This is a genomic window from Stenotrophomonas sp. YJH_SMC_105-26 (assembly GCF_059368915.1).
The window spans coordinates 1-57,671 of the sequence record NZ_JCAFSD010000005.1 but is presented as its reverse complement, the minus strand read 5'-3'; the positions used below and the strand labels follow the sequence as shown (position 1 = coordinate 57,671).

Below are 57,671 nucleotides of genomic sequence, written 5' to 3'. Positions count from 1 at the left end.
AGCAGCGCTGGCAACGCCTGCCACCGCGCGACCGGCGGATGCTGTGGGTGATGGTGGTGGCGCTGCTGGTGGCGGGCCTGTGGTCGTTGTGGCTGGAGCCACTGCTGAAGCAGCGCACGCACTGGCAGGCCGAGCTACCGCGGCTGCAGGCGCAGTCGCGCGCACTGGCACCGCTGCTGCGCGTCCGTGAGCGCCAGCAGCTGGCGCAGGGCCAGCATCCGACACTTCCTGGGCTGCGCGATGGAATCAAGACCGCCGGCCTTGCCGACGGCCTGCATATCGAAGCGCGTGACGGGCGCTGGCACCTGCAGGTGCAGGCGGTGCCCGCCGATGCGCTATGGAACTGGCTGCTGCCGCTGCTGGCCGACCCGGCCATCGAGCTGCAGCAGCTGCAACTGACACGCACAGGGGACGCGAACATGCCGGCGGCACGGATTTCCGGAAACATCGTGATGGTGGCCACTGCGGGTGCCCATCCATGAGGGCGATGTGCAGCCTTGCCTGCAGTACTGCATTGGCCCTGATCGTGGGCATGGCCCACGTGCCGGCGCCGGTGGCAGCGCAGGACACACGCGATGAGCCGGTGCAGCTGAACCTGGTGGATACCGATATCGGTGGCGTGCTGCGGATGGCGGCACGGTTCACCGGCCGCCAGTTCCTGGTCGACCCACGGGTGACCGGCAAGATGACGGTGGTCTCCGATGGCCCGGTCAGCCGTACCCAGGCCTATCAGCTGCTGCTGGGCGCGCTGCGCATGCGCGGCTTCGCCGTGGTCGAGAATGGCGGCGTCAGCCGGGTGGTGCCGCAGGCCGACGCCAAGCTGCTCGGTGGCCGGGTGGGCAGTGGCGGTGCAGGAGGCGAGGTCGCCACGCGCACCTTTCCGCTGCGCTACGAGAACGCCGCCGCGCTGGTGGCGGTGCTGCGGCCGATGATCAGCCCGGACAATCCGATCACGGCGAACCCGGGCAACAACACTCTGGTGATCACCGACTATGCCGACAACCTGGAGCGCATCGCGCGGGTGATCGCCAGCGTCGACACGCCGGCCGGCATGGACACTGATGTGGTGAAGCTGCAGCAGGGCATCGCCGTAGACGTCGCGGCGATGGTCGCGCCGCTGCTGGATGCGCAGGGCGCAGAGCCCAGCCAGAAGGTGGTGGTGATGGCCGACCCCCGCAGCAACAGCGTGCTGCTGCGTTCCAGCAGTCCCGGGCGCACCCGTCTGGCCCGGCAGCTGGTGGAGAAGCTGGACCGCGCGCAGGACGAGTCCGGCAACCTGCATGTGGTCTACCTGCGCAATGCCCAGGCCAATCAGCTCGCCGGCGTGCTGCGCGGCGTGGTTGCGGGGCAGAGCGATGCGCCGGCAGTGGGCAGCAATGAAGGCATCACGCCACTGCCTGGCGATGCAAGCCGTTCCGCACCGGCGCAGCCGTCGCAGCCACAACAGGCCAGGACCGGCAGCAATGCGCTGGAATCGCAGCGGCTGGATCCGAACCGCCGCGACCCGATCGACGCCGGGAGCACCGGCTTCAGCCAGAACGGCATTTCGGTGCAGGCGGACGTGGCCACCAACACGCTGTTGATCTCGGCGCCGGAACCGGTGTACCGCAACCTGCGCCGGGTGATCGACCAGCTTGACCAGCGCCGTGCACAGGTGCTGGTGGAAAGCCTGATCGTGGAGGTCAACCAGACCGACGCGGCCGAACTGGGCGTGCAGTGGATGCTGGGCAATGGCCGCACCTTCGGCGGCACCCACTTCGGCGGCACCAGCGGTGGCAGCGGGCTGAACACCACCGCGCGCACCACTCTGGACGTGCTGCCCAAGGATGGCCTGAAGATCGGGGTGATCGACGGCACCATCAACCTGCCCGGCGTCGGCCAGATCCTCAACATGAAGGCGCTGGCCAACGCGCTGCAGAGCAAGGGCGGTGCCAACATCCTGTCCACGCCGAACCTGATGACGCTGGACAACGAGGCGGCCAGCATCATGGTCGGGCAGACCGTGCCGTTTGTGAGCGGCCGCTACGTGACCGACGGTGGCGGCGGCAGCAACAATCCATTCCAGACCATCGTGCGCGAGGACGTGGGCCTGAAGCTGCGGGTACGCCCGCAGATTTCCGAGGGCGGCACGGTGAAGCTGGACATCTACCAGGAAGTCAGCAGCATCGATGCGCAGAGCGCGAACAGCACGGCCGGCATCATCACCAACAAGCGCGCACTGGATACCAGCGTGCTGCTGGACGATGGCCAGATCATGGTGCTGGGTGGCCTGCTGGAAGACAGCGTCAGCCATGGCCGTGACGCGGTGCCGGGGTTGGGGAAGATTCCGGTGCTGGGTGCCTTGTTCCGCAGCGACACGCGCAGGCGCGCCAAGACCAACCTGATGGTGTTCCTGCGTCCGCACGTGGTGCGTGACCCGGCCGCCGGCCAGCGCCTGACCCGCGACCGCTATGACTACATGCGCAACGCGCAGGCTGGCGCGCAACCGGTGCAGAGCTGGGCATTGCCGGCGCTGTCGGCACCGCAGCTGCCGCCGCAGGACCTTTCTGTACTCGGCCAGGGCAATGCGCGCGATGGCCAGGGCCAGCCGCTGCAGAACACCAGCCTGGCAGTGTTGTATCCGGCCGGTGACGGCGATGCGCAGCTGGTGCAGTTCGCACAGGGGCTGGACCCGACCGGTGCCCGCCAGGGCGTGGCGCAGGTGCGGGCGCTGGGCCTGCAGGCCTATGCCGAGGCGACGCCGGGCGAGAGTGGCCAGCGCCTGCGGGTGCGGCTGCCGCGCGACCCGGCGACGCTGGACCCGGCACTGCAGCAACTGCGCGGGCTGGGCTACACGCCGGAACTGGTGATCGGACCGTGAGCGCCGCCGCGTCACTGCCGTACGCCTGGGTGCGCAGCCATGGGGTGATGCTGTCCGAGGTTGGCGGTGAGCCTGTGCTGCTGGGTACCGTCGATACCGCAGCGTGGGCTGTGGCCGAACTGCGCCGCCGGCATGGACCGTTGCCCTTCCAGGCACTGGATGCCGCGATGTGGCAGCAGCGGTTGGCTGAGCAGTACCGTGACGGCGGCGACGCCGCTGCCGTGGTCGGTGCCGCCGAGAGCGAAGTCGATCTGGACCGGCTGATGCAGGACATGCCGGAAGTCACCGATCTGCTGGACGCGCAGGATGATGCGCCGGTGATCCGCATGATCAACGCGCTGCTGGCGCAGGCCGCACGCGATGGCGCCAGCGATCTGCACATCGAGCCGTTCGAGACCCATTCGGTGGTGCGCTACCGGGTGGACGGCACGCTGCGCGACATGGTGCAGCCACGGCGCGCACTGCACGCAGCGCTGGTATCGCGCATCAAGATCATGGCCCACCTGGACATCGCCGAGAAGCGCCTGCCGCAGGACGGGCGCATCGCGATCCGCGTGGGTGGGCGTCCGCTGGATATCCGAGTCTCCACGGTGCCGACCGGGCATGGCGAGCGCGCCGTGCTGCGACTGCTGGAGAAGGATGCCGGCCGTCTGCAGCTGCAGCGCCTTGGCATGGCCGATGACACCCTGGCCACGTTCAGCGGATTGATCCGGCAGCCGCATGGCATCGTGCTGGTCACCGGCCCGACCGGTAGTGGCAAGACCACCTCGCTGTACGCCGCGTTGGGCCAGCTCGACAGCAGCACCAGCAACATCCTCACCGTGGAGGACCCGGTGGAGTACGACTTCGCCGGCATCGGCCAGATCCAGGTGAACGCGCGCATCGGCATGAGCTTCGGCACCGCGCTGCGCGCGATCCTGCGCCAGGACCCGGACACCATCATGATCGGCGAGATCCGCGACCTGGAGACCGCACAGATTGCGGTGCAGTCGTCGCTGACCGGACATGGCGTGCTGGCGTCCCTGCATACCAACGACGCGATCTCGGCAGTGACGCGCCTGGCCGACATGGGGGTGGAACCGTTCCTGCTGGCCTCGTCGCTGCGCGGTGTGCTGGCGCAGCGGCTGGTGCGGCGGCTGTGCACCCAATGCCGGCGTGCCGAGGTGGATGGGGACGGCCGTACCGTATGGCGCGCGTTGGGTTGCGCGGCTTGTGCCAACAGCGGCTACCGGGGGCGTACCGGCATCCACGAGTTGTTCGTGGTGGACGATCGCGTGCGTACGCTGATCCATGAGGGGCAGGGTGAACCTGCACTGCGCGAGGCGGCGCGGCGTGCCGGCATGCGGACCTTGCGTCAGGACGGCCAGCGTTGGGTCGACAGCGGGGTGACCACGCTGGAAGAGATCCTGCGCGTCACCGGCGACGACTGAGGCTTGCATGGCGCTGTTCGACTACCAGGCCGCCAACGCGCAGGGCCGCATCGAGAAGGGCCAGCTGGACGCTGACAGCCCGCGCGGTGCGCGGCAGTTGCTGCGCGGTCGTGGGCTGACACCCGTGCAGGTCAGCGTGGCGCGCAGTGCCGGCAGTGGCTGGGCTGCCCGGCGGCTGTCTGCCAGCGAGCTGGCCTGGGCCACGCGCCAGCTGGCCAGCCTGCTGGCCGCCAGCCTGCCGTTGGAAGGCGCCTTGAGTGCGGTGATCGAGCAGGCCGAACGCCCGCACGTGGCCCAGGCGCTCACCGCAGTACGCGCCGACGTGCGTGCCGGCCAGCGCCTGACCGTGGCGCTGGCAGCGCGGCCGCGCGATTTCCCGCCGATCTATCGGGCGCTGGTGGGTGCAGGTGAGGATTCCGGCGATCTGGCACGGGTGATGGAGCGCCTGGCCGACTACATCGAAGAGCGCAATGCGCTGCAGGCCAAGGTACTGACCGCCTTCATCTACCCGGCGGCGATCAGCCTGGTATCAGTGGCGATCGTGATCTTCCTGCTCAGCTACGTGGTGCCGCAGGTGGTGACCGCGTTCGTTCAGGCACGGCAGACGCTGCCGATGCTGACCCAGGTGATGCTGGCCGCCAGCGCGTTCGTGCGCAGCTGGGGCGTGTGGGCAGGGCTGGGCATCGCTGCGCTGGTGGTGGCCTGGCGGCTGGCGTTGCGGCGGCCGGAACTGCGCCTGCGCTGGGACGCGATGCTGCTGCGGGTCCCGATGGTCGGGCGCTTCGTGCTGGGTGTGAACAGTGCGCGCTTTGCCTCGACGCTGGCGATCCTGCTGGACGCCGGTGTCCCGCTGCTGCGTGCGCTTGAAGCGGCGCGGCAGACGCTTGGCAATGCGTTGCTGGCGCGCTGTGCCGATGATGTGGCTGCTCGCGTACGCGAAGGTGCGGCACTGGGTGCTGCGTTGAAGGTACAGAAGGTCTATCCGCCGATCCTGGTGCATCTGGTGGCCAGCGGCGAGAAGACCGGTTCGCTGGCGCCACTGCTCGAACGCGCCGCGCAGACGATCTCGCGCGAGATCGAGCGTCGCGCGATGGCGCTGACCGCACTGCTGGAACCGACCATGATCCTGGTGATGGGCGGCGTGGTGTTGACGATCGTGCTGGCGGTGCTGATGCCGATCATGGAAATGAACCAGCTGGTGCAGTGATGCGCAACGCGCATCACGGGTGGAGTCGACTGTCAGTCGACTGCTTCCCAAGCACACTTCGACAGGGCCAGCGCTCCGTGCACCAGTCGACGCACAGTCGACTCTACCCGGTCGCCGTCTTCGATTCTCCACACAATCCTCCACACCTTTTTCCGATCTTCCACAGGTTTCTTAAGCGGCCTGTCATCGGCGCGGACCAGCATGGACACGTCGCCGCAGAGTGGGCTGGGAGGCCCTCGGCGGCAGCAGGCGTGTAGTGACCGTTCCTCCCTTGGTGTTTCCCTTCGCAGTAAACCCTTCAGGAGAAGATCATGAACAAGTGCAAGACCCTGGCCGCGCTGGTTGCCACCGCGCTGCTCGCTACCGTGGGCGCCGCCTCGGCGCAGACCGTGACCGGCGGCGGTGCCTCGTTGCCGGCCGACCTCTACAAGGGTTCGTCCGACAGCATCCTGCCGGCGAACTTCAGCTACGCCGTGACCGGTTCGGGCACCGGCAAGAAGGCCTTCCTGGAAAACAACTCGCTGCTGTTCTCGACCACCGGCACCGTGCACTTCGCCGGCAGCGATTCGGTACTGAGCGGCACCGAGCTGAACACCTACACCACCAACTTCAACCAGCCGACCAATGCCAACCGCTACGGCGCGCTGATCCAGGTGCCGTCGGTGGCCACCTCGGTCACCATCCCGTTCAACAAGGCCGGTTCGGCGGTGAACCTGAGCGTGGCGCAGATCTGCGGCGTGTTCTCGGGCGCGATCAGCGACTGGTCGACCATCGATGCCAACCGCAGCGGCCCGATCCAGGTGGTGTACCGCGCGGAAAGCAGCGGCACCAGCGAAATGTTCAGCCGCTTCCTGACCGCGGCCTGTGCCGCTGAGAACGCTGACACCTCGAAGCTGGTGGGCGGCAAGTTTGCCATCAAGTCGACCTTCGCCGACCTGTACAAGCGCGATGCCAACGGCAACCTGCCGGCGTTCCTGGTGGCCGCCCCGGCCACCGGCGGCACCTCGCTGTACAACGCTGTCTACGCGGCTGAAGGCCGTATCGGCTACGTTGGCCCGGACGTGATCCCGAACCTGACCGATGCGACCAAGGTCGCCAAGGTCAAGGGCTTCTCGCCGGACCAGGTGAGCGTGCAGGCCACCCTGGACACCGTCGCTCCGCCGACCGGCACCGATGCAGAGAACCCCGCCAACTGGGTGCCGGTGTTCGGCAACCCGTCGGCCGGCTATCCGATCGCCGGGTACACCAACCTGGTGATCGGCCAGTGCTACAAGGATTCGAGCGTCGCCACCAGCCTGCGCGGCTTCCTGGCGCGCCACTATCCGGCGACCTACACCGTCGCGTATGAGAAGTCGATCACCGACCACGGCTTCATCCCGCTGACCAAGGTTTGGCGCGATGCGATCCGCAACCGCTTCGTGCTGGCCAGCAGCACTGCCGGCCTGAACAACCCCAGCACCTGCGCCGGCATCGGCCGTCCGCTGTAATCCGCAGCACGGGTTGAATCCTGCTTGACCCGACGCCGGCCTCTGGGCCGGCGTCGCCATTTCCGCGACGGTGCCGCCGTTGCAGCGTTTGGCTGTCGGCTTCGTCTCGCGTGAACCGTCTATCAGTGGCAGGGCATGCGTTGCGTGTGCCTCCCCGATCGTCGCCGCAGCTGCGGCCCACCAGGTTGATGAGGTTCCGATGTCGCACCCGCTCCCGTCCGCTGTTCATCCGGCCGCGTCGATGCGCCGCAATCATCCGATGGCGTGGGCCATCGCGGTCGCACTGGGGAGCATGGTAGCCCCGGCCAGCCAGGCGCAGCAGGCGTTCACTCCGGGCTGGTTCGCCGAACGGGGCGCGGCCCAGGGCAGCGCGGCACAGAGTGGCCGGATGCCCAACGGCGTGCCGATCCAGTTCCAGTTGCCGGCCCAGCAGCAGGATGCGGCACGGCAGAAGCTGCAGCAGTCGATCGACAATCTTGGCACTGCGGCACAGGCGATTGCCCTGCAGCAGCGCCTGCAGGAACAAGCCCGGCAGGCGCACCGCGAGGCTGGCTTCATCGTTGCCGATGGCCTCGGCAAGGACGGCCTGAGCGTCGACCAGAACCCGCTGACCCGTGGCTGGCTCAATGCGCGCGACGCGATCCAGTCGCAGGGCAGCGACGGGAGGGTGCAGGTCACGGTCGAGCAGACCGCGGACAAGGCAATCCTGAACTGGGAGACCTTCAACATCGGCGGCAACACCACGCTGAATTTCCTGCAGAACCCTGACTGGGCCGTACTGAACCGCGTCAACGATCCGCAGGCGCGGCCCAGCCAGATCCTGGGCCAGCTGAAGGCCAGTGGCACGGTGTTCGTGGCCAACCGCAACGGCGTGGTGTTCGGCAACAACAGCCAGGTCAATGTACGCAATCTGCTGGCGGCTGCAGCACGGATCAGCGATGCGCAGTTCCGCGACAACGGCCTGTACAGCCCCGACGCCAGCAGCAGCGCGCTCAGCGATGCATTCGGCAAGGTGATGGTGGAGCGGGGCGCCCGCATCGCGACCCATGAGCCGACCAGTGCGACGCGCGGCGGTGGCTACGTGCTGCTGGCCGGGCACAGCGTGGACAATGCTGGCCAGATCGAAGCGCGCAAGGGCCAGGTGCAGCTCGCAGCAGGTGACAGTTTCGTGATCCGGCGCGGCGTGGGTACGGCCACCAACACCAGTTCCACCACCCGCGGCAATGAAATCGCGCCGCGCTTCATCGCTGGCAGCACGGCTGGCAGCGTGCGCAATACCGGTCTGCTGCGCGCACTCGAGGGTGACGTGACCCTGGCCGGACGCAGCGTCGAGCAGGCCGGTGTGGCCGTGGCCAGCACCACGCTTGCACAGCGCGGCACCGTGCATCTTCTGGCCTCGGCCAGTGATGCAGGCAGCAGCGTCACGCTTGCTGACGGAGCCACCACGGCGGTGCTGATCGAGGACGATGGCAAGACCACGGTGCTGGATACGCAGCGCGACGCCCTAATCAAGGAATCGGCCGAGCAGGACGCGATCCGCGCTGGCGCGCGTTCGGCAACCTTCGACAATCTGTCCCAGCACAATGATCGCCGGGACCAGTCGCGGGTGGAGATCGTCTCGGGGGGCAACATCCATTTCAGCGCGGATTCGCTGACGGTTGCCACGGGTGGCCAGATCATCGCCGATGCGGCGGCCCGTAGCTACGTGGACGATGCCGCGCGCGTGGACGTGTCCGGCGCAGTGGGCGTGCAGGTGTCGATGGAGAGCAACAATGTCCAGGTCAAGGTGCAGGGCAACGAACTGCGCGATGCCCTGGACAACCGCGACAGCGGCAAGCTGACCAGCAGCGAAGTCTGGGTCGACCGCCGCAGGCTGGTCCACGTTCCGGCCGGTACCGGGGGCTACGAGGGTGAGCGCTGGTACGCCGCAGGCGGCCTGCTGGAAGTGGGGGGCTACCTCGACAACCAGGGGCACTCGATCGGCGAATGGGCTGCGCAGGGAGGCACCGTCCTGCTGGGCGGCAGGGAAGTGATCACGCAGGGTGGCTCACGCATCAACCTTGCCGGCGGCAGCCTGGATGTGCAGAGCGGCGTGGTCCGGCAGAGCTGGGTGCGCGGCGTTGATGGCCAGGTCTACCGTCTTGATGAGGCGCCAGCGGAGATGCTGTTCGATGGCCTGTACAGCGGCCATGAAGTGAAGCAGGAACGCTGGGGCATCACCGAGACCTTCCGTGATCCGATCGTATTCGCGGCGCAGCGGGTCGATAACGGGTACACGGTCGGCCGCGATGCAGGACGGCTGATCGTCTCCGCACCGACCGCGGTGCTGGATGGAAAGGTTGAGACTGCAACCTTCCAGGGCGCGCAGCAGAACCGCAGGCCGGATGCCGCGCTGGATGGCTATGCACAGGCGCAGACGGCGGTCGCGCGCAATGCGCAGTTGTACCTGGGGCGCTACGACGGCCAGGGCCGCAGTGGTGTGTTCGGCTCGGATGTGCGCCTGGGTGACAAGGCTCCGACGAAGACGGCGTGGTCGCTGGCGGCTCCGGTCAACGAGGAGCGGCGTGACACGGTGTGGCTGGATATCGCAGAGCTGAGTGCCCAGCAGTGGGGGCGGATCGACCTGGCGACCGCCGATCGCATCCGCATCGACGGCAGCCTTCGGCTTCAGGCCGGCGGGCAGCTCAACCTGACCGCCAGCGAGGTGGAGCTGGCAGGCGACATCGGCATTGCCGGCGGCCAGTTGTCGGCGGGCAATCTGCTGCAAGTCCAGGGCCGGCCGACGGCGCTGCTGCACGATGGCCGCGCCCGCACCGTCATTGCCGACGGCACGCGGATCGACCTCTCCGGCGAATGGAGCAACGCCTCACTGGCGATGCCGCGCGACGCGAGCGGTGCCTGGACGGATGGCGGCCGCCTGAGCCTGGGCAACAGTCATGACGTGGCCGTGGGCGCCAAGGCAACGGTTGACGTCGAGGCCGGTGCTGCGCTGGACCTGCGCGGCAAGGCCCATATCGGTAAAGGCGGCAGCGTCAGCCTGCAGGCGAACAGCAGTACGGTTACGACCGATGGCAGTGGCCGGGTGCAACTGGGTGAGGGAAGCCGGTTCAGTGGTCGAGGACAGGGCGGTGGTTCTTTCTCGCTGGGGACCGGTGGCCAGGTGCGGGTGGGCGATGCGGACCTGGCGGGCGCGTCGCTGCGACTGGACCCCGGCCTGTTCGGCAGTGGCTTCGCGCAGTACGACATCAATGGCCACCACGGCGTGGAGGTGGCCGATGGCGCGCGGCTGGTCGCTGCCCTGCCAGGCCTGCGCCTGACCCAGGACGCGCCGATGGCGACCGACCGGGCGTCCGCACTGGCGGCGTGGGACGAACCGCTGTACAGCGCCGATCCGTCGAGCGGGCGCGTCAGCCAGCGCGCGGGTGCGAGCATCAGCCTGCGTTCGGAGCGCAACAGCGTGGGCGGTGACCTGCGGGTCGGCAAGGATGCACTGGTGGCGGTCGATCCAGGGCAGACGATCTCGCTGCTTGGTGCGGGCAACATCGATGTTGAAGGCACGCTGCGCGCGAAGGGCGGACGCATCCTGATCGACGATGTGCGCCCGGAGAACGCGCTGTACGCCGGGCAGCGCACCGAACGCACCTGGCGTTTCGCCGAGGGCGCGCTGCTGGATGCCGATGCAGACGCGATTTCGCTGCCCGATTCCAGCGGCCGTCTGCGCGGACAGGTGCGCGCGGGTGGACGCATCGAGATTGGCGGGGCGCTGGACTGGGAGACCACAGCGTTCGTCGACAACCGACCACCGGAAGCCTTCGTGGTGGTTGAACGCGGTGCGCGCCTGCGGGCGCGGGGTGCGTCGGCCGAGCTGGACGTCGACGGCCAGGGCCGTGTGCGCGTGGACAGCGATGGCGGGCAGATCGTGCTGCGCTCGGCCAATGCGCTGTACCTGGACGGCGGGATGGACGCGGCCGCCGGTGGTGCCGGCGCACGTGGCGGCACCCTGGGGCTGGCCTTTGGCGGCAGCATCCATGCACGTGGCGCCAGCGAGGAGGTACTGCGGTCACGTGCGATCACCCTCAGCCAGCACAGCGCACCGGGGCAGCCACTGCCGGCCACATTGGAGTATGGCCACGCCGCGTTATCGGTCGAGCAGCTGCAGGCTGGCGGTTTCGACAATCTGTCCGTGTTCGGTGACATCCGCGCGGTCGGTGACGTCGACCTGCGCCTGGCCCAGAGCCTGCGCATCCACGGCCAGGGTACTTCGAGCCTGGGCATGGCCGTGGATGCCGGGCCATCGTCGGGGCTGCGACTGAGTGCGCCCTACGTTCGCCTGGCGCAGGCGCGCTGGCGCCAGATGCCGGGCGAGAACCTGCAGGGCACCGCCGCAGTTGCCTCGGCGGCGCCGGACCAGCATGCGCTGGCGGTGCAGGCCGGGCTGATCGACATCCGCGACGTCACCTGGCTGCCGGGGTTCGAACACGTGGCGCTGGACAGCCGCAGTGACGTGCGCCTGACCAACGGCATTGCCAGCAGTGGCAACACCAGCGCGTTGATGACGGCTGGTTCGATGGACGTGACCGCTGCGCGCCTGTATCCCACCACAGGCGCGGTCGGCACGCTGGTGGCCGGCGCGTCGGCGCAGACCGTGCAGACCGCTGATTACTGGTCCGATCCGGATGCCGTGCTGCGCATCCACGGCACCGGTGCGGCCACGAAGCCGGCGCCGGAATCGGCGCTGGGTACGCTTCGCCTGGTGGCCGCCACGGTGCAGCAGGGCGGCAACGTACAGGCGCCGATGGGCACGCTGCAGCTGGGTGGCCTGATACAGAACGGAACCGTCGGCAGCCGGGTGGAACTGCTGCCAGGCAGCGTAACTTCGACCAGCGGCGCCGGCTTGTCGCTGCCCTATGGTGGCACCGTCGATGGTGTTGACTGGCGGGTCGGTACGCGCAGCCTGGGATCGCTGACGCCAGCCGGCATCTCCTCGATGGGGGTGACACTGAAGGCCAACGAGATCGAGGTGGCGCCGGGGGCCCTGCTGGACATGTCCGGCGGTGGTGAGTTGACCGGCGCCGCCTTCGTGTCAGGACGCGGTGGCTCTGTCGACGTCCTGCGTACGGCGTTGGCCGACGCCAACCCGCGCTACGGGTTCAGTGCGTCGGGCAACCCGGTGTACGCGATCGTACCGGGACGCGCCGGGGCGTTCGCCCCCAGTGGCGAAGAAGGGTTCGCAGCTCCGGCGGTGGGCCAGCAGATCACCGTGCCGGCTGGCGTGCCCGGCCTGGCGGCCGGCACCTACACGCTGATGCCGGCAAGCTATGCGCTGCAGCCCGGCGCATTCCGGGTGGAGCTGGGCGCCACCGGCACCTCCGGCATCGTGCAACCGATTGCGACCGGCACCGGCACCTGGCGTGTGTCCGGGCAGCAGCGCACGGCGCTGGGCGCGGCAATCTCGCCGTTGCTCACCGACATCCTGCTGACTCCCGCGGCCGTGGTACGCCGGCACTCGGGCTACAACGAAACCTCCTACAACAGCTTCGCGCAATCGGTAGCTGACCGCCGCGGCGAGTCGCGTGGCTGGCAGACCATCGATGCGCTCGGGTTGACCCTTGCGCTGGGCGAAGGTGCAGGTCGTGCAGACACGCCTGCCATCCACTTCGCCGGCACCGCGCGGTTCGCGGCTGCCACCGACAAGGGGCGTGGTGGCACGCTGGCAGCCACGTTGGCGAGCCCGGCGGTCGGTTCGCTGGAGATCGTCGATGGCACCACGCAATCGCAGGCGAGTGATCGCGGCGCCACCTTCAGCGACGACGCGCTCAATGCCTTCCTGCCGGCGCGGATGATGATCGGCGGGCAGTTCAACCAGGAGGCCTCGCAGGTGGCGGTGACCGGCCAGGCGCGCAGCGTGGCGATCCGTTCCGGCGTCACCTTGAACGCGCCGGAAGTGCTGGTGGCAGCGGCCTCCGGTGGCAGCGGCGTGCTGGTCGAGGCCGGTGCGACCCTCGATACACTGCCGTTCGCATCCGCCAACGCGAATGCCAGCGCGACCCTGCCTTACCAGGTCTCCGGCGGCTTGCTGGCGGTGTCCAACCAGCGCCTGAACCTGATCACCGGCACCACCGGGGTGGAGGCCGGTCCGGTGGCGATCGACATCGGCGGATGCCAGGCGGCGTGCGACGGCCAGACGCGGCTGGTTTCCGATGGCAGCATCGCGGTAGCGACCGATGGCGCGCTGCAGATGCGCGACTCGGCCAGCTATGGCACCCGCCAGCTCGGCCTGAGCATGGCGGCGCTGAACCTCGGCAGTGCCGAAGCGATCGCCCAGGCCGCTGCGGCCGGGGCGCTGCCCAGTGGCATGACCATGAACCAGTCCGTGCTGCAACAACTGCTGCGCGGCAATGATGCGACCGGCGCGCCGGCGCTGGACACGCTGAGCCTGGTCGCGCGGGAGTCTGTCAACGTGTTCGGCAGCGTCGACCTGGATGCGCGCGACAGTGCCACCGGCCGCAGTGGCCTGCAGACGCTTGTGCTCGGTGCGCAGGCCATCCGCGGCTACGGTGCGGCGACCGACCGCGCGCGCATCCTGGTGGACACGCTGGTCTGGGACGGCTCATTGGCGGCGGGCCAGGCGCCGGGCAGCGACGCGACGGTGCCGCCGGCCGATCCGATGGTGGACCGGCTCGGGGCCGGGCAACTGGACATCGTCACCCGGCAGCTGCAGCTGGGGCGGGCGCCATTCAGCCGTCCCAGCTCTGAAGTACCTGCGAACCGGCAGGTGCTCGGCTTCAGTGCGCTGAACCTGAGGGCTTCGGAGCAGCTGTCGTTCTCCGCGCAGGGCACGCTGGACGTATTCCAGCAGCGTGGCGACTATCTGGCCGACAAGGGGTGGCAGTACAGCGGAGGCAACTTGGGTATCGATACACCGCTGTTGGCCGCCGATCCCGCCGCGCAGCTGCGCGTGCGCACCGGCGGCGACTTCCGCCTGCAGGGGGGCGCCGGCAAGACGGGTGGCGATGCACTGGGCAGTGAGTTGAGCATCGACGCCAACCGGATCGCGCTGGACAGCACGGTCGCGCTGGCGTCCGGACGGCTGTCGGCGAACGCACGCCAGGGCATCACGCTTGGCAGCCGGGCCGAGTTGGATCTGGCCGGGCGCAAGGTCTCGCTGTACGACGTGGACAAGTTCAGCTGGGGCGGCGATGTCCTGCTGTCCAGCGACACGGGTGACATCCGCGCCGATGCTGCCTCCCGCATCGATGTTTCCGCACGCAACAACCGCGGCGGGCGCCTGACGGTCACCGCAATGGCCGGCCGAGCCGATCTGGCCGGTGTTCTGCAGGGTGCCGCCACTGGTCGTTACGATGCCGGTGGCACGCTGGTGCCCTACGACGGTGGCGAACTGGTGGTGCGGGCACGCCAGCTGCAGGACTTCGCCGGCCTCAACCAGCGATTGACTGCCGGCGGCGTCGTCGGCGGTCGCAGCTTCCAGATCGGTGAGGGCGATCTGCGGATCGGCGACGAAGTGAAGGCGCGCCGGGTCGACATCAGCGTCGATGCGGGCAGCCTGACCGTGGCCGGCCGCATCGATGCGAGCGGCGAGCAGGTCGGCAGCATCCGCCTGTACGCCCGCGATCAGTTGCAGGTGGACGGCACGCTGGACGCGCACGGTACCGGCCTGCGCGTGGACAGCCATGGCAAGATCATCGACAGTCCCAACCGGGCCACTATCACGCTGGGCAGCGCCGAAGGTGCCGTCGGCCTGGGCAGCGCGGCGCAGCTGGACCTGCGTGCGGGCAGCGACGTTGCCGTTGGTGGACGTCCTGGCCAGAACGATGGTACCCCGCGCGGCACGCTGAAGATCGATGTGCCGCGGCTGGGCAGCAACGACGCGGCGATTGCCGCGGCCACCGGCCTGCGCATCGATGGCGCGGCCGACATCCAGCTCAATGGTGTTCGCCGCTACGACGATGCGCCCCTGGCAACCACCGCTGACGTGCGCGGCAACCGCGCGCAGCTGGTCACCCAGCAGTGGCTGGACCAGGTGGTCGATCCGCACAGCGTGGCCTGGATCGATGGTGCGCTGGGCAACGCCGATCTGCAGCAGCGCACGCGGCCGCTGGGCGATGTGCGCCTTCGTCCCGGCGTGCAGGTGCTGGCGCGGCGCAGCGACGCCAACCCGGACGGCGACCTGACCATCGCCGGCGACATCGATCTGTCCGGCTACCGTTACGGCCCCGATGCCAACCGCGCCGATCCATCGCGGCGTGGCTTCGGCGAATCGGCCTCGCTGGTGCTGCGCGCCGAAGGCAACATCAACGTCTACGGCAGCATCAACGATGGGTTCGCACCGCCGCCGTCCACGCCGGATGAGGGCGGCTGGCAGCTGTACGAGGGTCGCAATGGCAGCGCGGGGCACACCCCCTTTGGCGGTGGGCTGGTGGTGCCGGTGGACGGAGTGAAGCTGCAGCCCGGCACCGAGTTCCAGGCCGGCACCCGCCTGAACTATGACGTGCCGGTCGAATCGGTAACGCTTCCGGTCGGTACCGTGCTGCCCGCGCCGATGGTGATCTCGCAGAACCTGCGGCTGCCTGCAGGCACGGTGCTGGGTGCGGCGGTGACCACCGACTCCGGGCAGACGCTGGCCGCGGGCACCGTGCTGCAGGAGCCGCTGATGCTGGCGGCCGGTGCGCGGCTGGGGGCCGGCTTCCGCCTGCGCAGTGCGGTACAGATGGCGGCACAGGAGTGGCCCGCCGGCGCGGTGCTGCCGGTTGCGCTGCGCCTGGCACGCGAAGTCGCGCTCAAGGTGGGCGCGTACATCCCGTCGTTGACCAAGGTGGAGCTGCCCGGCGACGCGCCGGTGAATCTGAGGCCGGCCGATGCCGGCGGCAACCAGGGGCGCAACTGGGCGCTGGCGCCGATGCTGGCCGAGGGCACCACCTCCTGGGACCTGACCGTTGTTGCCGGCGCCGATACCGGGGCAGCCGACCCACGCAGCCGGCGCTGGGGCAGCGAAGGCAGCGTGGTGCTGGCCGACACCCACCAGGGCTCGATCGGTACGGTCAAGACGGAAATCATCTGGGTGGGGGATCGCGCGTTGACCGAGCAGGCATCGTTGGACTGGATCGGCGACACCTCCTATGCAGGCCGTCCGATCGCGGAGCTGGCCGACATGTTCGGCTTCACCGAAGACGAGTTCTGCGCGATGTCGGCCGACTACTGCGGCCCGGCACCCCGCCAGGTGGCCGCGCAGGGCTCGCTGGATTACTGGGGCGACGAGTCCTACGCAGGCACCCCTGCGAAGGACTTCGCCGCGATGTTTGGCATGACCGAAGACGAGTTCTGCAGCACCGCGCCCACCTACTGCGCCGGCGGCGGCACGCAGACCGAAGTGACCACTTACGGCAAGCGCGCAGGCACGCCGGCGTGGAGCGTACTGCGCACCGGCAGGGGCGACATGGAACTGCTCGCGGCCGGTGACGTCGTGATGAAGTCAGGCTTTGGCGTCTACACCGCCGGCACTCCCGCCGCGCTGGGTGGGGGCCGCGACGCTGCCTTCAATTCGCCCCGTGCAGCGGCCCCTTGGAACACCGCAGTGCTGGGGCCGAACCTGGTGCCGGGCAGCTATGACGCCGCGATGGCAAGCTACCAGGCCTGGTATCCGGATCATGGTGGCAACCTGCGCGTCGAAGCCGGACGCGATATCGTCGGCGACGCCTGGACCGCGCGCGCAGAGTCGGGCAGCAGCGATCGCGACTGGGCGCTGTACTCCAGTGCCGCGGTCGGCAACTGGCTGTGGCGGCAGGGTACCGGCGGCACCACTGGGGTCGAGCCGGTGCCGACCAGCTGGTGGGTGAACTTTGGCGCCTACACCAACGTGTCCGCTGCCGCCGGCGCTTCTCCACGGATGGTTGGTTTCACCGGCTTCGGCACATTGGGCGGGGGCAACCTGACGCTGGAGGCCGGGCGTGACGCCGGCGTGCGCGATGCGATAGGTGACGCGTTGGTGTCGACGATCGCACCGCGCTCGGGTGCGATCATTGCTGCGGTGGGATCGACCGGCCGGGTCAGCGATGGCCAGCTGCACCTGACCGGCGGCGGCGACCTGCAGCTGCGTATCGGTGGCGCACTGAATCCGAACCTGCAGGCGACGATCTCCAGCCTCAACCCCTCCAGGGCGGGACAGAATCTCGACCTCAACGGTACCTTCAGCAACCTGCGTGGGAGCCTGCAGCTCGATGCGGGGCGCATCGGTGCAATGGGCGTCACCCTGGAAAGCTACGCGACGCTGGGTAAGCAGCGGGCGGCAGACCTGTTTGCGCCTGACGCCGCCCGCGCGATGGGCGGGCCGGTGCTGGTGCTGGGCGATGCCGCCGCGCAGCTGCAGGCGCGGGGCGATGTGGTGCTCGGCGGCGTCGCCGATGCCGGCCGGGTTCCGCTGGCCAACTACAGCGCGGTGCTGCAGGATGATGGCGCGCGCGCTGCAGGCAGTACGTGGTTCTCCCTGTGGACCGCCAACACGGCCGTGGATCTGTTCAGTGCCGGTGGTGACCTCGCGCCAGGCCTCGCCGGGCCGGAAAACGTGACGGGCAGCAATCTGTGGCGGGAGCAGGTCCAGCTTGTTGTGCGTGGCGGTGATGATCTGCTGAATTACTGGCTCTATCCTTCGCGCTTCAGCGCCATTGCTGCGCAGGGTGACATCAAGCTGGACCGGATCAGCGCCACGCCGGGGACGCAGGATGTGATCCTGCTGGCACCCTCGGCGACAGGACGGCTGGACGTCCTGGCCGGTGGCGGCATCTTCGCCCAGCCTGGCGCGACCCAGATCGCGCGCTCGGCCAGTGACGCGCGCCTGCCTGGACCCTTCGACCCGGCATTCATGGCCGAGGAGGGGGATTCCGCAGGCAATGTGACCCGCACGCGGCACAACCTGTCGGTCGACGGCAACACGGCATCGCCGGCGGGGTCGCTTCCACTGTTCGCATTCGGTCCGAATACGCCGCTGTCCACTGTGTCTGCGGCACTGGCGCCGAGCCGCTTCTACGCGGTGCAGGGCGACATCATGGGTCTGGCCACCGGCGCCCAGCGCACGCTGAATCCCAACGCGGGGCAGCGCACGCAGTTGAACTGGTTCGAGGCCGCCGGCGCCGTGCAACTGCGGGCAGGTCGGGACATCCTCGGGGTGTCGATGACCGCGTTGAACACCGCGCCCACCGACATCACGGTGGCGGCGGCGGGCCGCGACATCGTGCATCTGAACGCGACCATCGCTGGCCCCGGCAACACCGAGATCAGTGCCGGCCGCCAGCTGCGCCAGGAGGATGCGGGCAGCATCGCCAGCCTCGGTGGCATCGTGCAGGGCGACACCCGTCCCGGCGCCAGCATCGCGCTGACGGCCGGCAACCAGCAGTTCGATTTCGCGGCCCTGCGTGCCCGTTATCTGCACCCTGCCAACCTTGCCGACCCCGCGCAATCGCTTGCATCGCAGCCGGGCAAGGCAGTCAAGGTCTACAACCAGGAGTTGAAGCAGTGGCTGCAGCAGCGCTTCGGCGTGGCGGCCGACGGCGACGGGGCGCTGGCGGCGTTCGATGCGCTGCCGCAGGAACAGCAGCGCATTTTCCTGCGCCAGGTCTATTACGCCGAGTTGCGCGAAGGTGGACGGGAATATACCGATGCAGAAGGGCCCCGCTTCGGCTCCTACCTGCGCGGGCGCGAAGCCATCGCCACGCTGATGCCGGACAGGAATGCGGCCGGTGCGACGATCGACCGTACCGGCGATATCGTGATGTACGGTGGCTCCGGCGTGCGTACCGAGGCGGGCGGCAACATCGAACTGATGGCACCGGGTGGGCAGATCGTGATCGGTGTGCAGGGCGTGGTGCCACCCGCCAGCGCCGGCCTTGTCACCCAGGGGCAAGGTGATATCCGGCTGTTCAGCCAGGACAGCGTGCTGCTGGGCCTGTCGCGGGTGATGACCACCTTCGGTGGCGACATCCTGGCGTGGTCGGAGCAGGGTGACATCAACGCCGGTCGTGGTTCGCGGACGACGTTGCTGTACACGCCACCGCGCCGCGTCTATGACGGCTGGGGCAATGTGATCCTGTCGCCGCAGGCTCCCGCCAGTGGCGCAGGCATCGCGACGTTGAACCCCATCGCCGAAGTGCCGCCGGGCGACGTCGACCTGGTCGCGCCGCTGGGCATCATCGACGCGGGCGAGGCTGGTATCCGCGTCTCGGGCAACATCAACCTGGCGGCGCTGCAGGTGCTCAACGCCGCCAACATCCAGGTACAGGGCGAGAGCAAGGGCCTGCCGGTGCTGGCATCGGTGAACGTCAATGCGCTGGCCTCGGCCAGTGCGGCAGCCAACAGCGCCAGCCAGGCGGCACAGGATGTGATGCGCAAGAGCCAGGACGAGGCACGGCGCAACCAGCCGTCGGTGATCAGCGTGCAGATTCTGGGCTTCGGCAGTGGTACCAGCGCCATCAATCCGCCGGCGCGTGGCAACACTGCCAACAGCGGTTATGACGCCAACAGTGCCTTCCAGTTCCCGCAGGCAAGTCGCGACGAGGGCACGCAGCGCCGATAGGTGCCGTCCTTGGTCGGCACACGTTGCTGCCCACCAAGGTCGGCAATAGATCCACGCCATGCGTGGATGCGACCGGGCCGAAAGAACGAACAGCATCGGGCCAGCCGCCACGGAACGGAAGCGGCCCCAGCCAGGATGGCACGGAGGGCAGGGAGCGGCCATCAGCGGTGAGGACCACCGACACGGCGCCGCCGGGTGCAGGAGCGCGCCCGGCGGCGGGCTCGGCAGTAGATCCGCGCCATGCGTGGATGGCTGGGCCAGCCTCAGTGCCGACCAACGGTCGGCACCCACCAGGGCAGGCCGGGCAGTAGAAGCCGCTCGGCAGTAGATCCACGCCATGCGTGGATGCTTTGCCTGGGAGGAATCCTAAAGCTCCAGCACGCGCCGGTAGCCCAGCGGTCCACGCCCGTCACGCAGGCCCAGCCGCAGTTCCAGCCCGGTGGCCGGCAGCACCTCGCCCTCGCTCGGCAGCATCGCCCAGCCGGCCCCGGGTTGCCAGGCGCGCACCTCGAACCGCTGCACATCCTTTGCCACTGCAATGCCTTCCGAAGGAACCGGCGCGGGGAGGGGATAGCGGTCCGTCGCCGTACCGCTGGCGCGCCATAGCGTGTTGCCTTGCCGCCACCAGCGCACCCGCTGCCAGCGCAGCCCATCACTGTCGACGCTGCGGGTGATCTCCAGCGCAAAGCTTCCATCCGGATGCCGTTCGCTCACCAGTGAAGGGGGTAGCAGGCGCTGAGGCTGATCCGCCGGGCGCACCGCGCCGTTCATCAGCGCATCGTCGGCACGCATCTCGATATCGCGCTGGAACTGCTGCAGCACGCGCAGTGCCGTCGTGGTCTCGGCATCGGCCCGGCGCAGGCGCTGGTCGCTGCTGGCCACGCTGTCGAGCGCTCGCCAGCAGATCAGCGCCAGCACGCCCATGATGGTGATCGCGATCATCACCTCGATAAGGGTAAAGCCTGCGGCGGTACGCTTCATTGCGCCGCGGTCCACGGCAGCTGCATCCGCGCCAGCGACTGCCGCGGTGCATCTTCGGCAGCCACGCTGAGTTCCAGTTGCGGCTGTCCGTCACCCCCCGTGCCGATATGCTGCAGCACCAGGAAACTGCTTCGCCCCTGCACGCAGCGCAGCCGTGCATCCTGCGGCGGCTGCCCGGCCAGGCGCAGCTCCTGCCAGCGGTCCTGCGCGCACAGCAGCGCCAGGCGACGGTCGCGCAGGCGTGACTGATCGTCGGTGGCCACCGCGACCGAGCGCATGACCGCAGCCAGCGCAATCGAAACGATCGCCAGTGCGATCAGCACTTCGATCAAGGTGAATCCGCGCATGTTCCGCTTCACTGCACGACCTGCAACTGTCCGCTGCCATCGTCACGAAGACGCAGCTGGCGGCCCTGCAACGACAACGTCAGTTCCCATGCCACGCCGATCCACTCCGGGCTCAGTTCAACCGGGGTGGCCGGCTGCACCACGATGCCGGCCGGTTGCCATGACTGTGGGCGCAGCAGGTCGTCGCGTTGCACGTCCACCCAGCGGGTGCCTTCGCGCCTGCTGAACCGGTAGCCGGCGGCGTCGGCCTGCCAGCGCAGGGGGCGGCCATCGATGCGGGCCTCGTCGCGCGCCACCTGCAGGCGCTGCGCCAGTCGTTCGGCCTCCTGCCGCAGCTGGCGCGCGGGGTCGAGCAGGCTGCCCAGGCCCAGGCCGATGCCCGCCGTGCAGATGCCGATGATCACCAGCACCACCATCAGTTCCAGCAGGGTGAAACCACGCGGCACGTGCTGCATCGACGTTGCCTCCTGTCCAGGTCGATGCCTGCCAGCGTAGGCCCGTATGATGAAACAAAAGCGTCAGCGGCGGCTGCTAGCGTGGGCGGACACGAACGTGGCGATGGTGCGGAACATGGATGGCAGGCGCTGGGATCGCAATCGGATGTTGACCCTGCTGGCGGCCACCCTGCTGCTGGCGGTGGTGGCCTATTGGAGCGTCACCCTGTCTGCGGTGGCGCCTGCGGCGGCGGCCAGCGAAGCGCATGCCGATGCGCCGGCCCGGCCGCTGTTCGATGCGGTGGCCAGTCTGCCGCTGGTGCGGCTGCTGTCGCCCGGTGCGGTGCAGACCGAGGTGGTCGTGCTGGGTGTGATGGCGGGTGACCACGCGCCCCTGGCCCTGTTGTCGGTGGATGGACGCCCGCCGGAGGCTTACGCGCCCGGCCAGCGGCTGGGGCCCTGTACGGTGCTGGCCAGCATCAGCGCCAACGCGGCGGAACTGAACCAGGCTGGGCAATCGCGCAGCCTGCCGGTGCCCGCGCTGCCACCGGTGCCGAACGATGGCATCGTGCCGGCCGCTCCGCAGGGCGGCGCTCGGTAGAGCCGAGCCCGCGCTCGGCTGCCTCTGCATGGCTGTTGAACGGTGTGCAGGCGCAGCCGGGCGTGGGCTCGGCTCTGCAGATGCATGGGTTCATCGCGCCGGACGCTGCGGTACCACGGACCGCCCGAAGGCATCGCCCATGCGTTGCCGCGTGCCTTCCAGGTTGTACTGCATCAGCTGGTTGCCGGGCTGCCGCATCAGGCGTTCGGCATCCGGCAGCGCCGCTGACTTCGCCGATTTCGGCGCCGGCGACAGCCTGCGTTGCAGGCATTCCCACGCGGGGATGCGCTCGCCGTTGACCTGTACTTCGATGCACGGCGCAGCACCGTCCTGCTTCTTCGCCTCTCCGGCCCAGGCCGATGGCAACGCCAGCAACAAGGCAAGGGCGAGGGCAGGGCGAAGGCCCGCCTTCAATGGCTCACTCATCTCGAATCTCCTGCAACAACCGACGCTCTGCAATGAAGACGTTTGGCGAGGGCAGTCTACGCCGGCGAGTGCTCTGGCGCTGTCACAAGATGACAGTGCTGTCACAAAACTGGTGGCGGTTTTGACGCGACGTGCACGTCCTGTTGGTAGACCCACGCGCCGCTCCCTGGCCACTCCCTCCGATACGACGCGATGCCTTCGATGACTCCTGTTCCGTGCCGAGCCGTCCGCTTTCCGTTGCGCCTGCATCCGCTGGTGCTGGCGCTGGCCGCGATGCCGCTGCCATTGTCCGCGCAGGAGGCAGCGCCTGCGCCCAGCGTGAACATCAATGAATACATCGTGCGCGGCAACACCGTGCTCGATCCGCGCCAGATCGAACGGACGGTAGAGCCGTTCCTCGGCCCGGGCAGGACCCTGGCCGATGTCGAGAAGGCGCGCGATGCGGTCCACGCGCTGTACCAGCAGGCGGGCTACCAGTCGGTCTACGTCGAACTCCCCGAGCAGCAGGTCAGTGGCGGCGTGGTGCTGCTGAAGGTGCAGCAGACGCCGATCGGCCAGCTGCGCGTGGTCGGCACCCGCCACGAATCGCCCGACCGCATACGCGATCGCGTACCGGCACTGGCCGAGGGCAAGGTGCCGGACTTCGACCAGGCCCAGAAGGAACTGACCGCACTGAACGAAGGCGGGCGTCGCCAGGTGATGCCGCTGGTGCGCGAAGGCCAGGTGCCGGGCACGATGGATGTGGACCTGCAGGTCGAGGAGAAGTCGCCGTGGCGTGCCAGCGCGTCACTCAACAACGACCACAGTGCCGACACCGAGAGGCTGCGCCTGAGTGCGTCGCTGGCTTACGACAACCTGTGGAAGCGCGGGCACAGCGCCAACATCGGCGTGTACCTGGCGCCGGAAGATACAAAGCAGGCCAAGGTGTTCTCGGCCTCGTACACGATGCCGTTCGAAGGCACGCCGTGGAGCCTGGAAGCCTCCGGCTACAGATCCGACAGCCGCGTGTTGAATGCAGGCGGGCAGGTCGGTACCGGCACCGGCACCAACGTGATCGGCAACGGCCATTCGATCGGCCTCAAGCTCAACTACCGCCTTGCCGGCAGCAGCCGGTGGTGGCGCCAGCTCAGCCTCGGTGTGGATTTCAAGGACACCGAGGAAGACACGCAGATGGGCAAGGACAGCCTGAAGACACCGTTGAAGTATGCGCCGATCACCCTGGCCTTCGTCGGCGTGCGCCAGGGCGAGCAGGATCAGTTGAGTATCAACACGCAGCTGGTGGCCGGTACCCGTCGTCTGTTCGGCTATGGCAGTGATGCCATCGGGTTCGGGCAGAAGCGCTACTGGGCAGACCCCAGTTTCGTCGCGTTCAAGGCGGACGTCGCCAACACGCACACGTTCAGCAGCGACTGGCAGTGGTATGCGCGTGGCTCGTTGCAGGTGACCGATGCGCCGCTGGTGTCGGCCGAGCAGTTCGCCGCCGGTGGCATGTACACCGTGCGCGGCTATCTGTCGGCCGAGGCGATCGGCGATTACGGCGGCCTGGCCAGCCTGGAATGGCGCACGCCTGCGTGGTCGCTGTGGAGCGGCACCGACCTGCGTGTCTACAGCTTTGCCGACGCGGCCCACCTGCGCCTGCGCCAGCCGCTGCCCGAACAGCGCGACAAGTACAACCTGGCCTCGGTCGGTCTGGGCGCGCAGCTGCGCCTGGGTGAACACCTCCAACTGCGTCTGGACTACGCCTGGCCGTATGCCGATGGCCCGGTCACGCGCAAGGACGACCCGCGCCTGCATTTCAACATCAGCACCAGCTACTGACCCTTCCCTTGAACATGCGTTCTCCGGAGACCCTTCGCATGGACCGTTTGCTTTCCCGAGTGTTGCTGCTGCTGGCCGCGCTGGTTGCGTTGCCTGCGGCTGCGGCCGATGCCAATTGGTGGCAGGCCGAATGGAAATACCGCAAGCCGATCACCGTAGACGCGGGCCCGCAGGGCGCGGGCCTGGCCGGTGACCCGGGCCGCACGCCACTGCTGCTGCGGCTGCATACCGGCAACTTCGGCTTCGACGGCACCCAGGATGCGGGCAACGACCTTCGCTTCGTCTCGGGTGATGGCCGTACCGTGCTGGCCCACCAGATCGAGCAGTTCGATCCCACGCTGGGCCTGGCCCTGGTCTGGGTGGACCTGCCGGCGGTCAGTGCCGCCGCGCCGCAGACCATCTGGATGTACTACGGCAATGAAAAAGCCCCGGCCAGCGGCAACGGCCAGCAGGTGTTCGATCCGGACTACACGCTGGTCTACCACTTTGCCGAGGCCAATGCGCCGGCACGCGACACCACCGCCTATGGCAACAATGCCGGTGCGGTGGTGCCGCCGTCGGAAGGCGCGGTGATCGGCCGCGGCGTGCAGCTGGGCGCCGGCCCGCTGCCGCTGCCGGCCAGCGCGTCGCTGGCGCAGGAAGCGGGCGCGCCGCTCACCGTTTCGGCCTGGATCAAGCCGGGCAGCAACAATGCGGCTCAAGCCATCTACGCCCGCCGTGATGGTGCTTCCGAACTGGTGCTGGGCATCGAGAACCGCGTGCCGTTCGTGCAGCTCAATGGCCAGCGCAGCACGCCGGCGCAACCGATTCCGGAAGGGCAGTGGGCGCATGTTGCACTGACGGCAGAGAACGGCGCGTTGCAGCTGTACCTCAATGGGCGCGTAGCTGCCCAGCTGAGCGGTGCGCTGCCGGCGCTGGCCACCGCGCCGGTGGTCGGCGCCGATGCGCCGGGCGCCGCGCAGCCGCTGGCCAACTTCGAAGGTGCCCTGGACGAGTTGCGCATTTCGCGGGTGGCACGCCCGGCCGCGCTGCTGCTGGCCGACGCCACCGCTCAGGGCGCCGACTCGCGCCTGGTCAGCTACGGCGCCGACGAGCAGTCCGCCGGGCAGAGCCACTTCGCCTTCATTCTCAAGGCGATGCCGTTCGATGCCTGGGTGGTGGTCGCCATCCTTGGCCTGATGATGCTGCTGTCGTGGGCGATCATGATCGGCAAGAGCCGCCACTTCGGTCGTACCAGCAAGGCCAATGCGGTGTTCACCGAGAGCTTCGGCAAGCTGTCCGGCGTACCGCTGCGCACCCTGTCCGACATGGACCGCCAGGGCAAGGCGCCGACCGCCATGCACGATGGCTCGTTGTGGCGCATCTACCAGGTGGCCATCGATGAAATGCAGCAACGCCACCAGCGCGATGGCAACAGCGGTTACCTCAGTGGTGCCACCATCGCGGCGATCCGCGCCTCGATGGATGCAGTGATGGTGCGCGAGCAGGAAGCGATGGCGCGGCGCATGAACTGGCTGTCGACCACCATCGAAGGCGCGCCCTACGTGGGCCTGTTCGGCACCGTGATCGGCATCATGCTGGTGTTCGTGGTTGCGGCGATGGCCGGCGCGGTGGACATCAACTCGGTGGCACCGGGCATGGCCGCAGCGCTGCTGTGTACCGCCGCGGGCCTCGGCGTCGCGATCCCGGCGCTGTTCGGCTACAACTATCTGGGCGCGCGTGCCGAAGCGATCGGCGCGGACATGGCGGTGTTCATCGACGAGTTCGCCGCGCGCCTGGCTGAAGAGCAGGACGGGCGCGGCCCGGCCGCGGTCCAGGGCTGAGGGGCGCGCCATGGGCCAGAAGGCGAAGTTCGGCATCAAGAAGCGCGAGAAGGGCATCAACGTGACGCCCTTCGTCGATGTGCTGCTGGTGGTGCTGGTGATCTTCATCCTGACCAGCAACGCTTCCATCCCCGGCATCGAGGTCAACCTGCCGAAGGCCAGCAACAGCGTCGCGCTGGAGAAGCCCAAGACCAAGGCGATCACCATCGACCCCAGTGGCCAGGTGTTTCTGGATGCCTACCCGGTGACGATGGCGGAGCTGGAAGACCGCCTGCGCACCGAGCGCGCGACCACGCCGGATTTCCCGGTGATCGTGCGCGGTGACGCGCAGGTGCAGTACGCCCGCGTGGTCGAGGTGCTGGACCTGCTGCGGCGCCTGGAGCTCGCCCAGGTCGGCCTGGTCACCGGCAAGGCGCAGGGCTGAGGCATGACGGCCCATCAACCCCCTCGGCCGGAGCCCGGCATGCGCGGTCGCCAGCTGCTGGTGACTGTCGCGCTGGTGCTGGCCGCGTTGCTGGTGCTCGGCATCGCCGTGTGGTGGATGCTGTTCAAGGACACCGCCAGCACCCGTCGGCCGGTGGTGCAGCCGCCGATGCTGGCGCTGCCGCCAGCGCCTCCGCCACCCCCGCCGCCGCCGGAAAAGCCGCCGGAGCCGGAAACGCCGCCGGAGGAGACGATGCCCGAACCGGAGCCGCTGGAGCAGCCGACGCCGGCTGAAGAGCCGGCACCGACTCCGGACAATGCCGATCCGGTGACGATGAACGCCGATGCGCAGGCCGGCGGTGACAACTTCGGCATCCAGTCCGGCAGTGGTGGCGGTTCGTCCGGCGTCGGTCGCGGCGGTGCCGGCAATGCCACCTATGGGCGCTACCTCGGCTACCTGATGCAGCAGGCGATCTCGCGCGACGACAAGGTCAAGCGCCTGGCGTTCCAGCTGCAGGTGAATGTGTGGCTGGCCAGCGATGGCCGCCTGGAAAAGGTCGAGCTGGTGCGTGGCAGTGGCAACGAGGAGGCCGACGCGGCCGTGCTCGATGCACTGCGTCGCATCGGCAAGGTCGACCAGGCACCCCCACCGTCGCTTGATTTCCCCGCCCGCGTCCTGATCCAGGGCCGCCGGCCCGGGGCCTGATTCCCGACCTCCGTGATTTCCCTTCTTTCGATGAGAACCGTGATGAACGACCACGTCCGCGCACGAACCGATTCCCGCCGCCCGCGGCCGGCCCGACGGGCGCTGCTGTGCTGCGCCGTGCTGCTCAGCCTGGCCGCCCCGGCCGGTGCGATGGCCGCTGAAACCACCATGGTCAAGCTGATCAAGGGCCTGATCGCCAGCGGCGCACTGAAACCAGAAGACGGCCAGGCATTGCTGGTGCAGGCCGAGGCCGAAGCGGCGGCCGCCCAGCGCAGCGCAGCCACCGCGACCTCGGCCGCCAGTGGCGGTGTCGCCCTGGAGGCCGGCGACGTGCGCGTGCCCTACGTGCCGCAGAGCGTGCGCGACGGCATCCGTGACGAAGTACGCCAGGACGTGATGGCGCAGGCCAGGTCCGAGGGCTGGGCGGCACCGAACGAAGTGGCTGAGTGGACCAAGCGCATCAAGGTCACCGGTGACATGCGCGTGCGCAGCGAATCGCGCTTCTTCTCCGAACGCAACAGCGATATCGTGAGCAACTGGTCGTCGATCAATTCCGGCAACGGCTTCGACACCAACACCAACACCAACCTGCAGCTGCCACCACTGCTGAACACCCGCCAGGACCGCCGCAACCTGTGGCGCATCCGCGCCCGCCTGGGCATCGAGGCGACCATCGGCCAGCACACCACGGCCGGTGTGCGCCTGGCCAGCGGCAGCAGCAATGGCCCGGTGTCGACCACCGAGCAGCTGGGTGGCGGCCTGAGCAAGAAGGATGTATGGCTGGACCAGGCATGGCTGGCCTACAGCCCGGCCGACTGGGTGACGGTGCGTGGCGGCCGCTTCGGCAATCCGTTCTGGACCAGCGACACGCTGTTCTCCAACGACCTCAACTTCGATGGCCTGGCCGCCAACCTGAAGTACGACTTCGACGGCGGCGACCTCGGCCTGTTCGGCAACCTGGCGGTGGTACCGCTGGAGTACACCTCCGACAGCGCGCCCAGCCAGAGCCGGGTCAAGACCCCGAACGAGAACAAGTGGCTGTCCGGCGCGCAGGTGGGCGTGAACTGGCGCTTCAATGACGACAACGCGCTGCGCGCGGCACTGGGCTACTACGACTTCAAGAACATCAGCGGCCGCTTGTCCTCGCCGTGCGCGCTGTATGCGGGCGCGGTGGGCTGCGACACCGACTGGTCGCGTCCGGCGTTCATGCAGAAGGGCAACACCCTGATGCTGATCCGCGACATCGCGCGCAATCCGCTGGATCCGGCCAATACGCCCACCCCGCAGTATGTCGGCCTGGCCTCGGCATTCCGCCTGGCCACGCTGAACCTGCGCTGGGATACGCAGCTGGCCCAGGACGTCGGCCTGCGCCTTGAAGGCGACTACATCCGCAACCTGGCCTATGACAAGCAGGCGATGTTCAGTCGCGCTAACAACGGCATCGTCAACAACTACGGTGCCGGTGGTGCCGCCAGCATCGATACCTTCCGCAGCGGCGACACGGCATGGATGCTGCAGGCCACCTTCGGTGCCACCGAGCTGAAGGAGAAGGGCCAGTGGCAGGCGCTGCTGGGCTACAAGCACATCGAGGCCGATGCGCTGCCGGATGCCTACAACGATCCGAACTTCCACCTCGGTGGCACCAACGCCCGCGGCTACTACGTGGGCGGTGCCTATGCGCTGGACGCGCGCAGCTGGATCAGCGGCAAGTGGATGGCGGCCAAGGAAGTGTTCGGTGCGCCGCTGTCGATCGACGTGTTCCAGCTGGAGTTCAACACCGGCTTCTGAGTAGCGGGCGTGATGCGGATCACGTAGTGCGTGGCGGGGGCGCAGCGATGCGCCCGTCTAGGGAAAGGAGACCACGCGTTGTTCAAAAGGAGGAGTGGATGAGCCGTCGCAAGCTGTTCGAGAGTCCCGAACCGTCCAGCCAGATGCTGGGTGTTGGACCGGCCTATGTTTCCGTGGAGGGCCTGCGCCAGCACCTGGCCGAGTTCCTGCTGTACGCGGGCCGGCCGGTGGTGATCATGCGCGGGCGCAGCGAAGTGGGCTACTTCCTGCCGGCGCGCTGCTGGCGCCAGCGTGACGATGATCCGCTGGCGGCCGCTGCCGCCGACCAGCTGCTGGATGCCGCCGGGTTCCAGGCCGAAGACATCCAGCAGGTGGAGCAGGAATTCAACGCGATGCGCCAGCGCACGGTGCTGCATTCACGGCGCTGAGCCTTCTGTTACGCCGCCGCCCCACGCTCACTGGTGATGCGTGCACCTTCGCGCATCACCAGGGTCACCGGGGTCTTTTCCACCACCTCCAGCAATGGCTGCCACTGCGCATCGCTCAGCTCGGCGCTGGCATGCAGCACGCGGTGCACGTGGAGGCGCCCGTCCTCATCACGTTCCGAGCGCAGCTCGGCATGGAACTCGCCCAGGTCCCAGCCCTTGCGCTGCGCGTACATGCGCAGGGTGATGGCGGTGCACGCCGCCAGCGAGGCCAGGTACAGGTCGAACGGCGCGAAGCCCTTGCCCTGGCCGCCCAACGAGGCGGGCTCGTCCGCATCCACATCGACGCTGCCATTGCTGATGTGGTGCAGGTAATTGTCGGCGGTCGAAACAATGCGTGCGTAGGCCATCACATTCTCCATCTGTCCATGGCGTCGAGCCACGCTCGACCAAACCCACTGTAGCGTCGAGCCATGCTCGACGGCTCCCCAAAGGCGGCGCCAGCCAGGACCGGCGCCGCCACCCGGTTACTCGGTACGATCGTACGAGAACTGGATGCCCGCCGTACCGCCGGTTTCAATGAAGAGGTTCATGAAGGCCGGCACCGTTTCCGAACGGGCCCAGTCGCGCTGCAGCTCGCAGAACAGCTGCGGCACGCTGATCAGCTGGCCGCCGGCCTGTTCGATGCGGCGCAGCGCGGCATCGTGCGCGGCCAGCGAGGTGCCGCCGACGGCGTCGACCACCACATACACCTCATAGCCTTCCTTCAACGCATCCAAGGCCGGGAAGGTCAGGCAGGCCTCGGTCCACAGCGCGGTCATGATCAGCTTGCGGCGGCCGGTGGCTTCCACCGCCCTGCGGAACTGGACGTCTTCCCAGGAATTGATGGTGGTGCGGTCGTAGGTCGGATAGTCACCCAGCACCTGGCGCAGCTGCGGAATCGGCGGCTTGTTCAGGCCGGTCTTGACGTTCACCGTCGAATGCACGATCGGCAGGCCATAAGCCACTGCGGCTTTGGCAGTGCCGACGATGTTGTTGACCAGCAACTGGCGGTCCATCGAAGCAATGGAGTTCACCTGCACCGGCTGGTAGTCGATGATGATGAAGGCGGAGTTCTGCGGGGTCAGCAGATGATCGCTGGCCGGGTCGCGGATCGGTTCACTGGACATGATGGGTCTCCGGTTGAGAGGCGTGCCGACAGCGGGCCGGCACCCCGGGCGTAGGTCAGCTGCGCTGCGAATCCAGCGGCTCGTGGTTCTTCTGCACGTCCTGCGCCTTCAGGTAGCTTTCGATCAGCAGTTGGTAGTTCGGGAAGATCTTCGTGTAGACCTCGGCCCATTGCTGGGCATCGTCGCGGTTCCAGCTGCGCTGGATCTCCGAGGCCACCGCGGCGGTGTCCATCGGCACCACGCCGGCCTGCACCACCCGGGCCAGGGTGATCTCCTCGGCCATCTTCGAATAGGTGCCCGAGGCATCGATGACCGCGAACACCTGATAGCCATCGGCAACGGCGGCAATGGACGGGAAGGCCATGCACACGCTGGTGATGGTGCCGGCAATGATCAGCTGCCTGCGGCCGGTGGCCTTCACTGCGGCAACGAATTCCGGATTGTCCCATGCGTTGATCTCGCCCTTGCGCGCCACGTACTGGGCATGCGGGGCTGCGTCGTGGATCTCCGGGATCAGCGGGCCGTTCGGGCCCTGCGGAACAGAGGCAGTGGTGATCACCGGCATCTTTGCCAGCGTGGCCATCCTGGCCAGCGCGGTGGCGTGGGCGCGCACGCGGGTGAACGGCATGTCACCGATGGTCTGGAACAGGCCGCTCTGATGGTCGATCAGCAGCATCGCGGCGTTGTCCGGATCGATCACCGGGCGGGCACCGTTGAAGTTGGCGGGGGTACTCATGGTCAGTCTCCTGGAAAAAGCGGGCGATGGCCCGGAGGGTGCGGCGGGCCATCGCCCGCCGCTTGAAACGATCAGTGCGCGATCTGGCCGAAGCGGCCGCTGTTGAAGTCGTTGACCGCCTGCGCGATCTCGGCCTGGCTGTTCATCACGAACGGGCCATAGCCCACCACCGGCTCGTCGATCGGCTCACCGCTGAGCAGCAGTACGGTGGCGTCGCTGTCGGCGTCGACGAACACGTCCTCGCCGCTGCGGTCGAAGGTGACCAGCTGCGCTTCGCCGACCGGCTGGCCGCCGTTGATCCGCACCGTACCCTTCAGCACCACAAGCGCCAGCGTGCGGCCCTCGGCCACCGGCAGGTCGGTGTGGTGGCCCTGCTGCAGGCGGATGTCCCAGACATCCATCGGCGTGTGGGTGCGCGCCGGGCCGGCATGACCGTGGAAGCGGCCGGCGATGACCCGCACGCGGCCGGCGCCATCGGGCAGATCCACCGAGGGAATCTCTGCGTCGAGCAGGGTCTGGTAGCCCGGTGCGCCCATCTTGTCGCGCGCCGGCAGGTTCACCCACAGCTGGACCATGTCCAGCGTGCCGCCGCGCCTGCTGAATTCCGGCGTGTGGAATTCCTCGTGGAGGATGCCGGAGGCAGCCGTCATCCACTGCACGTCACCCGGGCCGATGGTGCCGCCGGCCCCGGTCGAATCGCGGTGGGCGACCTCACCCTCATAGACGATGGTGACGGTCTCGAATCCGCGATGCGGATGCTGGCCGACGCCACGCGGCGTATTGCTGGGGGCGAAGGTGTACGGGCCGGCATAATCCAGCAGCAGGAACGGGCTGAGGTGCTGGCCGTGGGTGTTGTAGGAAAACATCGAGCGGGCGGGGAATCCGTCGCCCACCCAGTGCGGGCGCGGGGCGCTGTAGGTACCGGTGACACGCTTCATGGCGATCTCCTTGGCCGGGGCTGCCGGCCGCTGTTCTTCGTTGCGAAGACGATATCGCCGTGACAATAAGGCCGGTAGACGCCAATATTTGCCGTCATAGTCCTATCTGGTGAACAATGTCTGCAGGCCGTGGCCGCAGGAGATCGCCCCGTGTTCATCGCAGATATCCGCCGTTGTGACCTCAACGACCTGTTCTACTTCGCCATGGTGGTCGAGCATGGCGGCTTCTCGCAGGCCGGCCGGGCGCTGGCGATGCCGAAGTCGAAACTGAGCCGGCGCATCGCGCTGCTGGAGGAACGGTTGGGCGTGCGCCTGATCCAGCGTTCGACCCGGCGTTTCTCGGTCACCGAGGTCGGCCAGGACTACTACCGCCACTGCAAGGCCATGCTGGTCGAAGCCGAAGCGGCCGAGGAAGCCATTGCGATGTCACGCGCAGAGCCGCGCGGCACCATCCGCCTGGCGTGCCCGATCGCGATCCTGCACGCGCGCATTGGCACGATGCTGGCCGATTTCCTGGCCCTGCACCCGCAGGTGACGGTGCAGCTGGACGCCACCAACCGGCGCGTCGATGTGGTGGGCGAGGGTGTGGACGTGGCGATCCGCGTGCGGCCGCCGCCGCTGGAGGACAGTGACCTGGTGGTACGCGTGCTGGCGCGCCGGGTCTGGTGCACCAGTGCCAGCCCGGCGCTGCTGCAGCGGCTGGGCACGCCGCAGGTGCCGGCCGACCTGGCGATGATGCCGACCGTGGATCTGGCATCGCCCAGCCAGCAGCATGCCTGGGAATACACCGGGCCGGGCGATGTGCTGGCCAGCGTGCACCATCGCCCGCGGCTGGTCAGCGATGACATGATCGCGTTGCGCACCGCCGCGGTGGCCGGGGTGGGCCTGCTGATGCTGCCGCGGATGATGATCAGCGACGAGCTGGCCAGTGGCGCGCTGGTGCCTGTACTGCCGGAGTGGGTGCCCAAGCACGGCATCGTGCACGCGGTGTTCCCGTCGCGACGCGGCCTGTTGCCTGCGGTGCGTGCGCTGATCGACTACCTCGCCGAACGCTTCGAGGCGCTGGAGGAACCGTAGATCCTCCATCCACGCCATGCGTCGATGATGCTTTCGTGGCGCGGCTTGCCGCCTGCGGCCCCGCAGCCCACAATCCACGTCCGGACCGTCGCCATCACGCCCATCATTCCCCGGTCCGGCCTTGGCACCTATGTCTCCCAATGCCCTGGCGCTGGTCGAGCTGCTGATCCGCGAGCGCCGTGCGTTGTCCCGCTTCGTCGCGCGCTACCTCGACCCGGCCAGCACCGAGGACACCCTGCAGAACCTCTACCTGAAGGCCAGCAGCGTGCCCGGTGATCCACCGATCCTGGAGCCGCGCGGTTATCTGTACCGGATGGCCTACCACCACGCGCTCAACCGCAGCCAGGCCGACGCCCGCGAGCGGCGCGCGATGGCCGAGTACGCCACCGGCATGGCCGAGGCAGGCCACGACGGCGAGGCGCAGGCGCTGGACCAGGCGCAGCTGCGCGAGATCACCCAGACCATCCTGGCCCTGCCGGCCCAGGTACGCGAGTGCTTCGTGCTCAACCGCTACCTGGGCCTGAGCGAACGCGAGATTGCCGCGCGCCTGGGGGTCTCCAAGAGCCTGGTCGGCAAGCATGTGCTGCGCGCAGCGCTGCTGATCCAGCAACAGCAGCGGGGAATGGGCCGATGAGCGGCGATTGCCGTGGGCAGATCGTGCCCGCCGTTGTCACAACAGGAAAGCGCACCCATTCGCGGTGCGGCAGGCCACAACCATGACCACGTCCGAACCCTCGCCGCGTCAGGCCAGGCAGGCGTTGCGCTGGGTGATACGGTGCAGTGCAGGCCCGTTGCCGGGACGCCAGCAACGCACCCTGCAGCGCTGGCTGCAGTCCGATCCACGCCATGCGCTGGCCTGGCGCCAGCAGCAGGCCTTCTGGCAGCGGTTGGACGCTGCCGGGCCCGAGGTGCTGGCCGCGCTGCCCGAGCTGACCGGCGACCGCCAGGGGCTGCGGCCGATCGCACCGCGCCGTCGCCTGCCGTGGCTGCTGGCATCGGCTGCGGCCGTGGTGCTGATGGTCGCGGCCGCTCCGCATGCGTTGCTGCTGGCGCGCAGTGATGTGCGCAGCAGCGATGCGCCACGAGTGGTGCAGCTGGCCGATGGCAGCACGGCGGTACTCGATGCCGGCACCGCGCTGGCACTTTCGTTCGATGACCGGCAGCGCCACCTGCGCCTGCTGCGCGGCCAGGCCTGGTTCCAGGTAGCGCACGAGGCTCGCCCGTTCCAGGTCGAGGCAGCGGGCGGCCTGGTCCGTGACATCGGCACTGCCTTCAGCGTGTCGATGCTGGATACCACGGTCACCACCCAGGTCAGCGCGGGTGTGGTCGATGTGCGCCCGGGCGATGGCAGCGTGCAGCGCCTGCATGCCGGACAGGCACGCGCGTTCCGTGACGGGCACTGGCTGCAGCCGGTGCAGCTGGAAGATCCGGAGAGCATGGCGCCGTGGCGGCGTGGCGAGGTAGTGATCGATGATCGGCCGGCCGCGCAGGCCATCGCCGACCTGGCGCGCTACCGTCGTGGCCCGGTCTGGGTACTGGGCGGGCAGGGCGCACGCGTACGGGTCAGTGGCCTGTTCCACCTGCAGCAACCGGACACGGCCATCGTCGCCGTGGCCGCGCAGGCGGGACTGCGCGTGCAGCGCTTGCCCGGTGGTGCGTTGCTGCTGTGGTGAAGCACCCTCGGAACATGGACGAACCGGTCGCATGAAAAAAAACATGAAAAAACCGTGGGCAGTCGTCGCAGCCCGCTGTCTATAGAGGTATAGCCAGAGCGAAACAGCGTTTCTTCTCAAGCCAGACACACCACCGGGCACCGGACGTGTCCGTGGTCCCGCCCCGCTTGAGGAGTTCCTGTCCATGCCGTCCACGGCATCCGCCTGTCATCGTCGCGCCACCGCTCTGGCCCTGGCTGTTTCCACCGCATTGCTGCAGTTGGCCTGGGTGCCGGCCGGGCAGGCGCAACCGGCGGTCGTCGCGCCGCTGCGCCAGTACGCCATTCCGGAACAGCCCCTGGCCGACGCCGTGCGTGCCTTTGGCCGCCAGGCCGATGTGCAGGTGGTGTTCCGCAGTGACCTGGTGGAAGGCCGTCGCTCCAGCGCGGTGAGCGGCGAGTACAGCCAGATGCAGGCCCTGCAGCTGCTGCTGCGTGGCAGCGGCGTGCGCGCGCAGCGTGGCATGGACGGCACCTGGAGCCTGCGTACCGCAGCGGAGGCGGGTGAAGGGGAAGGGGTGCGGGTGACCGAGACACTGGACGTGGCCGGTCGCCTGCAGTCGGAAGGGGGCGAGGCCCGCGATCGGCGCGGCTACGATGATGTGTTCGCGCTGGACATGGCCACGGCGTATTCGGGGCGCGACCGGGTGGAGCGCTACCGCGGCTCCAATCCGGCCGACGTGGTCAAGGATCTGGTCGGTGTGTTCAGCGGCGATGCGCGCAACAGTGGCGCGCTGGACATCAACATCCGCGGCATCCAGGGGCCGGGGCGGGTGCCGGTCAGCATCGACGGCGGCGAGCAGGCACTTACGGTCTGGCGCGGCTACAACGGCGTCAGCAACCGCAACTACATCGATCCCAACCTGATAGGTGGCATCCAGGTCATCAAGGGGCCGGGGCTGGTGCGCGATGTGCACAGCGGGATCGGTGGCGCGCTGGTGATCAAGACCATCGACGTCGATGACATCGTGGAAGCGGGTGAGCGCTTCGGCGGGGAGCTGAAGATCGAAGGCAGCAGCAATGCGGTGGCGCCACGCCTGCCGCGGCTGCATACCGGCGAGGACTACCGCACGGTGCCGGGGTTCCCGCAGGGCTCGCCCTCGGCACCGTATGCCGACAGCACGCTGCTGGTGCCGGTGAAGTCGCGCGGTTCGGAAGCCAATGTGTTCGCCGGCGAGGACCAGGCCTGGCGGCTGGCGCTGGGCCTGCGCGGCGAACACGTGGACCTGATGGCCGCGTATGCCTGGCGCAAGCGCGGCAACTACTTCTCCGGCACCCAGGGCACGGCGTACTACGACCAGGACCCGCGCGAGCAGTTCGAGTACAAGGGCCTGGACTACATCACCACGCTGGCGCGCTACTTCAAGCCCGGCGACGAGGTGCCCAACACCTCCAGCGAGCAGGAATCGTGGCTGCTGAAGGCGACCTGGCAGATCAACGATGACCAGCAGCTGCGCGCCACCTGGCGGCGTACGCTCTCCCACTACGGCGAGATCATGCCCTCGCGCATCCTGTCCGCGCCCGACTACGGTCGCATCCAGTGGCCGCTCAGCCGCGTCGATGCCGATGCCTGGAACCTGGAATACCACTGGCAGCCTGCCGGCAGCCGCTGGCTGGACCTGCGTGCCAACCTGTGGCGCACCGAAACCACCAGCGATACCTACACCGCTGGCGGCTTCCCCAATTTTGCCAGCAACCCCGACTGGAACCCCGGCAGCAGCCCGATCCTGCGCAATACCGCGCTGGCCAATGCCCGCAACGACCGCACCGGCCTGACCCTGAGCAACCGCTTCGCGCTGCATTCCACCCTGGACCTGACGGTGGGCGGCAACTGGCAGTTCGAGAAACTGCGCTCGGCGGACCCGTACTTTGGCGTCAGCGATGGCTGGCGCATGTACCCGCGCGCCGGGCGCCGCCAGGAGGGCGAGGGCTACCTGGTGCTGGACTGGCGGCCGGTGGATTTCCTCTCCCTGAGCGCCGGCGTGCGCTACGCGCGCTATTGGGCCTTCGATGATTTCCTGCAGGAACACCCGGAGCTGATGACCACCTCTGTGTTCCCCAAGGAGGCCCGCTACCGGGTCAACGAACTGCCCGAACGCCCGGCCAGCCTGCAGGGCGAGATCGACGCCATCGAGTCGCAGCGCGCGTTCTGGGACAGCATCGGCATGGGCTTCATCGTTGATGATCTGCTGAAGGGCCTGCTGAGCAGGTACGAGACGCCGGTGGCGGTGGAGCACAGCATTCCGTGGCTGCCGGATGCGGACGGCAACTACAGCCGTGCCAGCAACCCGTGCCTGAATGGTCAGGTGGCGGCCATTCCCGGGCTGTTGCCGGTGCAGGGCGCGCAGATCCTGTGCAGCATCCAGAGCGGGCGGTCGCAGACGGTATCCGGGCGCAACGAGCGCAGGCGCGACCATGCCTGGCTGCCGACCTTCTCGGCCACCGCGCATTTCTCGCCCAATGCGCGCGCCTATGCCCGTTACAGCGAGGCGGTGCGTTTCCCCAGCATGTTCGAGAGCACCATCGCGTTCTCCAGCAGCCTGAACCCGCTGTACCCGCTCAAGCCCGAGCACGCCTACAACTACGAAGTGGGCTATGTGCACAACCTGTCCGCACTGTTCGGCAACACCGCCGATGCCGACGTGAAGCTGGCCTACTACGTGCACAAGACCCGCAACGTGATCGAGCGCGACGGCAATTTCCTGTTCGACAACCTGGACAAGCAGCGCATCCGCGGCCTGGAGTTGCAGGCGCGGTTCGACAACCGGCGCTTCTTCACCGACCTGGGCATCACCCGTACGCTGGAAAACAAGGTCTGCGACGAAAGCATGGCGGTGCAGCTCGATGCGCTGGCCGGCAAGGTGCCCAACTGCGTGCAGGACGGCTTCGTCAGTGGCTACCTGCTGACCCAGGCCATTCCCCGGTTGTCGGTGAACGTGTCGCTGGGCACCCGGCTGTTCGATGAGCGCCTGGAGCTGGGCAGCCGCATCGTGCATTACCAACGCCACCAGAACCCGGACCTGCAGGCCTACCGTGACCGACTGTACGCCGGCAGCGGTGGCCTGATCTGGCAGAACGTGCCGTTCACCTGGGGAAACATCACCGCCGTCGATGCCTACGCGCGCTGGCGCTTCAATGACCACGCCAGCGTCGAGCTGGTCGGCACCAACCTCGGCAACCGCTACTACGTCGACCCGGCCACGCGCTCTACGCTGCCGGCGCCGGGGCGCACGCTGAAGCTCGGTGTCACTGCACGCTTCTGATGACCTGTCTCGTTGTTGTACCCGTTGTTCCCTCAACCCAAGGAGTAGTTCCATGAAGATGATCTCCCGTTCCGTACTGGCCATGGCCGCCACCTTCGCCCTGGCCGGTGCCGCCCAGGCCGCCGACATCGTCGGTGCGGCCAGCCCGGCCACCGATTCGCAGCTGTACGTCAAGGTCGGTGCCTCCGAAGTCAACGGCGGCCCGCACAGCGCAGGCAAGGCCGGCATCGGCGTCGGCACCGTCTCCAACGGCAAGCCGGTCGACTTCCAGGGGCTGGCGGCCTATTCGGCCCCGACCACCGTCAACGGCGTTACCGTGCGTACCCTGGCCATGCCGATCACCGGTACGCCGGGCAGCCATTCCGGCATGGGCCACTTCAACTTCGTCAAGGTGGGCAGTGGCGATGTGTGGTTCGGTGAATGGTCCAAGGACGGCGCCGCAGGTGGCTTCAACAACCGCCAGGTGTACTTCGCTGGTGACCGCGCCGGCACCACCCTGCCCAGCGGTACCGCCACCTACGCGGTGGCCGGCCTGAACAGGTTCAATGGCAGCAACCTGCTCAGCGGTGCCTTCGCGGCGAACTTCGGCACTGGCAAGCTGACCGGCGGCCTGACCGGTGGTGGCCAGACCCTGGCGATCAGCGCCAACATCAACAGCGCCGATGCATCCTTCGCCGGCACCGCCGTGGCCAACGGCTCGGTCACCGGCAACAGCCAGGGCCAGTTCTTCGGCGCCAACGCGGCCACGCTCGCCGGTATCGCCACGTTCGCCGGCAACAGCCAGTACGACACCGCCTTCGGCGGCAGCAAGAACTGATCGCCACGCCCCTGACGGGGCAGGGCAGGGACAAGCCGCGATCCGCCAGTCCCTGCTTCGGCCGCTGCATGCACCACCACGGATCGACCATGCGCCATTCCACCTTCCTTGTCGTACTGCTGTTGGCTGCCGCTGATGTGCGCGCCCAGCAGGACGATCTGCGCCGCGTGCTTGAACAGGGCAGCGAACTGCGCCACCAGCAGCAGGACCGGCAGCGCCTGCAACAGGCCGAGTCGGAGCGGCCGACCATCACCATCGACGGCAGGACGCTGCGCGTGGAGCGCAGCGTCGACGATCTCGGCCAGGCCCTCTACCTGTCACTGCAGCATCAGCAATGGCGGGCCGCCGCGGCGTTCCTCGAGGAGTACATCGAACTGCCGGGGCATGACCCGCTGCTGCGCCATTACGCGCAGGGGGCGTTGGCCCGCGTGGCCGGCGACCATCGTCGCGCGGCGAAGGAGTACGAAGCGCTGCTGGCGGCGCAGCCGGAGTTCCTGCCGGCCCGTCTCGAGCTGGCACGTGTCTATGCGGAAGACCAGCGTGATCGCGATGCGGTCGCGCTGTTCACGGCCATCGCTGCAGGCATCAATGCTGATGATCCGGCCACGGCCGGCGTCCGCGCGCGCGTGGACGGGTACCTGGGTGCCCTGCAGGCGCGCCAGCGCTGGAAAGGCGCGCTGTCCGCCGGCCCCGCATGGAGTGACAACATCAACCGCAGCTCGGCCAGCCGCACCTGCCTGTTCGGCGTAGGCGACGCCTGCATCATCGAACGGAAACTGCCCGACGCCCAGCGCGCAGGGGGCCTCGACTACGACGCCAGCCTGGAACGGCGCTGGGTCCTCGACGGGCATCATGGGCTGTACGTGCGCGGTCTCGCCTTCGGTCAGGCATGGCGCGGGCACCGTGCCTACAACGAGCTCAATGCCAATGTGCAGGCAGGTTACAGCTGGCGCAGTGCGCGGCAGACCGTGCTGCTTGCCCCCAGCTATGACGTCCAGGGCCTGGGCAACCATGCGCTGCAGGGCGGCAGTGGCGTGCACGGCGAATGGCAGTACGCCCTGGATGCACGCAGCCTGCTCAAGCTGGAGGCCGACTGGAAGCGCCAGCGGTATCGCCAGCAGGGCCTGGCCAGCAATTATGACGGCGAGCTGGTATCGGTGTATGCCACCTGGTTCCGTGCGCTCAATCCGCGCTGGACGGTCTTCGCCGGGCTGGATGTCACCGGCAGCAGCGCTGCCGACCCGGCCAACGGCTACCGCCAGCGCGGCTTGCGGCTGGGCGCGGCGCGGCAGTGGAGCGGCACCACGGCCACGGTGTTCGTGTCGCTGCGCCGCCGCGACTACGACGCCTGGAGTCCATTGCTGGAGGCGCGCAGGCAGGACGACGAACAGAACCTGATCGCCATCGTGCGCAGCGAGCGGCTGGCGGTGGCCGGGCTGGTGCCCAGCCTGGGCCTGCGCTACGCCCGCATCGACAGCAACGTCGGCTGGCTGTACAGCCACGACCGCAGCCTGCTCAGCCTGAAATGGGAGCGAGCGTTCTGAACGCGCCGCTGCAATGCCTGGGTGAACGGGCCGTGGCGGCGATCTTCATCGATCATCACGCGCCCTTGTAGCCCGTTTCGCGCATCCTGCAGGCGTTGCGGCAGAGGTGCGCCGCGTGTATCGAGGAGCGCGGGTCGTGCTGGAAGCGGGCAACAAGCCAGAGGGCCTGAAAGGGCTGCGGGTGCTGGTGGCGGAAGATGAATTCGCCATCGCGATGTTCCTGGTGGACTATCTGGAACTGAAGGGGGCGCAGGTGGTGGGACCGGCCGGTGACCTGCAGGCGCTGGGGCGTCTGGTCGATGAGAACCCCATCGATGTCGCCCTGCTGGACATCAACCTGGGGGGTGAACTGGTCTACCCCTTGGCCGACCGCTTGGCGGACGCCGGCACGCCGTTCATGTTGACCTCCGGCTACGATGACAATCTGCCCAGCCGCTTCGCTGGCGCGCCCCGCTGTACCAAGCCCTATCACATCGAGGCACTGGTGCAGCAGCTGGCACGGCTGGTGGCAGGCCCGCAGGCTGCTGCGGGCATCGCCTGATTGCGCGGCATGTCACGCCGCATCGAGGGTCTCCCGGCCATTGAGCGCCCGGCGGGCATGCCGCCGCCGCTGCAGGCGCATGCGCGCCATGACGGCATGGCCGCCCGTATTGCCCGCCACGACTGGTCAGGCACGCCACTGGGTGCGATCGAGCGATGGCCGCCGCACCTGCGCGCCACTGTCGACCTGATGCTGGCCCACGGCTTCCCGATGATCGTGCTGTGGGGCGAGCAGCTGGTGCAGCTCTACAACGATGGCTATGCCGAGATCCTCGCCGACAAGCATCCGGGCGGGCTTGGCCAGCCTACCCGCGAGTGCTGGCCTGAGGTCTGGCACATCAACGGCCCGATCTACCAGCGGGTGTGGCAGGGCGAGACCATCACCTACGAGGACAAGCTCTATCCGCTGGCGCGGCGGGGGCGGCTGGAGGATGTCTGGTTCACCATCACCTACAGCCCCATCCGCGGTGAGGAAGGGCGCATCAACGGTGTGCTTGTCACCATGTTCGAAACGACCGCCGCGCATGTCGCGCAGGCGGCCCGCGAGCGCGAGGAGCAGAAGCGCCGTGAGAGCGACCGGCGCCTGGCGCTGGCATTCAAGGTGCTGCCGGTGGGCGTCTGCATTGTCGATGCCGAAGGCCGACTGCAACTGTCCAATGACCGGATGCGGACCTATCTGCCCACCGGCAAGGTGCCGTCCACCGATCGTCCCAACCACTACCGCTGGCAGGGATGGCACCCCGACGGCTCGCGCATCGAGCCCCATGATTTCGCCATCGCCCGCGCCCTGCGGGGGGAGACGGTGGTCCCTGGCCTGGAGTTCCAGTTCATCCATGACGACGGGCGCGCCCGCTGGACACGCGTCGCCGCTGCGCCGCTGCGCGATGCAGACGGCGAGGTGACCGGGGTGTTCGCCATTGCGGTGGATATCGACGACCTCAAGCGCGCCACCGAGCGCCAGGCGGTGCTGCTGGCCGAACTGCAGCACCGGGTCCGCAACATCATGTCCACCATCCATGCCCTTGCCTGGCGGACGCGCAGCACCGTGGCCAGCGTGGACGAGTACGCCGAGCGGCTGTGCGGGCGTTTGATGTCGCTGGCGCGCACGCAGAGCCTGCTGACCCGCGGCGGCAATGCCGGGGTCTGCCTGCGCGGGATGATCGAAGAGGAAGTGTCGGCGCAGATGCCGGGCACGGGCCTGTGCGAACTGCACGGTGAGGACGTGCTGCTGCCACCGAAAGCGGCCGAGGTGCTGTCGTTGGCCATCCATGAGCTGGCGAGCAACGCGCTGCGCTACGGCGCGGCCGCGCGCGAGGCGGGGCGGATCGAGGTGTCCTGGCATCTGCAGGTGCAGGACGCAGAACCGTGGCTGGGCCTGCACTGGTGTGAGCGCCATGCCGACGTGGAGGGCTGGGAAATGCCACGCCAGCGCGGCCTGGGCCGGGCGCTGATCGAGCAGCGCGTGCCCTACGAGCTGGCTGGCAGCGGCGAGCTGCACTTTGGCCCACAGGGGCTGGATGCGTGGATCCGCTTCCCGCTGCGCGAACGCGACAGCCTGCTGCAGACCGACGCTCCGGACACCGCGCCCCTGCGGTAAAAGGGGATTTATCCCCAATTTGGCCAAATTGGGTATAGTGTCGCTCATCCACCCCGCCTGGAGCCGTGCCATGACCCTGCCGCTGGATCTGCCTGGCCTCGAGAAGGCCCCGGCCTCGTCGGTGAAGACCCGGGGCTGGCCGAGCCTGATGCGCACCGTGCGCGAAAAGCAGGCGCTGGTCATCACCAACCACAACCACCCGGAAGCGGTGATCGTGGACATCCGCACCTACCAGGAACTGCTGGCCAAGGCCGCCGGCGGTGATGCCGGTGAGCGCAGCGAGGAGCTGCAGCGCCTGCGCAGCGAGTTCGACCAGACCCTGGCCGGGCTGCAGCGCGGGGAAGGGCTGGGCAAGGTGCTGGGCCAGCCGATCCGGCGCGGCCGCAAGGTCACCCTTGGCCGTCCGCTCTGATCGATGGGACGCATCCTGGCGTTGGCCGGTGTCAATGGCGCCGGCAAGAGTTCGCTGCTGGGCACCTGGCTAGACGCCGAAGGGCTGAGCTGGTTCAACCCGGACTCGTTCACCCGCCGCCTGGTCGACGCCGGCTGGCCGCTGCCGGACGCCAATGCCGAGGCCTGGCAGGAAGGCACCCGCCGCCTGCGCCAGGCCATGGCCGATGGCACCGACTTCGCCTTCGAGACCACGCTCGGTGGCAACACCATTCCGCGTCTGCTGCGTGAGGCCTGCGAGCGGCACCAGGTGGCGATCTGGTTCTGTGGGCTGGCCGATGTCGGGCTGCACGTCGCCCGTGTGGCCGCGCGGGTGGCCGCCGGTGGCCACGATATTCCGGTGGAGAAGATCCACGCGCGTTTCGATTCGGCGCGCGCAAACCTGCTGGAGCTGCTGCCGCACCTGGCCGAGCTGCATGTCTACGACAACAGCGCGCCGGCCGATGCCGACGGCTGCGTGGTGCCGCTGCCGGTATTGGCCATGGCTGCAGGTCAGCTGCATTACCCGGTCGCAGTGGCCGACCTGTTGCACACGCCGGGCTGGGCCAAGCCCATCGTGATGCGCGCGATGGAATTGGACACCCCGGGTGATTGATGCCGCACGGGGTGCGGAGTCGAACCCATGCTCGGCTGATCCCGTGGAAGTCAGCAGAGCACGGGCTCGGCTCTACAACGCCGGCTTCGCCTGCTCGGGCTCGGCAACGTCCGGCAGCGGCGGCAAGGTCGGGTCCACCGTCACCGGCACATCGCTCTTCAACAGCGCGGCTGCTTCCTTGTCGCTGCCAACCGCTGGCGGTGAACCGCGCAGCGGCAGGCCGGCGGTTTCCTTCACGAACAGCATGGTTACCAGGCCGATCACCGCCGCGCCCATCAGGTAATAGGCCGGCACCAGCGGGTCGCCGGTACGCTCCACCAGCCACGCGGTCACCAGCGGCGTGGTGCCACCGAACAGCGACACCGACACATTGAAGGCGATCGACAGCGCGCTGTAGCGCACCGGGGTGTAGAACAGCGCCGGCAGCGTGGACGGCATCGAGCTGGTGAAGCACACCAGCGCCAGCCCCAGCAGCATCAGGCCGAGGAAGATCAGCCCGTCGTTGCCGCTACCGACCAGCAGCAGGCACGGAATGGCCAGCACCAGCAGCGCGATGCACGCACCGATGATCATCGGGCGCCGGCCCAGCCGGTCACTGAACAACCCGCCGACGATGTTCAGCGGCATCATCACCAGCATCACGATGATGATCAGCAGCAGGCCCTTGCTCTCGGCATAGCCCATCGTGACGCTGAGGTAGCTGGGCATGTAGGTCAGCAGCATGTAATCGGTCACGTTGAACACCAGCACCAGGCCCATGCACACCAGCAGCTGGCGGCCATGCACCTGGAACAGCGCGCCCAGCCCCGGCCGCTCGTGCTCGCGCTTCTCGGCTTCCTCGGCGAAGGCGCGGAACGCCGGGGTTTCCTCCAGCTTCATGCGCATGTACAGGCCGAGCAGGCCCAGCGGGCCGGCCACCAGGAACGGAATGCGCCAGCCCCAGTCCAGCATCTGCTCGCTGCTCAGCAGCATGTGCAGCGCGGTGACGGTGCCGGCGCCGGCGATGTAGCCGCCCAGCGTGCCGAACTCCAGCCAGCTGCCCATCAGGCCGCGGTTGCGGTCGGTGGAATACTCGGCGATGAAGGTGGCCGCGCCCCCGTATTCGCCGCCGGTGGAGAAGCCCTGCACCACGCGCGCCAGCAGCAACAGCACCGGTGCCCAGATGCCGATGCGCTCGTAGGCGGGAATCAGGCCGATGGCAAACGTGCCCAGCGCCATCAGGATCATGGTGAACGCCAGCACTTTCTGGCGGCCGTAGCGATCACCCAGGGGGCCGAACACCAGGCCGCCCAGTGGCCGCACCAGGAACGCCACGGTGAAGGTGGCGAACGCAGCGATCACCTGCGCGGTGGGGTTGCTGGAGGGGAAGAACACCTGGCCGATGGTGACGGCCAGATAGCCGTAGACACCGAAGTCGAACCACTCCATGGCATTGCCGAGTGCGGCCGCGCCGACGGCGCGCTTGAGCATGGGCTTGTCGACGACGGTGATCTCATCGACCTTCAGGTGGCGGCGGCGTTTGAACCAGCCGAAATGGGCGTGTGCATCGGGGGTGTCCTGCATGGGGGCTCCCTTGTAGGCAGAAGAGGGGAAATGAGCGGTGAGGTAGGTCCCGGAAATCGGAAACGGCGATGCAGGCGCAGGTGGCGCAGGGGCATCGGTGAGTGGCGTGGGGGCCGGGGAATGTGTGCAGGCACGACGCCACGCGCACGGCAACGCACCGCCGCAATGGCGGAAACGCAGCAACGGGATCACAGCGGTCGCGCAATCAGCGGCCGGCGGTCACAGCAGCGTGGGGAGTGCAGGCCGAGGGCCTGCGGGCGTCATCCGCCAGGATCCAGCGCGAGGCGGTGGAACGGCAGGGCGGGAGCCATCGTGGCAAGCGAAGCGCCGGTCGGCAGTGCTTCCCACGTAACAGGTGCGCCCGTCACGTAGTGGGTCGTGTCGATCATTCGTTCATCATAGCGGCATCGGCGTGAGCATGCAGCGAAGCGGACTGATCTGCACGCTGTGTTCCATCGCGCCTGTTCATCCGCGCGGCATGCAATGACAAGTGTTGAACGAACTCTGGCCGCAGCGCTCACGCGACGCTGTCTACGGTAGCGCTGGACGCAATCGAGAAGGAGCATCGCATGACCCGTCGCATTCCCGAAGGCACGTTGATCATCGTCGCCGATGGCGGTTCGGCCCGCGTGTTCACCAACGTCGGCAGCGAACATCAACTGGCGTTGAAGCAGGAAGGTGAGCTGCGCCTGCAGGACATCAGCGAGCAGGGCGTCTCTGGTCAGGGCCCGGCCGGCGCGGTGCCGAAGGACATGTCCATTGCGCAGCTCAACGAGGCGACGTTCGCCAAGCAGGTGGCGGAGCAGTTGAACGAAGATGCGCTCAACAACCGCTATGCACACCTGTTGCTGGTGGCAGACCCGACCACGCTGGGCCGTATCCGCCCGCTGCTGCACAAGGAGGTCCAGGCGCGTCTGCTGGGCGATATCGCCAAGGACCTGACCAACGCCCCGCTGGCGGATATCCAGAAAGCGCTGGCGGCGTAACCGGCATGCCGTTCATGCGTGACTACCCGGCGGCGGAGCCTGCAGGCGCGGACGTGGAAGCTCAGGCGGGCTGGCAGCTGCTGGAGTTCGGTGCACCCTGGTGTGGCCATTGCCAGGCCGCGCAGCCCGCACTCCAGGCGTTTGTGGACGCCCACGATCTGGTGCATTGGAAGATCGAGGATGGCAAGGGAAAGCCGCTGGGGCGTGCGTTCAAGGTAAAACTGTGGCCCACCGTGGTGCTGCTGCATGACGGCCAGGAAGTGGCGCGCGTGGTGAGGCCGGTCGACAGCGCCGACCTCGCCACCTTGCAGGGCGCATTGCCAGATTGAGGGCAGCAATCACTGCGTGCGGTGCGCACGGCGCCGAGCGGGCTCGGCTGCAGGGCGGGCTAGTGATAGGTCACCTTTTCCGCTTCCGCACGCAGCTTCTGCAACAACGACCGGCCATGCTGGCTCAGCATGACCATCGCATTGGCGATCTCTCTGGCGTTGTAGCCCATCGGTGCGGGCGGCTTCGGCTCGGGGCCGTACTGTTCACCGATGAGGATGGCCATGCCTTCTGCACTGTTGAGGGCGTGTTCGATGCGCTGGAAGAGCGACTCCATGGCCGGGCTGAGCGGACGCGTGTGTTTCATGCGGGAACTCCTTGGGTGCGAGGGCCACCGCAAGGGTGGCGGGCGATGCGTGCTTGGAACCCGGAGAGACTGAAGAAGAACTCCGATGGCCAGACGGCCACACGCAGCGCCCGCCATAGTCATGACAGGCAGATCTTCAGTTTCATCCGGGGGTTCCAATCCCGGCAGCGGGATGTCCGCTGCGGCGCAATCCTGGGCAGATCGAGGCGCTGCGCACCAATTGATGGTTTGTCTCGCTTTGTCCCGTTCGGAAGGCGCGGTCTTTCAGAAGTGCATGTCTGGACATCCATTGCCGTATCGGCACCGATCGGGACGCGGGAGACCGGAAGGCTATGAGGTGACTCGTCGCGCGGCCATGCAATTACGTGCAAAGCATCGTGCCGGTTCCGGCGGCCGCACTGCAGCATGCGACAGGGCAGGGCCGGTGCTAGGATCCGACTACCACCTGAATCGATCCAAATGCCGATGCCCACGCTGGACCGTCGTCTCCTGATCGCTTTCGTCGCGACCGCCATGCTTGCCTCCGGGGCGGTGCTGGCGGCTCCGTCGAAATCCGCCGCCGAACGCGCCTATGGCTCGGTGGACCCGTTCATCGGTACCGGCGGGGAAGGCCATACCTACCCGGGGGCGACGGTGCCGTTCGGCATGGTCCAGCTCAGCCCGGACACGCGCATCCAGCCGCGCGAAAAGGCCTATGGCTGGGCGGCGGGCTACCGTTACGACGACAGCAGCATCGTCGGTTTCTCGCACACGCATTTTTCCGGCACCGGGCATTCGGACCTGGGCGACATCCTGCTGATGCCGTTCACCGGCAACCCCGGGCTGGAGCGCGGCGATCCGGAGAAGCCGCGCAGCGGTTACGCCTCACGGTTCCGCCACGCTGACGAGAAGGCCGAGCCGGGCTACTACGCGGTCACCCTGGACGACTACAAGGTGCGTGCCGAGCTGACCACCAGTGCGCGCGCGGGCGTGCACCGCTATGCCTTCCCCAAAGGTGCCGACGCCAAGGTGCTGCTGGACATGCGTACCAGCATGTACGACTACCCGGGCAAGGTGCTGTGGTCGCGGGTGCGGGTGCGCGCCGATGGCACGGTGACCGGCTTCCGCGAGACGCGCGGCTGGGCGCCGGGCCGCCAGCTGTTCTTCGCGATGCGCTTTTCGCGCCCGCTGGCTGGCCATGAACTGCATAACACCGAGCAGGACATCGTCTACAAGGGCTTCCCGCCGCCGGGCGAGAAGGACCCGGCGCAGCGCGCACAGATCGAGGGCCGGCAGCTGGTCGGCACCTTCAACTTCGGCAAGCTGGACGCACCGCTGGTGGTGAAGGTAGCCATCTCGCCGGTCAGTGAGGCCGGTGCCATCGCCAACCTCGACGCTGAAGTGGCCGACTTCGACTTCGATCGGGTGCGTGCGCAGGCGAAGCAGGACTGGACGCAGGCACTGTCCGTGCTCGATATCGATGCCCCCGAGCATGCGCGGCGCAGTGCCTATACCGCGCTGTACCACACGATGCTGGGGCCGACGCTGTTCATGGACGCCGATGGCCAGTACCGCGGTTCGGACAACGCGGTGCACAAGGCCGACGGCTTCACGCACTATTCGACGTTCTCGCTGTGGGACACCTACCGCGCGCTGCACCCGTTGCTGACGCTGGTGCAGCCTGAGAAGCGCAACAGCGACTTCGTCAATTCGATGCTGGCCCACCATGAGCACAGTCCGTACGGCATGCTGCCGGTGTGGTCGTTCCATGGCCTGGAAGACTGGTGCATGATCGGCTACCACGCCGTGCCGGTGATCGCCGATGCCTACGTGAAGGGCATTCGTGGCTTCGACGCCGACAAGGCATTGAAGGCGATGGTCGAGACCGCCAACTACGGCCCGTATGACGGTATCGCGCAGTACCGTGAGCTGGGCTATGTGCCGATCGACGAGGAAGGCGAAGCGGCCAGCAAGACGCTGGAGTACGCCTTTGATGACTGGACCATCGCACGCATGGCGCAGGCGATGGGCAAGGCCGATATCGCGGCCACCTTCGACAAACGCGCGGGTAACTGGCGCAACGCGTTCGACAAGGACACCGGCTTCATGCGCGCGCGCAAGCGCGATGGCAGCTTCCGTACGCCGTTCGACCCCAGCGCCAGCGGCTACGGCACCGACTACACCGAGGGCAACGCCTGGCAGTACTCGTGGTACGTGCCGCAGGACGTTGCCGGCCTGGCGGCAGCCCACGGTGGCAGCGACAAGCTGCTCGCGCGCCTGGACGAGGTGTTCAACGCCAAGGTGGATCCATCGATCTTCGAGCACATGGAAGACATCACCGGCCTGATCGGCTGGTATGCGCACGGCAACGAGCCCAGCCACCACGTGGCCTACCTCTATTCGTACGCGGGCCAGCCATGGCGCACCCAGGCGCGGTTGAAGCAGATCATGGACACCCAGTATGCCGACCGCCCCGATGGCCTGGCCGGCAATGATGACGTTGGCCAGATGTCGGCCTGGTATGTGTTCACCGCGCTGGGCTTCTACCCGGTGGCGCCGGGCTCGGGCGAGTACATCCTGGGCCGTCCGTTCCTGCCGAAGACCGCGATGCGTCTTCCGAACGGCAAGACGTTCACCATCGTGGCCGAGGGCCTGGATGACAAGCACACCTATGTGGGCAGCGTGAGCCTCAACGGCAAGCCGTTGCAGCGCACCTTCCTGCGCCATGACGAGATCCTGGCTGGCGGCGAACTGCGCTTCAGCATGCAGGCCGAGCCGAACAAGGACTGGCCGGGGCAGGACGCGCAGGCGCCGTATTCGATGAGCCGGTGATGCGCACGTGGTAGGTGCCGACCTTGGCCGGCACGCTTCACGGGTGACCTGGAACCTGTAGAGCCGAGCCCATGCTCGGCTGCTTTTGGCACGGTGCCTGAGCCGAGCATGGGCTCGGCTCTACAAGGGCAATTCGACAAAGGTCAACGGAACCGCAACCCCACGCGCGCGCCACCGAGTGGCGCCGTTTCGATCATCAATATCGCGCCATGCCGCTGCGCGATCTCGGCCACGATCGCCAGCCCCAGCCCGCAGCCATCTCCCTCGCTGCTGGCCCGGTAGAACCGTTCCGTGACGCGCGCGCGCTCGGCTTCGGCGATACCTGTACCGTCATCGTCCACCCACACCTGCACGCCCTCGGCATCCCGCTGTAGTCCCAGGGTGATCACACCGGGCACGGCGCCGTAGCGCAGCGCGTTGTCCAGCAGGTTGCCCAGCGCCTCGCGCAGCAACTGCGGATCACCCTGTACCTTCACGCCGTCGTCGGGTCCGTCGTAACCCAGGTCCACGCCCGCCACCAACGCACGGTCGGCGTAGCGCTCGACCACGCCCCGTGCCAACGCGGCCAGATCCAGCGGCTGCAGCGGCAGTGCGCTGCCCTGTGGCTCTTCCGAGCGGCTGAGCATCAGCAGCTGGTTGACCAGGTGCTGCAGCCGTGCCAGCCCGGCCAGCGTGCCGGACAGCGCCAGCTGCTGGGCCTGCGGATCCTGTTGGCGGAGTGAGCTCTCCAGCTCCACCTGCATTGCCGCCAGCGGCGTGCGCAGCTGGTGCGCCGCATTGCTGACGAAGCGCCGTTGCGCGGCCTGCATCGCGTCCAGCCGTTGCAGCAGTGCGTTGTAGGCTTCGACCGCCGGCCACAGTTCGCGTGGGGCTTCCTGCGCGGGCTCCAGTGGCGCCAGCGGGTCCGGACGCGGGCTGGCCAGCCGCCGCGCCACCTGGTTGGCATGGCGTGCAGCCGCGCCGGTACCGGACCAGGCCAGCCACGCGGCCAGCGCCAGGATCGCGGCCTGGAACGGGATGCTGGCCAGCAGCAGCTTGCGCTCCAGCCGGTGCCGCTTGCGCAGCGTCTCGGCCACGCGCAGGCGGATATCATGGCCCGGCCCAGCGCTGACCACGACCTCGACCATGCGCACCGGCTGCCCACGCAGGCGCGCGTCGTAGTAGACGGCATCGTCGCTGCCGGCAGCGATCGCGGGGCGGGGCAGCGCTTCGGGCAGGTCCCCATACAGGCGCCCGCCCGCAGCGTCGACCACTTCGCCATGCACTTCGTCAGCGGTATCCCAGGTGAACATGCGCGACACCGCGGGCGTGATCTCGATCGAGGCACGCCCGTCCTGCACCTTCACCAGCTCGGACAACGACATTGCCGAGTCCAGCAACCAGCGGTCATAGACCTGGCCGGCATAGAAGCGGGCCAACGCGAATGAACCGATCGCGCTGCACAGCAGCAGCACCAGCAGGGGCAGCCACAGGCGGCGCAGCAGCAGGCCACGCAGGCTGTGCACACGCTCAGTCACCACCGGCTTCCAGCCGATAGCCCAGGCCACGCAGCATGCGGATGCCGACGCCGGCGCGCGCCTGTTCCAGCTTGCGGCGCAGGCGGCTGACATGCACTTCGATCACTGACAGGTTGGCCTCGTGATCCCAGCTGTACAGCGCGTCGAACAGGCGCTGCTTGGTGACGGTGCGGCCAGGATGCTGCATCAGTGCCTCGACCAGCGACAGCTCGCGCGCGGTCAGTTCGATGCGCTGGCCTTCCACCTGCACTTCATTGCGGATGCTGTCGAAGCACAAACGGCCCAACCGCTTGTGCGCCGGTGCGTCGCTGCGGCGACGCGACAGCGCACGCAGGCGGGCTTCCAGCTCACCGAGTGCAAACGGCTTGGCGAGATAGTCGTCGCCACCGCGGTCAAGGCCGAGGATGCGGTCCTCCACGCCATCGCGCGCCGTGAGGATCAGCACCGGCAGTGTGACGCCGTCGTTGCGCAGGCGCGAGAGCAGGTCGAGGCCATCGACGTCGGGCAATGAAAGATCGAGCACCATCACGTCATACGGCGCGCTGGCCAGTGCAGCCGGCGCGTGCAGCCCGCGCGAAAGGTGGTCGCACAGATGGCCGGCGCCCTGCAGGGCGCGGATCAGTCCATCGGCCAGGGCGGCGTCGTCTTCGATCAGCAGGATTCGCATTGCAAGCTTCGTGCAAGGTTGGGGCAAGTTTGGCGCAAGTGCGTCACCTTACCGTGACGTGCATGAATTTCTCCCGTCGTCTTGCGGCCGTGCTGGCCGCCCTTTCGTGCGCGCCTGCGACTTCGGCGCTGTCCTTGCAGGATGCACAGCGTGCAATGGAAGCGCACAACCCGGACCTGCGCGCGGCGGCATTGGAACTGCGTGGGGTGCAGGGCGATGCGCTGACCGCTGCGTTGCGGCCAGCGGCCGAGCTGTCGATCGGCAGCAGCAAGATCAGCCCGAAGCACGGCATCGGCCCGGGGCGCTGGCAGGACAAGCGGGTGGACAGCACGCTGGGCCTGGGCTGGACCTGGGAGCGCGGCGGCAAGCGCGCATTGCGCATCCGCCAGGCGGACGCGCTGCTGGAAGTGGCCGGGCTGGACATGCTCGATACCCGGCGCCGGCAGCAGGTGGCACTGCATGAAGCCTATTTCGGCCTGAAGGGCGCGCAGGAGCGGGCGCAGATTGCCGAGGCCAACCGCCAGAGTTCGGCCGAACAGATGGCGGCGGCCGACAAGCAGGTGGCCACCGGGGCGATGGCGCCGGTGGATCGCGCGCGGATGGCGGTGGACCATCTGGCGGTGGCCGATGCGGCGCGGAAGGCGGCCCTGGATCTGCGTGACGCGCGGCATGCGCTGGGCCTGCTGCTCGGCAGCGATGACAGCCGCGACCTCAGTGCCGATGACCCCTGGCCGGATGCCAGCAGCGTGGCCAGGGTGCGCGCGTTCGATCCGCAGCAGCGTGCCGATCTGCGCGCGGCACGCTCGCGCCTGGCCGCCGCCGACGCTGGCGTGGCCCTGGCGCGTAGCGAGCGCCACCGCGACATCCAGCTGGGTGTGGAGGCCGAGCGCGAGCCCACCGATATCAGCGGTGTCACCTGGGGCGTGTCGTTGACCATTCCGCTGGGCGGCCCGTCGCGCGCACGCGGCGCGATCCAGCGTGCCGAGGCCGACCGGGACAGCGCCGCGCTGGAACTGCAGGTTCTGCAGCGCGAAGCACACGCTGAACTGGACCAGCTGCAGGCCAGCGTGCAGTCCGCCGCGCAGCGCCGCAGCGATTACGAGGGGCTGCAGTCCGACGCTGCGCGCAAGGCGGTGGAGGGCATCGAACTGGCCTATCGCCGGGGCGCCGCCAGCCTGACCGATCTGCTCGACGCGCGCCGCAGCTGGCGCGAGTTCGAGGCCGCGCTGATTGATGCGCGTGCCGACCATGCCATTGCCCTGGCGCGCTGGGAAGCGGCCACATCCGTTGCTGAAGGAGAGTCCCGATGAAGTCCACCGTCGCCCATCGCCCGCGGGCGCGACATGCCATGCTGCCGGCCCTGCTGGCGCTGGCCCTGCTGGGCGGCTGCGGTCGCGAACCGGCGTCGTATACCGAGGATGCGCCGCAGGTCAGTGCCGGCCAGATCCTGTTTCCGGCCGGCAGCCGCCAGCTGGATGTGCTGCGCAGCGAGCTGGTGACCGCCGGTGCCAGCGCCAGCCTGCAGCTGCCGGGCCGGGTGGTCTGGGACGAGACCCGCTCCAGCGCGCTGCGCAGCCCGCTGGCGGGGCAGGTGGCGCGCATCGAGGCACAACCGGGGCAGAAGGTGAAGGCCGGCCAGGTGATCGCCTGGATCACCTCGCCCGAGTTCGGCCAGGCGCAGGCGGAGGGCGTGCGTGGCCGTGCCGAGCTGCAGCTGGCACGCCGGGAACTGGACCGCACCCGCGAACTGCACGCGGCAGGGGTGGCGTCGGGCCGTGAACTGGACGAGGCCGAGGCCAGCTTCGCCGGCAGCCAGGCCGATCACGCGCGCGCGACCGCCTTCGCCAGGGCGTATGGCAACGGCCAGCACGTCGACCAACGGCTGCCGCTGCGCGCACCCATTGATGGCGTGCTGGTGGAGCGGCGGATGAGCCCGGGCATGGCAGTCAGCCCCGACAGCGAACAGCCGCTGGCGGTGATTGGCGATCCTGACCGCCTATGGTTGCTGCTGGATGTACCGGAGAGCCTGGCCGGACGCTTGAAGGCGGGCATGCAGGTGAGCGTGCCCGGCGCCGATGGGCAGCCGCAGCAGGCGACCCTGCAGCACGTGGATGACTTCGTCGACAGCGAACGCCGCGTGGTGCAGGCGCGCGCCGAACTGGACAACCATGCGCGCGGTTTCAAGGCGGGCCAGTACGTGCGTGCGCAGGTGGCAGTGCCGGCCGGGGGCGGTGTCTCGCTGCCCGATGCTGCGGTACTGCTCATCGACGGCAAGCAGGTGGTGTTCGTGGAGGAGGCCAAGGGCCGCTTCGCGCGCCGCGCCGTGCGTGCCGAGGAACTGGGCGATGGCCGCCTGTGGGTGCGCGAGGGCCTGGCCCAGGGCGCCAGGGTGGTGGTCGAAGGGGGCCTGTTGCTGCAGCAGCTGGTCGACAGTGCGCCCGCAGCCGCCAGCACCGGGACGGGGCATGCCGCGCCATGATCGATCGCCTGATTGCCTATTGCCTGCGCCAGCCGCTGATGGTGATGCTGGCGCTGCTGCTGTTCATCGGCGCTGGCATTGCCGCGTTCCGCGTGCTGCCGGTGGAAGCCTTTCCGGATGTGTCCGACACCCAGGTGACGGTGGTATCGCTGCACCCGGGCCGGGCCGCGGAGGAGGTGGAGCGCGAGGTGACGATGCCGCTGGAAGTGGCACTGTCCGGCATCCCGCATTCGGTGCGGGTGTTCTCGCATACGCAATTCGGCCTGTCGATGGTCATCCTGACCTTCGACGACAAGGCCGACGATTACTTCGCGCGCCAGCAGGTGCTGGAACGCCTGCAGGGCGTGGAGCTGCCCGAAGGGGTGACGCCGGAGCTGGAGGCGATGAGCTCGGCGGTGGGCGAGATCTACCGGTACGTGCTGAAAGGCCCGCACCTGACACCGACCCAGCTGCGCACCGTGCAGGAATGGACGATGGAGCGCAGCCTGCGCACCGTGCCGGGCGTAGCCGATGTGATCAGTTTCGGCGGCTTCGCGCGTACTTTCCAGGTCAAGCCGGACCTGGACAAGCTGCGTGACCGCGGCATCAGCCTGGCTGAGTTCGCCGAGGCGCTGGAGAAGGGCAGCTCGAACGCAGGCGGCGGCTACGTGGAACGTGGCCAGCAGCAGTTCCTGATCCGCGGCGTCGGACTGATGCGTTCGCCGGCCGACATCGGCAACGTGGTGGTCGCGCAGCGCAGTGGCACGCCGATCCTGGTGCGCGACCTGGCCGGCATCGCCGATACCGGCCTGCCCCGGCAGGGCCTGGTCGGCCAGGATGACAACGACGATGCGGTGTTCGGCATGGTGCTGATGCGCAAGGGCGAGAACCCGTCCGACGTGCTCGACGCCCTGCATGCGCGCATCGCCGAGATCGAAGCGAACCAGCTGCCGGCCGGGGTCAGCATCGAGCCGTTCTACGACCGCTCGTGGCTGGTCTCGACCACGCTGAAAACCGTCTTCAGCAACCTGCTGGAAGGCGCGGTGCTGGTGTTCCTGGTGCTGTGGCTGTTCCTGTACAACGCCCGTGCCGCGCTGATCGTGGCGGCGATGATGCCGCTTGCGCTGCTGTCGACCTTCCTTGGCCTGCATCTGTGGGGCGTGCCGGCCAACCTGCTGTCGTTGGGTGCGATGGACTTCGGCATCATCATCGATGGCGCGGTGATCGTGACCGAGCACATCGTCTCGCGATTGTCGAAGCTGCCACCTGCGGCCGATCGTAAGACACGGTTCTCGACCATTCTTTCGGCAGCGTCGGAAGTGGGCCGGCCGACGTTCTTCTCGATGCTGATCATCATCGCCGCGCACATCCCGATCTTCACCCTGCAGCGCCAGGAAGGCCGCATGTTCGCGCCGATGGCGTACTCGGTGACCTCGGCATTGATCGGCGCGCTGATCCTGGCGCTGACCGTGGTGCCGTTGTTCTGCTACTGGTGGCTGCGGCGCGACCGCATGCGCGACGGCAATCCGCTGATGGACCGCCTGACCGGCTGGTACCGGCCGGTCCTGGAGCGCGCACTGGCCCGCCCGCGTGCGGTAGTGCTGACCGCGGTTGCGCTGCTGGTCGGCACGCTGGCATTGGGCACGCGGCTGGGTTCGGAGTTCCTGCCCGAGCTGGACGAAGGATCGATCTGGCTGACGGCCACGCTCGACCCGAGCACCAGCCTGGGCGAAGCGCAGCAGCAGTCGCGGCGCATCCGTGAGCTGGTCGGCACGTTCCCGCAGGTATCGACGGTGGTGGCCAAGCTGGGACGCCCGGAAGACGGCTCCGATGCCAAGGGCGCCAACCAGATCGAGGCGCTGGTGGCGTTGAAGCCGGAGAAGGAATGGCCGAAAGGCGTGGACAAGCGACAGCTGGTGAGCGATCTGCAGCGCACGCTGGAGCAGCGCATTCCGGGCCCCGAGTTCTCGATTTCGCAGCCCGTGCGCGACAACATCCTGGAGAGCATCTCGCAGATCAAGGGCCAGGTGGTGATCAAGGTCAGCGGCTCGGATCTGGACGTGTTGAACCAGCAGGCGCAGGCGATCCTCGGCCAGGTACGCGGCGTGGAGGGCGTGGAGAGCGCCTTCATCGACCGCGACGGGTCATTGCCGCAGCTGCAGATCGAGATCGACCGCGACCGCGCCGCGCGCTATGGCCTGAACGTACGCGACGTCGACGAAGTGATCGAGACCGCACTGGGCGGGCGCCAGGTCGGCGAGCTGTGGGAGGGTGACCGCAGATTCCCCATCACCCTGCGCCTGGACGATGCCGATCGTGACCTGCAGCGGCTGCGTACGGTGCCGGTTGGCATCGGCGATGGCCACACGGTGACGCTGTCCGACGTGGCCGACTTCCGCATGGCCAGCGGCGCGATCAACATCTCGCGCGAGAACGCACAGCGGGTGAAGGCGGTGAGCATCTTCATCGCCGGCCGCGACATGGGCAGCGTGGTGGCTGACATGCGCAAGCGCGTGGATGCCAGCGTACAGCTGCCGGAAGGCTATCGGCTGGAGTGGTCCGGCGAGTTCGAGAACCAGCAGCGTGCGATGAAGCGGCTGGGCTGGGTGATTCCGCTGTCGGTGCTGATCATCCTCGTGCTGCTGTTCGATGCCTTCAAGGACATCAGCAGCGCCGCGCTGATCCTGGCCAACGTGCCACTGGCGATGATCGGCGGCATCCTGGCCCTGTGGCTGACCGGCATTCCGCTGTCGGTGTCGGCGGCAATCGGCTTCATTGCATTGTTCGGGCAAGCGGTGCTGAACGGCGTGGTGATGCTCAGCCGCTTCGCCCAGTTGCGCGAGCAGGGCATGGACCTGCTGCAGTCGGTGGTGCAGGGTTCGCTGCAGCGCCTGCGCACGGTGCTGATGACCGCACTACTGGCGATGTTCGGCCTGCTGCCGATGGCCACCTCGCACGCGATCGGTGCCGAGACCCAGAAGCCGCTGGCGGTGGTGGTGATCGGTGGCCTGCTGTCGGCGATGCTGCTGACCCTGCTGGTGTTGCCGACGCTGTACTACTGGGTGCATCGCCGCCGCGAGGCGCGCATCGCCTGACCTACCTGTAGAGCCGAGCCCACGCTCGGCTGCTTCTGGCCTTTGCGCGAAGAGCAGCCGAGCATGGGCTCGGCTCTACAAGGGCGTCGCGCCATGCGTGGATGCCACCTGTGCGATCTACACCATTCCGCCGTTGGCGCGCAGCACCTGGCCGTTGATCCATC

Annotated in this window: 41 protein-coding genes (1 of these 41 running past the window's edge); 29 read left to right on the top strand and 12 right to left on the bottom strand. The window is 68.1% G+C overall.

Annotation, left to right across the window (positions count from 1 at the left end; translation table 11 throughout):
• From AC5P7F_RS13200 to AC5P7F_RS13175, 6 genes are all read left to right on the top strand, one after another.
• A protein-coding gene (locus tag AC5P7F_RS13200) for a type II secretion system protein M (protein ID WP_014647368.1) crosses the window boundary here: on the top strand, nt 1–482 show its 3' portion. The gene continues 46 nt to the left of window position 1, outside the view; 482 of the gene's 528 nt are visible here — the last part of the coding sequence; its start codon lies beyond the left edge, outside the window; it ends in the stop codon at nt 480–482.
• Nucleotides 479–2,860 carry a type II secretion system secretin GspD gene (gene gspD / locus AC5P7F_RS13195; protein ID WP_164077135.1) on the top strand — a complete coding sequence of 794 codons (2,382 nt, stop codon included), beginning with the start codon at nt 479–481 and terminating at the stop codon, nt 2,858–2,860. Before AC5P7F_RS13200 ends, gspD begins: the two co-directional genes overlap by 4 nt.
• Nucleotides 2,857–4,290, top strand: coding sequence for a type II secretion system ATPase GspE (gene gspE / locus AC5P7F_RS13190; protein ID WP_164077134.1), 1,434 nt, complete (start codon nt 2,857–2,859; stop codon nt 4,288–4,290). Before gspD ends, gspE begins: the two co-directional genes overlap by 4 nt.
• 7 nt (nt 4,291–4,297) lie before the next feature.
• Nucleotides 4,298–5,497, top strand: coding sequence for a type II secretion system inner membrane protein GspF (gspF, locus tag AC5P7F_RS13185; RefSeq protein ID WP_049439488.1), 1,200 nt, complete (start codon nt 4,298–4,300; stop codon nt 5,495–5,497).
• Nucleotides 5,498–5,808: 311 nt separating this feature from the next.
• Nucleotides 5,809–6,984 carry a substrate-binding domain-containing protein gene (locus tag AC5P7F_RS13180; RefSeq protein ID WP_164077133.1) on the top strand — a complete coding sequence of 392 codons (1,176 nt, stop codon included), beginning with the start codon at nt 5,809–5,811 and terminating at the stop codon, nt 6,982–6,984.
• Between the two features lie 199 nt (nt 6,985–7,183).
• Nucleotides 7,184–19,567, top strand: a complete 12,384-nt coding sequence (locus AC5P7F_RS13175) for a putative filamentous hemagglutinin family protein (RefSeq protein ID WP_197602777.1) — start codon at nt 7,184–7,186, stop codon at nt 19,565–19,567.
• 366 nt (nt 19,568–19,933) lie between these two features.
• Here AC5P7F_RS13175 and AC5P7F_RS13170 read toward each other — a convergent pair whose 3' ends face one another.
• From AC5P7F_RS13170 to gspH, 3 genes are read right to left on the bottom strand one after another with little or no spacing between them, the layout of a single operon-like run.
• Entirely contained in the window at nt 19,934–20,548 is a 615-nt protein-coding gene (locus tag AC5P7F_RS13170) for a prepilin-type N-terminal cleavage/methylation domain-containing protein (RefSeq protein WP_069116565.1), read from the bottom strand.
• Nucleotides 20,545–20,895, bottom strand: a complete 351-nt coding sequence (gene gspI, locus AC5P7F_RS13165) for a type II secretion system minor pseudopilin GspI (RefSeq protein ID WP_219634480.1) — start codon at nt 20,893–20,895, stop codon at nt 20,545–20,547. Before gspI ends, AC5P7F_RS13170 begins: the two co-directional genes overlap by 4 nt.
• An 8-nt stretch (nt 20,896–20,903) precedes the next feature.
• The gene (gspH, locus tag AC5P7F_RS13160) at nt 20,904–21,350 is read right to left on the bottom strand and encodes a type II secretion system minor pseudopilin GspH (RefSeq protein ID WP_014647360.1); all 447 of its coding nucleotides are present in this window, start codon (nt 21,348–21,350) and stop codon (nt 20,904–20,906) included.
• A gap of 103 nt (nt 21,351–21,453) precedes the next feature.
• Here gspH and AC5P7F_RS13155 point away from each other — a divergent pair, with 103 nt between their 5' ends.
• Nucleotides 21,454–21,930, top strand: coding sequence for a general secretion pathway protein (locus tag AC5P7F_RS13155; protein WP_197602778.1), 477 nt, complete (start codon nt 21,454–21,456; stop codon nt 21,928–21,930).
• A 90-nt stretch (nt 21,931–22,020) separates the two neighbouring features.
• Here AC5P7F_RS13155 and AC5P7F_RS13150 read toward each other — a convergent pair whose 3' ends face one another.
• A complete protein-coding gene (locus AC5P7F_RS13150) occupies nt 22,021–22,356 on the bottom strand; it encodes a hypothetical protein (protein WP_164077130.1) in 336 nt (111 codons plus the stop codon).
• A 201-nt stretch (nt 22,357–22,557) separates the two neighbouring features.
• Between AC5P7F_RS13150 and AC5P7F_RS13145 the strand changes: the two genes are divergently transcribed.
• The 6 genes from AC5P7F_RS13145 (at nt 22,558) to AC5P7F_RS13120 (ending at nt 29,342) form a co-directional block, all read left to right on the top strand.
• Nucleotides 22,558–24,174, top strand: coding sequence for a ShlB/FhaC/HecB family hemolysin secretion/activation protein (locus tag AC5P7F_RS13145; RefSeq protein WP_164077129.1), 1,617 nt, complete (start codon nt 22,558–22,560; stop codon nt 24,172–24,174).
• A gap of 38 nt (nt 24,175–24,212) precedes the next feature.
• Nucleotides 24,213–25,997: a DUF2341 domain-containing protein gene (locus AC5P7F_RS13140; protein WP_164077128.1), complete on the top strand. Its 1,785-nt coding sequence runs from the start codon at nt 24,213–24,215 to the stop codon at nt 25,995–25,997.
• 10 nt (nt 25,998–26,007) lie between these two features.
• Nucleotides 26,008–26,421 (top strand): ExbD/TolR family protein, encoded by a 414-nt coding sequence (locus AC5P7F_RS13135; RefSeq protein ID WP_005409874.1) that lies wholly within the window; start codon nt 26,008–26,010, stop codon nt 26,419–26,421.
• A 39-nt stretch (nt 26,422–26,460) separates the two neighbouring features.
• A complete protein-coding gene (tolA, locus tag AC5P7F_RS13130) occupies nt 26,461–27,126 on the top strand; it encodes a cell envelope integrity protein TolA (protein ID WP_049439502.1) in 666 nt (221 codons plus the stop codon).
• A gap of 42 nt (nt 27,127–27,168) precedes the next feature.
• Nucleotides 27,169–28,914 carry a putative porin gene (locus AC5P7F_RS13125; protein WP_164077816.1) on the top strand — a complete coding sequence of 582 codons (1,746 nt, stop codon included), beginning with the start codon at nt 27,169–27,171 and terminating at the stop codon, nt 28,912–28,914.
• 98 nt (nt 28,915–29,012) lie between these two features.
• Complete coding sequence (locus AC5P7F_RS13120) at nt 29,013–29,342, top strand: hypothetical protein (RefSeq protein WP_005409871.1); 330 nt, start codon at nt 29,013–29,015, stop codon at nt 29,340–29,342.
• 8 nt (nt 29,343–29,350) lie between these two features.
• Here AC5P7F_RS13120 and AC5P7F_RS13115 read toward each other — a convergent pair whose 3' ends face one another.
• From AC5P7F_RS13115 to AC5P7F_RS13100, 4 genes are all read right to left on the bottom strand, one after another.
• Nucleotides 29,351–29,749 (bottom strand): OsmC family protein, encoded by a 399-nt coding sequence (locus AC5P7F_RS13115; protein WP_481462497.1) that lies wholly within the window; start codon nt 29,747–29,749, stop codon nt 29,351–29,353.
• Nucleotides 29,750–29,866: 117 nt separating this feature from the next.
• Nucleotides 29,867–30,508, bottom strand: coding sequence for a hydrolase (locus AC5P7F_RS13110; protein ID WP_032962577.1), 642 nt, complete (start codon nt 30,506–30,508; stop codon nt 29,867–29,869).
• A gap of 55 nt (nt 30,509–30,563) precedes the next feature.
• Nucleotides 30,564–31,244 (bottom strand): isochorismatase family protein, encoded by a 681-nt coding sequence (locus tag AC5P7F_RS13105; protein WP_164077815.1) that lies wholly within the window; start codon nt 31,242–31,244, stop codon nt 30,564–30,566.
• Nucleotides 31,245–31,315: 71 nt separating this feature from the next.
• A complete protein-coding gene (locus AC5P7F_RS13100) occupies nt 31,316–32,182 on the bottom strand; it encodes a pirin family protein (RefSeq protein ID WP_014647351.1) in 867 nt (288 codons plus the stop codon).
• Nucleotides 32,183–32,332: 150 nt separating this feature from the next.
• Here AC5P7F_RS13100 and AC5P7F_RS13095 point away from each other — a divergent pair, with 150 nt between their 5' ends.
• The 10 genes from AC5P7F_RS13095 (at nt 32,333) to AC5P7F_RS13050 (ending at nt 43,776) form a co-directional block, all read left to right on the top strand.
• Nucleotides 32,333–33,259 carry a LysR family transcriptional regulator gene (locus AC5P7F_RS13095; RefSeq protein ID WP_014647350.1) on the top strand — a complete coding sequence of 309 codons (927 nt, stop codon included), beginning with the start codon at nt 32,333–32,335 and terminating at the stop codon, nt 33,257–33,259.
• 130 nt (nt 33,260–33,389) lie between these two features.
• A complete protein-coding gene (locus AC5P7F_RS13090) occupies nt 33,390–33,893 on the top strand; it encodes an RNA polymerase sigma factor (protein WP_481462514.1) in 504 nt (167 codons plus the stop codon).
• Between the two features lie 82 nt (nt 33,894–33,975).
• Nucleotides 33,976–34,932: a FecR family protein gene (locus AC5P7F_RS13085; RefSeq protein WP_164077814.1), complete on the top strand. Its 957-nt coding sequence runs from the start codon at nt 33,976–33,978 to the stop codon at nt 34,930–34,932.
• A 184-nt stretch (nt 34,933–35,116) separates the two neighbouring features.
• Nucleotides 35,117–38,233 (top strand): TonB-dependent receptor domain-containing protein, encoded by a 3,117-nt coding sequence (locus AC5P7F_RS13080; RefSeq protein WP_164077813.1) that lies wholly within the window; start codon nt 35,117–35,119, stop codon nt 38,231–38,233.
• Nucleotides 38,234–38,285: 52 nt separating this feature from the next.
• The gene (locus AC5P7F_RS13075; protein ID WP_164077812.1) at nt 38,286–39,050 is read left to right on the top strand and encodes a Slam-dependent surface lipoprotein; all 765 of its coding nucleotides are present in this window, start codon (nt 38,286–38,288) and stop codon (nt 39,048–39,050) included.
• 89 nt (nt 39,051–39,139) lie between these two features.
• Complete coding sequence (locus tag AC5P7F_RS13070; protein ID WP_164077811.1) at nt 39,140–40,594, top strand: surface lipoprotein assembly modifier; 1,455 nt, start codon at nt 39,140–39,142, stop codon at nt 40,592–40,594.
• A gap of 136 nt (nt 40,595–40,730) precedes the next feature.
• Nucleotides 40,731–41,135 (top strand): response regulator, encoded by a 405-nt coding sequence (locus AC5P7F_RS13065; RefSeq protein ID WP_014647345.1) that lies wholly within the window; start codon nt 40,731–40,733, stop codon nt 41,133–41,135.
• A 9-nt stretch (nt 41,136–41,144) separates the two neighbouring features.
• Entirely contained in the window at nt 41,145–42,731 is a 1,587-nt protein-coding gene (locus tag AC5P7F_RS13060; protein WP_164077810.1) for a PAS domain-containing protein, read from the top strand.
• A gap of 70 nt (nt 42,732–42,801) precedes the next feature.
• A complete protein-coding gene (locus AC5P7F_RS13055) occupies nt 42,802–43,143 on the top strand; it encodes a type II toxin-antitoxin system prevent-host-death family antitoxin (protein ID WP_014647343.1) in 342 nt (113 codons plus the stop codon).
• Between the two features lie 3 nt (nt 43,144–43,146).
• Nucleotides 43,147–43,776, top strand: a complete 630-nt coding sequence (locus AC5P7F_RS13050; RefSeq protein WP_014647342.1) for an ATPase — start codon at nt 43,147–43,149, stop codon at nt 43,774–43,776.
• Between the two features lie 72 nt (nt 43,777–43,848).
• Here AC5P7F_RS13050 and proP read toward each other — a convergent pair whose 3' ends face one another.
• A complete protein-coding gene (gene proP, locus AC5P7F_RS13045; RefSeq protein WP_046430926.1) occupies nt 43,849–45,339 on the bottom strand; it encodes a glycine betaine/L-proline transporter ProP in 1,491 nt (496 codons plus the stop codon).
• A 569-nt stretch (nt 45,340–45,908) separates the two neighbouring features.
• Between proP and AC5P7F_RS13040 the strand changes: the two genes are divergently transcribed.
• Nucleotides 45,909–46,325, top strand: coding sequence for a baeRF12 domain-containing protein (locus tag AC5P7F_RS13040; RefSeq protein ID WP_164077809.1), 417 nt, complete (start codon nt 45,909–45,911; stop codon nt 46,323–46,325).
• A 5-nt stretch (nt 46,326–46,330) separates the two neighbouring features.
• Nucleotides 46,331–46,654 carry a thioredoxin family protein gene (locus tag AC5P7F_RS13035; RefSeq protein WP_049407275.1) on the top strand — a complete coding sequence of 108 codons (324 nt, stop codon included), beginning with the start codon at nt 46,331–46,333 and terminating at the stop codon, nt 46,652–46,654.
• A 59-nt stretch (nt 46,655–46,713) separates the two neighbouring features.
• Here AC5P7F_RS13035 and AC5P7F_RS13030 read toward each other — a convergent pair whose 3' ends face one another.
• On the bottom strand, nt 46,714–46,959 hold the full coding sequence (locus AC5P7F_RS13030) for a hypothetical protein (protein ID WP_014647337.1): 246 nt from the start codon (nt 46,957–46,959) through the stop codon (nt 46,714–46,716).
• 459 nt (nt 46,960–47,418) lie between these two features.
• On the opposite strand from AC5P7F_RS13030, the gene AC5P7F_RS13025 reads away from it, so the two are divergent.
• Nucleotides 47,419–49,770, top strand: a complete 2,352-nt coding sequence (locus AC5P7F_RS13025) for a GH92 family glycosyl hydrolase (protein ID WP_164077808.1) — start codon at nt 47,419–47,421, stop codon at nt 49,768–49,770.
• Between the two features lie 143 nt (nt 49,771–49,913).
• On the opposite strand, the gene AC5P7F_RS13020 is transcribed toward AC5P7F_RS13025, so the two are convergent.
• Together AC5P7F_RS13020 and AC5P7F_RS13015 are read right to left on the bottom strand one after the other, a co-directional pair.
• Nucleotides 49,914–51,287: a sensor histidine kinase N-terminal domain-containing protein gene (locus AC5P7F_RS13020; RefSeq protein ID WP_164077807.1), complete on the bottom strand. Its 1,374-nt coding sequence runs from the start codon at nt 51,285–51,287 to the stop codon at nt 49,914–49,916.
• Complete coding sequence (locus tag AC5P7F_RS13015; RefSeq protein WP_014647334.1) at nt 51,280–51,954, bottom strand: response regulator; 675 nt, start codon at nt 51,952–51,954, stop codon at nt 51,280–51,282. Before AC5P7F_RS13015 ends, AC5P7F_RS13020 begins: the two co-directional genes overlap by 8 nt.
• Nucleotides 51,955–52,016: 62 nt before the next feature.
• On the opposite strand from AC5P7F_RS13015, the gene AC5P7F_RS13010 reads away from it, so the two are divergent.
• From AC5P7F_RS13010 to AC5P7F_RS13000, 3 genes are read left to right on the top strand one after another with little or no spacing between them, the layout of a single operon-like run.
• The gene (locus tag AC5P7F_RS13010; RefSeq protein WP_495204156.1) at nt 52,017–53,264 is read left to right on the top strand and encodes a TolC family protein; all 1,248 of its coding nucleotides are present in this window, start codon (nt 52,017–52,019) and stop codon (nt 53,262–53,264) included.
• Complete coding sequence (locus AC5P7F_RS13005; protein ID WP_164077805.1) at nt 53,261–54,433, top strand: efflux RND transporter periplasmic adaptor subunit; 1,173 nt, start codon at nt 53,261–53,263, stop codon at nt 54,431–54,433. The genes AC5P7F_RS13010 and AC5P7F_RS13005 overlap by 4 nt, the downstream gene beginning before the upstream one ends.
• A complete protein-coding gene (locus tag AC5P7F_RS13000; protein WP_197637334.1) occupies nt 54,430–57,507 on the top strand; it encodes a CusA/CzcA family heavy metal efflux RND transporter in 3,078 nt (1,025 codons plus the stop codon). The genes AC5P7F_RS13005 and AC5P7F_RS13000 overlap by 4 nt, the downstream gene beginning before the upstream one ends.
• Nucleotides 57,508–57,671 lie beyond the last annotated feature (164 nt).

Excerpts from the sequence above, each read along its gene's own strand:
- AC5P7F_RS13135 (WP_005409874.1), top strand. The coding sequence starts at position 26,008 with ATGGGCCAGAAGGCGAAGTTCGGCATCAAGAAGCGCGAGAAGGGCATC.
- AC5P7F_RS13040 (WP_164077809.1), top strand. The coding sequence starts at position 45,909 with ATGACCCGTCGCATTCCCGAAGGCACGTTGATCATCGTCGCCGATGGC.
- tolA (WP_049439502.1), top strand. The coding sequence starts at position 26,461 with ATGCGCGGTCGCCAGCTGCTGGTGACTGTCGCGCTGGTGCTGGCCGCG.
- AC5P7F_RS13025 (WP_164077808.1), top strand. The coding sequence starts at position 47,419 with ATGCCGATGCCCACGCTGGACCGTCGTCTCCTGATCGCTTTCGTCGCG.
- proP (WP_046430926.1), bottom strand. The coding sequence starts at position 45,339 with ATGCAGGACACCCCCGATGCACACGCCCATTTCGGCTGGTTCAAACGC.
- AC5P7F_RS13175 (WP_197602777.1), top strand. The coding sequence starts at position 7,184 with ATGTCGCACCCGCTCCCGTCCGCTGTTCATCCGGCCGCGTCGATGCGC.
- AC5P7F_RS13000 (WP_197637334.1), top strand. The coding sequence starts at position 54,430 with ATGATCGATCGCCTGATTGCCTATTGCCTGCGCCAGCCGCTGATGGTG.
- AC5P7F_RS13155 (WP_197602778.1), top strand. The coding sequence starts at position 21,454 with ATGGTGCGGAACATGGATGGCAGGCGCTGGGATCGCAATCGGATGTTG.
- AC5P7F_RS13140 (WP_164077128.1), top strand. The coding sequence starts at position 24,213 with ATGGACCGTTTGCTTTCCCGAGTGTTGCTGCTGCTGGCCGCGCTGGTT.
- AC5P7F_RS13125 (WP_164077816.1), top strand. The coding sequence starts at position 27,169 with ATGAACGACCACGTCCGCGCACGAACCGATTCCCGCCGCCCGCGGCCG.
- AC5P7F_RS13080 (WP_164077813.1), top strand. The coding sequence starts at position 35,117 with ATGCCGTCCACGGCATCCGCCTGTCATCGTCGCGCCACCGCTCTGGCC.
- AC5P7F_RS13075 (WP_164077812.1), top strand. The coding sequence starts at position 38,286 with ATGAAGATGATCTCCCGTTCCGTACTGGCCATGGCCGCCACCTTCGCC.
- AC5P7F_RS13170 (WP_069116565.1), bottom strand. The coding sequence starts at position 20,548 with ATGAAGCGTACCGCCGCAGGCTTTACCCTTATCGAGGTGATGATCGCG.
- AC5P7F_RS13085 (WP_164077814.1), top strand. The coding sequence starts at position 33,976 with ATGACCACGTCCGAACCCTCGCCGCGTCAGGCCAGGCAGGCGTTGCGC.
- AC5P7F_RS13100 (WP_014647351.1), bottom strand. The coding sequence starts at position 32,182 with ATGAAGCGTGTCACCGGTACCTACAGCGCCCCGCGCCCGCACTGGGTG.
- AC5P7F_RS13015 (WP_014647334.1), bottom strand. The coding sequence starts at position 51,954 with ATGCGAATCCTGCTGATCGAAGACGACGCCGCCCTGGCCGATGGACTG.
- AC5P7F_RS13090 (WP_481462514.1), top strand. The coding sequence starts at position 33,390 with ATGTCTCCCAATGCCCTGGCGCTGGTCGAGCTGCTGATCCGCGAGCGC.
- AC5P7F_RS13070 (WP_164077811.1), top strand. The coding sequence starts at position 39,140 with ATGCGCCATTCCACCTTCCTTGTCGTACTGCTGTTGGCTGCCGCTGAT.
- gspD (WP_164077135.1), top strand. The coding sequence starts at position 479 with ATGAGGGCGATGTGCAGCCTTGCCTGCAGTACTGCATTGGCCCTGATC.
- AC5P7F_RS13030 (WP_014647337.1), bottom strand. The coding sequence starts at position 46,959 with ATGAAACACACGCGTCCGCTCAGCCCGGCCATGGAGTCGCTCTTCCAG.
- AC5P7F_RS13115 (WP_481462497.1), bottom strand. The coding sequence starts at position 29,749 with ATGGCCTACGCACGCATTGTTTCGACCGCCGACAATTACCTGCACCAC.
- AC5P7F_RS13110 (WP_032962577.1), bottom strand. The coding sequence starts at position 30,508 with ATGTCCAGTGAACCGATCCGCGACCCGGCCAGCGATCATCTGCTGACC.
- gspF (WP_049439488.1), top strand. The coding sequence starts at position 4,298 with ATGGCGCTGTTCGACTACCAGGCCGCCAACGCGCAGGGCCGCATCGAG.
- gspI (WP_219634480.1), bottom strand. The coding sequence starts at position 20,895 with ATGCGCGGATTCACCTTGATCGAAGTGCTGATCGCACTGGCGATCGTT.
- AC5P7F_RS13055 (WP_014647343.1), top strand. The coding sequence starts at position 42,802 with ATGACCCTGCCGCTGGATCTGCCTGGCCTCGAGAAGGCCCCGGCCTCG.
- AC5P7F_RS13010 (WP_495204156.1), top strand. The coding sequence starts at position 52,017 with ATGAATTTCTCCCGTCGTCTTGCGGCCGTGCTGGCCGCCCTTTCGTGC.
- AC5P7F_RS13150 (WP_164077130.1), bottom strand. The coding sequence starts at position 22,356 with ATGAGTGAGCCATTGAAGGCGGGCCTTCGCCCTGCCCTCGCCCTTGCC.
- AC5P7F_RS13145 (WP_164077129.1), top strand. The coding sequence starts at position 22,558 with ATGACTCCTGTTCCGTGCCGAGCCGTCCGCTTTCCGTTGCGCCTGCAT.
- AC5P7F_RS13005 (WP_164077805.1), top strand. The coding sequence starts at position 53,261 with ATGAAGTCCACCGTCGCCCATCGCCCGCGGGCGCGACATGCCATGCTG.
- AC5P7F_RS13050 (WP_014647342.1), top strand. The coding sequence starts at position 43,147 with ATGGGACGCATCCTGGCGTTGGCCGGTGTCAATGGCGCCGGCAAGAGT.
- AC5P7F_RS13105 (WP_164077815.1), bottom strand. The coding sequence starts at position 31,244 with ATGAGTACCCCCGCCAACTTCAACGGTGCCCGCCCGGTGATCGATCCG.
- gspH (WP_014647360.1), bottom strand. The coding sequence starts at position 21,350 with ATGCAGCACGTGCCGCGTGGTTTCACCCTGCTGGAACTGATGGTGGTG.
- AC5P7F_RS13120 (WP_005409871.1), top strand. The coding sequence starts at position 29,013 with ATGAGCCGTCGCAAGCTGTTCGAGAGTCCCGAACCGTCCAGCCAGATG.
- AC5P7F_RS13035 (WP_049407275.1), top strand. The coding sequence starts at position 46,331 with ATGCCGTTCATGCGTGACTACCCGGCGGCGGAGCCTGCAGGCGCGGAC.
- AC5P7F_RS13180 (WP_164077133.1), top strand. The coding sequence starts at position 5,809 with ATGAACAAGTGCAAGACCCTGGCCGCGCTGGTTGCCACCGCGCTGCTC.
- AC5P7F_RS13060 (WP_164077810.1), top strand. The coding sequence starts at position 41,145 with ATGTCACGCCGCATCGAGGGTCTCCCGGCCATTGAGCGCCCGGCGGGC.